Annotated in this window: 58 protein-coding genes and 1 tRNA gene (1 of these 59 running past the window's edge); 28 read left to right on the forward strand and 31 right to left on the reverse strand. The window is 30.4% G+C overall.

The window, feature by feature from the left end:
• Both clpA and lptG read right to left on the reverse strand, forming a co-directional pair.
• A protein-coding gene (gene clpA / locus HUW60_RS04140) for an ATP-dependent Clp protease ATP-binding subunit ClpA (RefSeq protein ID WP_190600879.1) crosses the window boundary here: on the reverse strand, positions 1–1293 show its 5' portion. Its footprint begins 930 nt before the window's first position; only the first 1293 of its 2223 coding nucleotides appear in the window; its start codon is at positions 1291–1293; its stop codon lies off the left edge, out of view.
• A gap of 217 nt (positions 1294–1510) precedes the next feature.
• Positions 1511–2593, reverse strand: a complete 1083-nt coding sequence (lptG, locus tag HUW60_RS04145; RefSeq protein ID WP_190600276.1) for an LPS export ABC transporter permease LptG — start codon at positions 2591–2593, stop codon at positions 1511–1513.
• A 46-nt stretch (positions 2594–2639) separates the two neighbouring features.
• Between lptG and guaA the strand changes: the two genes are divergently transcribed.
• Positions 2640–4202, forward strand: coding sequence for a glutamine-hydrolyzing GMP synthase (gene guaA, locus HUW60_RS04150; RefSeq protein WP_190600277.1), 1563 nt, complete (start codon positions 2640–2642; stop codon positions 4200–4202).
• Entirely contained in the window at positions 4193–4657 is a 465-nt protein-coding gene (gene tadA / locus HUW60_RS04155; protein WP_190600278.1) for a tRNA adenosine(34) deaminase TadA, read from the forward strand. Before guaA ends, tadA begins: the two co-directional genes overlap by 10 nt.
• Before the next feature lie 14 nt (positions 4658–4671).
• Here the strand turns inward: tadA and fabG are convergent, their stop codons facing one another.
• From fabG to rplU, 4 genes are all read right to left on the reverse strand, one after another.
• Positions 4672–5418 (reverse strand): 3-oxoacyl-ACP reductase FabG, encoded by a 747-nt coding sequence (fabG, locus tag HUW60_RS04160; protein ID WP_190600279.1) that lies wholly within the window; start codon positions 5416–5418, stop codon positions 4672–4674.
• The gene (gene fabD, locus HUW60_RS04165; RefSeq protein ID WP_190600280.1) at positions 5415–6347 is read right to left on the reverse strand and encodes an ACP S-malonyltransferase; all 933 of its coding nucleotides are present in this window, start codon (positions 6345–6347) and stop codon (positions 5415–5417) included. Before fabD ends, fabG begins: the two co-directional genes overlap by 4 nt.
• An 88-nt stretch (positions 6348–6435) precedes the next feature.
• The gene (gene rpmA / locus HUW60_RS04170; RefSeq protein WP_190600281.1) at positions 6436–6693 is read right to left on the reverse strand and encodes a 50S ribosomal protein L27; all 258 of its coding nucleotides are present in this window, start codon (positions 6691–6693) and stop codon (positions 6436–6438) included.
• A gap of 11 nt (positions 6694–6704) precedes the next feature.
• Complete coding sequence (rplU, locus tag HUW60_RS04175; protein ID WP_190600282.1) at positions 6705–7016, reverse strand: 50S ribosomal protein L21; 312 nt, start codon at positions 7014–7016, stop codon at positions 6705–6707.
• Positions 7017–7140: 124 nt separating this feature from the next.
• On the opposite strand from rplU, the gene HUW60_RS04180 reads away from it, so the two are divergent.
• Entirely contained in the window at positions 7141–7626 is a 486-nt protein-coding gene (locus HUW60_RS04180) for a peptidylprolyl isomerase (RefSeq protein ID WP_190600283.1), read from the forward strand.
• Positions 7627–7628: 2 nt separating this feature from the next.
• A complete protein-coding gene (locus HUW60_RS04185; RefSeq protein WP_190600284.1) occupies positions 7629–8351 on the forward strand; it encodes a UDP-2,3-diacylglucosamine diphosphatase in 723 nt (240 codons plus the stop codon).
• Here HUW60_RS04185 and HUW60_RS04190 read toward each other — a convergent pair.
• The 5 genes from HUW60_RS04190 to HUW60_RS04210 are packed head-to-tail and all read right to left on the reverse strand — an operon-like array spanning position 8316 to position 12492.
• Positions 8316–10127, reverse strand: coding sequence for a ribonuclease catalytic domain-containing protein (locus tag HUW60_RS04190; protein WP_190600285.1), 1812 nt, complete (start codon positions 10125–10127; stop codon positions 8316–8318). The two genes, HUW60_RS04185 and HUW60_RS04190, sit on opposite strands and share 36 nt — an antisense overlap.
• A gap of 8 nt (positions 10128–10135) precedes the next feature.
• The gene (gene gcvH / locus HUW60_RS04195; protein WP_190600286.1) at positions 10136–10510 is read right to left on the reverse strand and encodes a glycine cleavage system protein GcvH; all 375 of its coding nucleotides are present in this window, start codon (positions 10508–10510) and stop codon (positions 10136–10138) included.
• A 42-nt stretch (positions 10511–10552) separates the two neighbouring features.
• The gene (gene gcvT, locus HUW60_RS04200) at positions 10553–11632 is read right to left on the reverse strand and encodes a glycine cleavage system aminomethyltransferase GcvT (RefSeq protein ID WP_190600880.1); all 1080 of its coding nucleotides are present in this window, start codon (positions 11630–11632) and stop codon (positions 10553–10555) included.
• Positions 11629–12282 (reverse strand): septation protein IspZ, encoded by a 654-nt coding sequence (locus tag HUW60_RS04205; protein WP_190600287.1) that lies wholly within the window; start codon positions 12280–12282, stop codon positions 11629–11631. The genes gcvT and HUW60_RS04205 overlap by 4 nt, the downstream gene beginning before the upstream one ends.
• Complete coding sequence (locus HUW60_RS04210; protein WP_190600288.1) at positions 12283–12492, reverse strand: PP0621 family protein; 210 nt, start codon at positions 12490–12492, stop codon at positions 12283–12285.
• Positions 12493–12576: 84 nt separating this feature from the next.
• On the opposite strand from HUW60_RS04210, the gene HUW60_RS04215 reads away from it, so the two are divergent.
• From HUW60_RS04215 to HUW60_RS04255, 9 genes are all read left to right on the forward strand, one after another.
• Positions 12577–12663 (forward strand) — tRNA-Leu (locus HUW60_RS04215).
• Between the two features lie 210 nt (positions 12664–12873).
• The gene (locus HUW60_RS04220) at positions 12874–13281 is read left to right on the forward strand and encodes a Rid family detoxifying hydrolase (RefSeq protein WP_190600289.1); all 408 of its coding nucleotides are present in this window, start codon (positions 12874–12876) and stop codon (positions 13279–13281) included.
• A 50-nt stretch (positions 13282–13331) separates the two neighbouring features.
• On the forward strand, positions 13332–15383 hold the full coding sequence (gene recG / locus HUW60_RS04225) for an ATP-dependent DNA helicase RecG (RefSeq protein ID WP_190600290.1): 2052 nt from the start codon (positions 13332–13334) through the stop codon (positions 15381–15383).
• A 46-nt stretch (positions 15384–15429) separates the two neighbouring features.
• Positions 15430–15906 carry a chorismate--pyruvate lyase family protein gene (locus tag HUW60_RS04230; protein WP_190600291.1) on the forward strand — a complete coding sequence of 159 codons (477 nt, stop codon included), beginning with the start codon at positions 15430–15432 and terminating at the stop codon, positions 15904–15906.
• Positions 15907–16350: 444 nt separating this feature from the next.
• Positions 16351–16938, forward strand: coding sequence for an aminodeoxychorismate/anthranilate synthase component II (locus HUW60_RS04235; RefSeq protein ID WP_190600881.1), 588 nt, complete (start codon positions 16351–16353; stop codon positions 16936–16938).
• Positions 16939–16941: 3 nt separating this feature from the next.
• Positions 16942–17361, forward strand: coding sequence for a rhodanese-like domain-containing protein (locus HUW60_RS04240; protein ID WP_190600292.1), 420 nt, complete (start codon positions 16942–16944; stop codon positions 17359–17361).
• A 6-nt stretch (positions 17362–17367) separates the two neighbouring features.
• Positions 17368–17622, forward strand: a complete 255-nt coding sequence (locus tag HUW60_RS04245; protein ID WP_190600293.1) for a glutaredoxin domain-containing protein — start codon at positions 17368–17370, stop codon at positions 17620–17622.
• Positions 17619–18602 carry an NAD(P)H-dependent glycerol-3-phosphate dehydrogenase gene (locus tag HUW60_RS04250; RefSeq protein WP_190600294.1) on the forward strand — a complete coding sequence of 328 codons (984 nt, stop codon included), beginning with the start codon at positions 17619–17621 and terminating at the stop codon, positions 18600–18602. Before HUW60_RS04245 ends, HUW60_RS04250 begins: the two co-directional genes overlap by 4 nt.
• Complete coding sequence (locus tag HUW60_RS04255) at positions 18599–19126, forward strand: histidine phosphatase family protein (protein WP_190600295.1); 528 nt, start codon at positions 18599–18601, stop codon at positions 19124–19126. Before HUW60_RS04250 ends, HUW60_RS04255 begins: the two co-directional genes overlap by 4 nt.
• Before the next feature lie 293 nt (positions 19127–19419).
• On the opposite strand, the gene rpsI is transcribed toward HUW60_RS04255, so the two are convergent.
• Together rpsI and rplM are read right to left on the reverse strand one after the other, a co-directional pair.
• Positions 19420–19815: a 30S ribosomal protein S9 gene (gene rpsI, locus HUW60_RS04260; RefSeq protein ID WP_190600296.1), complete on the reverse strand. Its 396-nt coding sequence runs from the start codon at positions 19813–19815 to the stop codon at positions 19420–19422.
• 13 nt (positions 19816–19828) lie between these two features.
• Positions 19829–20257 (reverse strand): 50S ribosomal protein L13, encoded by a 429-nt coding sequence (rplM, locus tag HUW60_RS04265; protein WP_190600297.1) that lies wholly within the window; start codon positions 20255–20257, stop codon positions 19829–19831.
• A 611-nt stretch (positions 20258–20868) separates the two neighbouring features.
• On the opposite strand from rplM, the gene HUW60_RS04270 reads away from it, so the two are divergent.
• From HUW60_RS04270 to nth, 4 genes are all read left to right on the forward strand, one after another.
• Entirely contained in the window at positions 20869–22695 is a 1827-nt protein-coding gene (locus HUW60_RS04270; RefSeq protein ID WP_190600298.1) for a DEAD/DEAH box helicase, read from the forward strand.
• A gap of 814 nt (positions 22696–23509) precedes the next feature.
• A complete protein-coding gene (locus tag HUW60_RS04275; protein WP_011930219.1) occupies positions 23510–23713 on the forward strand; it encodes a cold-shock protein in 204 nt (67 codons plus the stop codon).
• 250 nt (positions 23714–23963) lie between these two features.
• Positions 23964–25385, forward strand: a complete 1422-nt coding sequence (sbcB, locus tag HUW60_RS04280; protein WP_190600299.1) for an exodeoxyribonuclease I — start codon at positions 23964–23966, stop codon at positions 25383–25385.
• A 69-nt stretch (positions 25386–25454) separates the two neighbouring features.
• Positions 25455–26087 carry an endonuclease III gene (gene nth / locus HUW60_RS04285; RefSeq protein ID WP_190600300.1) on the forward strand — a complete coding sequence of 211 codons (633 nt, stop codon included), beginning with the start codon at positions 25455–25457 and terminating at the stop codon, positions 26085–26087.
• Positions 26088–26603: 516 nt separating this feature from the next.
• On the opposite strand, the gene hisH is transcribed toward nth, so the two are convergent.
• The 9 genes from hisH to folB all read right to left on the reverse strand — a co-directional run bounded on the left by hisH (position 26604) and on the right by folB (position 33673).
• Entirely contained in the window at positions 26604–27218 is a 615-nt protein-coding gene (gene hisH, locus HUW60_RS04290; protein ID WP_190600301.1) for an imidazole glycerol phosphate synthase subunit HisH, read from the reverse strand.
• Between the two features lie 6 nt (positions 27219–27224).
• Positions 27225–27803 (reverse strand): imidazoleglycerol-phosphate dehydratase HisB, encoded by a 579-nt coding sequence (gene hisB, locus HUW60_RS04295; RefSeq protein ID WP_190600302.1) that lies wholly within the window; start codon positions 27801–27803, stop codon positions 27225–27227.
• Positions 27804–28031: 228 nt separating this feature from the next.
• Positions 28032–29054 carry an aspartate-semialdehyde dehydrogenase gene (locus HUW60_RS04300; protein ID WP_190600303.1) on the reverse strand — a complete coding sequence of 341 codons (1023 nt, stop codon included), beginning with the start codon at positions 29052–29054 and terminating at the stop codon, positions 28032–28034.
• A 614-nt stretch (positions 29055–29668) separates the two neighbouring features.
• On the reverse strand, positions 29669–30409 hold the full coding sequence (locus HUW60_RS04305) for a Nif3-like dinuclear metal center hexameric protein (RefSeq protein ID WP_190600304.1): 741 nt from the start codon (positions 30407–30409) through the stop codon (positions 29669–29671).
• Positions 30410–31483 (reverse strand): histidinol-phosphate transaminase, encoded by a 1074-nt coding sequence (hisC, locus tag HUW60_RS04310; RefSeq protein WP_190600305.1) that lies wholly within the window; start codon positions 31481–31483, stop codon positions 30410–30412.
• Positions 31480–32232, reverse strand: coding sequence for a bifunctional hydroxymethylpyrimidine kinase/phosphomethylpyrimidine kinase (thiD, locus tag HUW60_RS04315; protein ID WP_190600306.1), 753 nt, complete (start codon positions 32230–32232; stop codon positions 31480–31482). The genes hisC and thiD overlap by 4 nt, the downstream gene beginning before the upstream one ends.
• Positions 32225–32842 carry a thiol:disulfide interchange protein DsbA/DsbL gene (locus HUW60_RS04320; protein WP_190600307.1) on the reverse strand — a complete coding sequence of 206 codons (618 nt, stop codon included), beginning with the start codon at positions 32840–32842 and terminating at the stop codon, positions 32225–32227. The genes thiD and HUW60_RS04320 overlap by 8 nt, the downstream gene beginning before the upstream one ends.
• Positions 32843–32844: 2 nt before the next feature.
• Positions 32845–33339 carry a 2-amino-4-hydroxy-6-hydroxymethyldihydropteridine diphosphokinase gene (gene folK, locus HUW60_RS04325; protein WP_238924463.1) on the reverse strand — a complete coding sequence of 165 codons (495 nt, stop codon included), beginning with the start codon at positions 33337–33339 and terminating at the stop codon, positions 32845–32847.
• Positions 33320–33673 (reverse strand): dihydroneopterin aldolase, encoded by a 354-nt coding sequence (gene folB / locus HUW60_RS04330; protein ID WP_190600308.1) that lies wholly within the window; start codon positions 33671–33673, stop codon positions 33320–33322. The genes folK and folB overlap by 20 nt, the downstream gene beginning before the upstream one ends.
• Positions 33674–33727: 54 nt before the next feature.
• On the opposite strand from folB, the gene plsY reads away from it, so the two are divergent.
• The 3 genes from plsY to HUW60_RS04345 all read left to right on the forward strand — a co-directional run bounded on the left by plsY (position 33728) and on the right by HUW60_RS04345 (position 35588).
• The gene (plsY, locus tag HUW60_RS04335; RefSeq protein WP_190600309.1) at positions 33728–34318 is read left to right on the forward strand and encodes a glycerol-3-phosphate 1-O-acyltransferase PlsY; all 591 of its coding nucleotides are present in this window, start codon (positions 33728–33730) and stop codon (positions 34316–34318) included.
• Positions 34319–34425: 107 nt separating this feature from the next.
• Complete coding sequence (gene ppk2 / locus HUW60_RS04340; RefSeq protein ID WP_190600310.1) at positions 34426–35337, forward strand: polyphosphate kinase 2; 912 nt, start codon at positions 34426–34428, stop codon at positions 35335–35337.
• Positions 35334–35588: a hypothetical protein gene (locus HUW60_RS04345; protein ID WP_190600311.1), complete on the forward strand. Its 255-nt coding sequence runs from the start codon at positions 35334–35336 to the stop codon at positions 35586–35588. The genes ppk2 and HUW60_RS04345 overlap by 4 nt, the downstream gene beginning before the upstream one ends.
• Positions 35589–35665: 77 nt before the next feature.
• On the opposite strand, the gene HUW60_RS04350 is transcribed toward HUW60_RS04345, so the two are convergent.
• Positions 35666–36415, reverse strand: a complete 750-nt coding sequence (locus HUW60_RS04350; RefSeq protein WP_190600312.1) for an ABC transporter permease — start codon at positions 36413–36415, stop codon at positions 35666–35668.
• 2 nt (positions 36416–36417) lie between these two features.
• On the reverse strand, positions 36418–37332 hold the full coding sequence (locus tag HUW60_RS04355; protein WP_190600883.1) for an ABC transporter ATP-binding protein: 915 nt from the start codon (positions 37330–37332) through the stop codon (positions 36418–36420).
• A gap of 110 nt (positions 37333–37442) precedes the next feature.
• On the opposite strand from HUW60_RS04355, the gene HUW60_RS04360 reads away from it, so the two are divergent.
• From HUW60_RS04360 to purH, 7 genes are all read left to right on the forward strand, one after another.
• Positions 37443–38957 (forward strand): dihydrolipoyllysine-residue acetyltransferase, encoded by a 1515-nt coding sequence (locus HUW60_RS04360; protein WP_238924465.1) that lies wholly within the window; start codon positions 37443–37445, stop codon positions 38955–38957.
• Positions 38950–40353, forward strand: a complete 1404-nt coding sequence (lpdA, locus tag HUW60_RS04365; protein WP_190600314.1) for a dihydrolipoyl dehydrogenase — start codon at positions 38950–38952, stop codon at positions 40351–40353. Before HUW60_RS04360 ends, lpdA begins: the two co-directional genes overlap by 8 nt.
• Before the next feature lie 11 nt (positions 40354–40364).
• The gene (locus HUW60_RS04370; RefSeq protein WP_190600315.1) at positions 40365–41018 is read left to right on the forward strand and encodes a protein-L-isoaspartate O-methyltransferase family protein; all 654 of its coding nucleotides are present in this window, start codon (positions 40365–40367) and stop codon (positions 41016–41018) included.
• A 2-nt stretch (positions 41019–41020) separates the two neighbouring features.
• A complete protein-coding gene (locus tag HUW60_RS04375) occupies positions 41021–43402 on the forward strand; it encodes an efflux RND transporter permease subunit (RefSeq protein WP_190600316.1) in 2382 nt (793 codons plus the stop codon).
• A 59-nt stretch (positions 43403–43461) separates the two neighbouring features.
• Positions 43462–45027, forward strand: a complete 1566-nt coding sequence (nadB, locus tag HUW60_RS04380) for an L-aspartate oxidase (protein ID WP_190600317.1) — start codon at positions 43462–43464, stop codon at positions 45025–45027.
• Positions 45024–45566 carry a peptide deformylase gene (gene def, locus HUW60_RS04385; RefSeq protein ID WP_190600318.1) on the forward strand — a complete coding sequence of 181 codons (543 nt, stop codon included), beginning with the start codon at positions 45024–45026 and terminating at the stop codon, positions 45564–45566. The genes nadB and def overlap by 4 nt, the downstream gene beginning before the upstream one ends.
• A 642-nt stretch (positions 45567–46208) precedes the next feature.
• On the forward strand, positions 46209–47750 hold the full coding sequence (gene purH / locus HUW60_RS04390; RefSeq protein ID WP_190600319.1) for a bifunctional phosphoribosylaminoimidazolecarboxamide formyltransferase/IMP cyclohydrolase: 1542 nt from the start codon (positions 46209–46211) through the stop codon (positions 47748–47750).
• 191 nt (positions 47751–47941) lie between these two features.
• On the opposite strand, the gene dbpA is transcribed toward purH, so the two are convergent.
• A complete protein-coding gene (dbpA, locus tag HUW60_RS04395; RefSeq protein ID WP_190600320.1) occupies positions 47942–49330 on the reverse strand; it encodes an ATP-dependent RNA helicase DbpA in 1389 nt (462 codons plus the stop codon).
• Between the two features lie 330 nt (positions 49331–49660).
• On the opposite strand from dbpA, the gene HUW60_RS04400 reads away from it, so the two are divergent.
• Complete coding sequence (locus HUW60_RS04400) at positions 49661–50218, forward strand: 5-formyltetrahydrofolate cyclo-ligase (protein WP_190600321.1); 558 nt, start codon at positions 49661–49663, stop codon at positions 50216–50218.
• Positions 50219–50758: 540 nt separating this feature from the next.
• On the opposite strand, the gene HUW60_RS04405 is transcribed toward HUW60_RS04400, so the two are convergent.
• The 6 genes from HUW60_RS04405 to hisA are packed head-to-tail and all read right to left on the reverse strand — an operon-like array spanning position 50759 to position 55914.
• Complete coding sequence (locus HUW60_RS04405; RefSeq protein WP_190600322.1) at positions 50759–51940, reverse strand: FAD-dependent monooxygenase; 1182 nt, start codon at positions 51938–51940, stop codon at positions 50759–50761.
• Entirely contained in the window at positions 51940–53259 is a 1320-nt protein-coding gene (locus HUW60_RS04410; protein WP_190600323.1) for a metallopeptidase TldD-related protein, read from the reverse strand. Before HUW60_RS04410 ends, HUW60_RS04405 begins: the two co-directional genes overlap by 1 nt.
• Before the next feature lie 7 nt (positions 53260–53266).
• Positions 53267–54010, reverse strand: coding sequence for a sulfite exporter TauE/SafE family protein (locus tag HUW60_RS04415; RefSeq protein ID WP_190600324.1), 744 nt, complete (start codon positions 54008–54010; stop codon positions 53267–53269).
• A complete protein-coding gene (locus HUW60_RS04420) occupies positions 54010–54858 on the reverse strand; it encodes a CorC family transporter (RefSeq protein WP_190600325.1) in 849 nt (282 codons plus the stop codon). The genes HUW60_RS04415 and HUW60_RS04420 overlap by 1 nt, the downstream gene beginning before the upstream one ends.
• 38 nt (positions 54859–54896) lie before the next feature.
• Complete coding sequence (locus tag HUW60_RS04425; RefSeq protein ID WP_190600326.1) at positions 54897–55193, reverse strand: RnfH family protein; 297 nt, start codon at positions 55191–55193, stop codon at positions 54897–54899.
• The gene (gene hisA / locus HUW60_RS04430) at positions 55183–55914 is read right to left on the reverse strand and encodes a 1-(5-phosphoribosyl)-5-[(5-phosphoribosylamino)methylideneamino]imidazole-4-carboxamide isomerase (protein WP_190600327.1); all 732 of its coding nucleotides are present in this window, start codon (positions 55912–55914) and stop codon (positions 55183–55185) included. Before hisA ends, HUW60_RS04425 begins: the two co-directional genes overlap by 11 nt.
• Positions 55915–57671 lie beyond the last annotated feature (1757 nt).

Raw genomic sequence — 57671 nt, forward strand, 5'->3', positions numbered from 1 at the left:
TGGGATACGTGCTAATTTAGAAATAATATTTTCAATATCGCCCACACCAATATTAATCTTACGTTTTGATTTGGGCTGAATTTGTTGATAAGCACCAACTTCATCAATTACATCAATTGCCTTATCTGGCAAGCAACGATTATTTATATAACGATGAGACAATTCAACAGCAGATCTTAACGCTGCCTCTGAATATTTAACTTTATGATAATTTTGGTAGTATTTTTTAAGACCTTGTAGAATTTTAATAGTATCTGCTACAGAAGGCTCATCAATATCAATTTTTTGAAAACGACGTGATAATGCATGATCTTTCTCAAATACTTTTCGGTATTCTTCATAAGTAGTTGAACCCATACACCTAAGTGTACCATCAGCCAATGCAGGCTTTAACAAATTAGAAGCATCTAATGACCCACCAGAAACACTACCTGCGCCAATTAAAGTATGAATTTCATCAATAAACAAAACAGCTTTCGGTATTTTTTCTAAATCGGTTAATACTGCTTTAAGGCGTTTTTCAAAATCACCTCGATATTTTGTACCTGCAATAAGCACACCAATATCTAGTGAATAAATACTAACTTTCTTTAAAATATCTGGCACTTTCCCTTCAACAATCTTCAATGCAATACCTTGTGCAATAGCTGTTTTACCAACACCAGAAAGACCTACAAATAATAGGTTATTTTTACGACGTCTAGACAATACTTGTACTGTACGAATAATTTCCTCTTCTCTACCAAGAAGAGGATCTATTTGTCCAGACTTAGCTTTTTCACATAGATTTGTTGTATAAGTTTCCAATGAGGATTGTTTGATTTTTTCCTTATCTAATTCCACTCTTGGATCACTTGTAATAGATTCTGTAGTCCTATTTAAAATATCCTCCATGGCATCTAAACGTGAAATATTATTAAGTTTTAGCAAATAAACCGAATGAGAGTCCTTTTCAGAAAAAATACTCACAAGTATGTTCATTGCATATACCGTATTTTTTTGCGCAGATTGTGCTTGGTAAATACTACGTTGTAAAACACGCTGGAAACCTACTGTTAGTACAATATCAACATTAGAATCAAGCGCAATAAGTGGTGTATGTAAATCAATATAACCTTCTAATTCATCACGGAATTCATCAACATCAACCCGTTTATTATTTAATAAAGTAACCATCTCATCAATATTAAGTAGCGCTAAAAGTAAATGCTCAACCGTCACAAATTCCAAACGATTATTACGAGCTTGTGTCATAACATAATTAATTTCTTGTTGTAATCCTGTTTCAATCATGGTTTTATTATATCTCCAATTCATATAATACACACATTAATAACTGTTAATTTTTTGCGTATAAATTCTATCGCCTGTGATATTTTGATCCGTGCAATATCAAATAATAAATATCACAAATTACATGGTAATATACTCATCATTATGGCTACAATATTTGGAATTTATTGGGGTGTTTTTATTCTGATTGTAAAGGTTATAATAATGCCTTACTATACTAATTAGCTGATTTTCTCTTTAACAACACCAATACAATAACCAATATCATTAGTGTCGGGATTGAGGCGCTTAAAAAATGATTATAATTAAACGTAAGTGACAATACACCGATGATACGTGAAGTTAACTCAAAAAATAAACTCATCATTAGACCTAAAAAAATTTTTTTACCAAGTGACGCATCACGAAGTGAACCAAAAACAAATAGCATTGAAAATAATATCATCGCAACCAAAGTAACAGGTCTCATAAAACGTTTATATATTTCTATTTCAACAATATCAGCTACAAGATTATTATTTGTCAAAAAACTAATTTGCTTATAAAGATGCCAAGTAGAGAGTTTTCGAGAATCTTTCTTGAGATTTTTTATAAGTTTTTGATTAAATGATATTGGAACACTGTATTTCTTAAAATTATTTTGAGAAAACGTTGTCAATTCTCCATTCTTACTTAATTGGTAATGAACGGATTTGCTAAGTTCTAAATTATTCCCATTAAAAGTTGCATTATCAGAATATATAATAGAATCCAATACGCCTGGTGCACGTAATTTAATAAAAGTAATATCTTGAAATGATTTATCATCAAAGTCTTTCTTAAAATGAATAAAAAATCCATTGTCTTTCAGCCAAAACTCTTGTTGATTTCTGCATATTATCTTCTGTTCTAATGCTTTAGAACGCAAACACTCTGCATATTCAGTGGTTATTGGTGCAACCAATTCACCTATAAGGATAATAATTGCAATAAACATTAACGCAACCCAAACAACAATATTTGAAATTTGCATAATTGATACACCAGAACTTCTAATAATAACCAACTGAGAAGTAGATGCTAAATTAGTCAACGCCAAAAGTGATCCTAATAAAATAATAACTGATGAATGCGAATACACAACCGCAGGAATATTCAAAATCACATATTTTGTTGCTTCAAATACGGTGTAATTATATTGTCCTATAAATTTAACTTCCTCAAGAAAATTAAAAAATGCATAAATACTTATCCAAACTAACATTACAATTAATGTATAAAAAGCCATAGTTTTAACAATATAAATGGTTAAGATTTTCATTAAAATAGTCTTCTTAATAATAGAATTATTTAACTTTGATATCATGATGAACAATCTTCACCTTAATAAAATTCTTATTCTTGATTTTGGTTCTCAATATACTCAACTTATTGCCCGTCGTGTACGTGATATTGGCGTTTATTGTGAATTATCTCGCTATGATATAAATAGTGACTTTATTAAAAAGTTCAATCCTAAAGGTATAATTCTTTCAGGTGGTCCTGACATAGTAACATTTAACAATGCTGCTAGAGCACCAAGTATTATATTTGATCTCAACATACCAATACTAGGTATTTGTTATGGTATGCAAACTATGGCGATACAACTTGGCGGACATGCTACTTCAGCTAATAAACATGAATACGGTTTTGCCAAAGTTCGTTCTTGCAACTACTCGCCACTACTAAATGGTATTAATGATGGAAGTAACGATTTATTAGATGTGTGGATGAGTCACGGAATTGAGGTAAAACAATTACCAGATGGGTTTAAACTAATTGCTTCTACAGATAGCTGTAATATAGCAGGGTTTGCCGATATAAATAAACATTATTATGGCTTACAATTTCATCCAGAAGTTACTCATACTAAACAAGGAAAACACATATTAGAGCGTTTTGTCAGTGACATTTGTCAATGTAAAAAAAATTGGACAACAGATAATATCATCACTAAATTAGTGAATGATCTTAAAAAACAGATTGGTAATGCCAATGTTTTATTAGGTTTATCTGGTGGTGTAGATTCCTTAGTAGTTGCTGTACTTTTACAACAAGCAGTAGACAAACAACTTACTTGTGTATTTGTTGATAATGGTCTTTTACGTCTCAATGAAGGCAATAAGATAATGCAAAGTTTTGCACAAAATATGAGCGTAAAAGTTATACGTGTCAACGCTCAGAAAAAATTCTACAATGCACTATCAAATGAAGATAAACCTGAGGCAAAACGAAAAATTATTGGTCATGCGTTTATTGAAGTATTTGAAGAAGAAGCTAAAAAACTTAATAACATTCAATTTTTAGCCCAAGGCACAATTTACCCAGATGTTATTGAATCAGCAGGCACAAAATCAAACAAAACCAAAGTTATTAAATCACATCATAATGTAGGTGGATTGCCAGACAGTTTACAGTTAACATTAGTAGAACCTATTAAAGAATTATTCAAAGATGAAGTACGAAAAATTGGTGCTATACTTGGTATTCCAACGCATATGCTTTATTGTCATCCATTCCCAGGACCTGGATTAAGCATACGTATTTTAGGACAAGTAAAACAAGAATATGCAGATATTTTAAGACAAGCTGATACTATTTTCATAGACGAATTATATAAAAATAATTTATACAACACAGTTAACCAAGCCTTTGCTGTATTCCTACCTATTAAATCAGTTGGCGTTACTGGAGATACAAGACGATATGACTATGTTATTGCACTACGTGCTGTTGAAACAATTGACTTTATGACAGCTCGTTGGGCAAGACTACCTTATGATTTTCTAGATTTAGTATCCAATAGGATTATGAATGAAATTCCACGCATTTCACGTGTAGTCTATGATGTTTCTAGTAAACCACCAGCAACTATTGAATGGGAATAACCACAGTAGATTGGATGACACTTGCTATTGAACAAGCAAAACAAGCACAACAAATAGGTGAAGTACCTGTTGGTGCAATCTTAGTACAAAATAATCAATTAATTGGAGAGGCACATAACCAAACAATTTTAAACAATGATCCAACTGCACATGCAGAAATACAATTATTGCGTATTGCAGGTAAAAAATTAAATAATTATCGATTATCTGGCACAACATTATATGTTACTTTAGAGCCTTGCACTATGTGTCTAGGTGCGATAGTTCATGCACGTATATCATATATTGTATTCGGTGCTTATGACAAAAAATCAGGTGCTTGTGGATCGTGTATAGATTTACTGAATAATCGATGTTTTAACCATTTAATTAGCATTAAAAGCGGTATTTTAGCTGACCAATGCAAAAATCTATTACAAAACTTTTTTAAAAATAAACGAATAAATAATCAATAAAAATAACTTAAGTCTTAGACTGTATACATCCCACCATTAACATGTAATGTCTGTGCTGTAATGTATGAAGCACCGTCACCTGCTAAAAATAATACTACATTAGCAACTTCATAAACTGTACCTAAACGATTCATTGGAATTTGTTGAGATACAGCTACTATTTGCTCTTCAGATAATGTATTAATCATATCTGTTTGAATAAAACCAGGAGCAATCGAATTAATTGTAATATTACGAGAACCCACTTCACGGGCCAATGATTTGGTAAACCCTATTATACCTGCCTTAGCAGCAGCATAATTAGTTTGACCTGCATTACCCATAGCAGCCACAACAGAAGCAATAGAAATAATACGACCTGATTTCTTCTTCATCATTCCACGCAATACCGCTTTTGACATTTTATAAACTGAAGTTAAGTTAGTATTGATAATATCATCCCACTCATCCTCACACATCCGTATCAACAAATTATCACGAATAATACCTGCATTATTAACTAATATATCAATAATCCCATAAGTGTCAACAATAGACTTTATCATCTTAGCAATTTGCTCATTATTAGTCACGTTAAGTTTCATACCTATACCCGTAACACCGCTATTCTTTAATACTATACTAATTGCACTTGAACCTTTATTACTGGTTGCTGTACCAATAACAGTCGCACCTGCTGCCCCTAAAGTTAAAGCAATTGCCTGACCAATACCACGACTTGCACCTGTTACTAACACGATTTTTCCATCTAAATTATTCATGATAAAATTTCCTTTAAAGTTATTTCTATACTAGTTGAATCTAATATAGCATTAACAGTTAATGCTTTCTCAATTCTTCTTGTTAAACCTGTAAGTACTTTTCCTGGACCAGATTCAATTAATTTTTCAACACCCATATTATGCATCGCTTGAATAGTATTAGTCCATAACACTGGATGATGTAATTGCGCGACTAATTTAGATTTCATGTCGTCAACATCAGTTGCTTTAAGTGTATCAAAATTATGAAGCACATCAATACTACCTTTATTAAACTGAACCAAATCTACACAATTTTTAAACTCAACTGCCACATTGTTCATTAATGAACAATGTGATGCTACACTAACTGGCAATAGCACTACACGTTTAGCGCCTATAGCTTTCATTAATTGACAAGTAGACTCTACAGCCTCTTTATTACCCGCAATAACCACCTGCCTTAATGAATTAAAATTAACCGCTTCAACAATACCCCGACCTGAATAATCCATACACAATTTAACTACAATACTACTTTCTAACCCAATAATAGCTGCCATTGCACCTACTCCTGTAGGCATTGCCGATTGCATTAATTCTGCACGTTTTCTAACTAACTTAATTCCATCACTAAATCCTAAAGAACCAGATGCTACTAATGCTGTATACTCACCTAAACTATGACCTGCCATACAAACAGGCAATAAATTATACTTATATGTAAGTGCTAAATAAGTTGCATAACCTGCAGCCAACATAGCTGGTTGAGTATTTTCTGTTTGACTAAGGGAATTTAGGTCTTGTTGTGTTAGTGTCCAAAGATCAAAACCCAGTGCGTCACTTGCCTCAGTAAATGTTTCTTTTACAACAGGAAAATAACTGGCAAGTTCTGATAACATGCCTAAAGATTGTGACCCTTGACCTGGAAATATAATAGCGTATTTCATATAAACTTAAAACAAACTCAATTGTAGTATTTTAATTAATAAAAAAGCGCCTAAAAAGCGCTTTTCAAAATAATCTAAATGCATAAAATTATGCTATTTCAATAGAAATATATTGATACATAAATTTACCTTTTTTAGAAAATACAACTTTGCCATCCATTGTGGCAAATAATGTATCGTCTTTTCCCTTACTAACATTAATGCCTGGATGAAATTTAGTACCTCTTTGACGTACTAAAATATTACCAGCTAACACGACTTGTCCGCCAAATCTTTTAACACCTAGACGTTTTGATACTGAATCTCTACCGTTGTTAGTACTACCGCCTGCTTTTTTATGTGCCATAAAATACTCTCTTATGTATTAATTCTAACAATTTCAATTTCAGTTAACAATTGGCGATGACCTTGTTGTTTCATTGAATGTTTACGACGACGGAATTTGAGTATGTGTACTTTTTTCCCTTTTACTTGTGAAATAATTTTTGCTTCAACAGTTACTTTAGATACAAAAGGTGTACCCACCTGAATATCATCTCCATCAGAGACTATTAACACTTCTTTAAAAGTAACTTTATTACCAGGCTCAACTTCTAATTTTTCAATTTTTAGAATCATGCCTTGTTTAATCTTAAATTGTTGACCACCTGTTTTAATAACTGCGTACATAACTAATTCTAAACATGTTTTGCTAAAATAGCGTGATTATACTTGAACGTTTAGATTTGTAAAGTTTCTTTAATAAAATTATAACGTATAATTCATATTTCTTCTTTAAATGGACTTTTAATACATGACTATTTTTGAAACCAACATGGGTAATATTCATATTAATGTTGATACTAAAAACACACCAATTAGCACACAAAACTTTATTAATTATGTAAATAATGGATTTTATGATGGCACTATTTTTCATCGTGTTATTAAAAATTTTATGATTCAAGGTGGTGGTTTTACAAAAGATATGATCCAAAAAACCACTAAAACTAACATTAAAAATGAAGCAAAAAATAGCTCTAAAAATAACAAATATTCATTGGCTATGGCTAGGACTTCTACACCACATTCTGCCAACTCACAATTCTTTATCAACACATCAAAGAACTCATACTTAAATTTTCCCGGACAAGATGGATGGGGCTATTGTGTATTTGGTAAAGTTGTTAAAGGTTTTGAAGTGATTGATAAAATCAACCAAGTATCTACTAGCAATAAGAGTGGACATAGTGATGTACCAAATGACTATGTAGTTGTTAATAAGGCATATAACGCTTGATAATGAGTCAAACACTCATCATAGCAGATTTACACCTTACTGTTAATAAAATGGAAAAAACTCATCTTTTTATTAAGTTTTGTCAAGAACATGCTGTTATAGCCGATCAACTTTTTATTCTTGGAGATTTATTTAATACTTGGCTGGGTGATGACTTATCAATCAATTATTATCAAAAAGTTATCTTGACTTTAAAAAAACTAAGTCTTAAAACTAAAATTTTTATCATGACTGGCAATCGTGATTTTTTACTAGGTAATAACTTTGCTAAACAAACTAATTGTATCTTAATTCACACTCCTTATTTACTTAAAACTAGTAAACAAAAATATTTACTAACACATGGCGATGAATTATGCAGTGATGACAAGAAATATCAACGCTTAAAAAGCGTACTACAACATCCAATCACAAAATTTGTTTTTCTACATTTAAAAACAAAACTACGTATAAAAATTAGTGAACAATTACGACAAAATAGCATCAAAGCTCAACAAAGTAAATCACTTAAGGTTATGGATGTAAATATGACAAGCGTTAATCAATTAATGCAAAAATACCCTGGTGTAAATCTTATTCACGGACATACACACCGATTAGACACCCATATTAATAATAAATTTACTAGATACGTATTGGGGGACTGGTCAAACAACCAAGGGAATGCAATTAAAATTAATCATCAACAACTAAATCGACTTAAAATTAGCACTACAATCAACTAAATCAACAGTTGTTACTTTTAGTATTATTTTTTCATCTAGCTGAGGCAAAATTTTAAACCTAATCTGAGTTATCATACCTAACTCAGGAATCATAAGCAATGCTTTATCACCTCGTATATCCACTACAAAACTATCACCTTTCCATAATGGATTATCGAGTAAATAAACGCATTTATAATGATTATTACTAGAACGTATCGTCCTACCAACACTAGACATAGTAGTATTATGAATACCAATAATCTTTTTAACATCCTCCTTGTTTAATGTATCTTCACCCTTAATAAATCGACTAAGCTGTTGATGTGCGAATAAATCAAGATACCTTCTAAGTGGGCTAGTAATACGTAAATACGCCTTAACTCCTAACCCAAAATGGGGTAAATTCTTGATAGATGTAGCTGAGCGTTTAAAAAATTTTGTAGCTTTAAATGACTCAGATAAAGATAATCTGTCTTGATTATCTAATATTTCTTGTGAAAATTCTCCTTTATCTTGAATTGTATAAGGCATAACAATATTATTATCAACAGCAAATTGTGCAACAACACGACCCGCCATCACCATCATTTCGGCCACCAATTCACGACTTTTACTTAATCTTTGTTGTGTAATTAACACTTGGCCCTGCCTAAACCTAATATCAACATTGGGCAAATTTAAACTAATTGCGCCATTTCTATATCTATATTGCTTGTGTGCTTTTGTGATACTTTGTAATTTTGATAAATACTCATTAGAGTCCAACATCCCATCTGCATTATCATAACTAATATTAGTTACTTTAATTATACTACGAACCACTTCAATGTTATTAATTTCGCCTGATTCTAAAATAAAACCTATCGACAAAGCATATGATGTTTCAGTCAATCCTAATGCACACATCTTAGTCACAGAAATAGGTAGCATGTGGATAATTTGATCGGGTAAATATAAATTAGAAGCACGCTTTTGTGCATAAGCATCCAACTCAGAACCAACGGTAGCAATCAAAGATACATCAGCAATATGAATCCAAATCTTATCACCATCAATACTAATTGCATCATCAGCATCATTTGAATCAAAATTATCAATTGCATAACTAGATAAATGCGTTAAATCAACCCGCTCAACCTTCACTATATTGGCATCAATTTGATCATCTTTAAGAATATTATTACGAGTTGGGTAAGGATTAAAACTTGGCTTAAAATAATTCAGATCTAATAACAATCTATAAGCAGATTCAGGTATATTTTCTACACCAATACTAGATAAGACCTTAGCATGCTTAGATTGATTTAACGCCACTTTTTCAATATCCCTAATATAGGGTAAATCTTGTTCATCCAATATATTATTAGCAATATTATCCGCACAATGCTTAAGATTTTTAGTCTCAATAATTTTAGCATCACGTTTAGTTCGAATATTTTCAACTTGGCAAGTTGGGCGTATAAAAACTTTGTCTTTTTGCCAATAAAAATACAACCCATCTTCAATTAAAACAAAGCTACACCAAGCATTTTTAGCATTATACTCATCAAATAACCATTCCGTTATTTCTTCTAATGTTAATACTTCCTCTTGTAAATCTTCAAGTACAGACATATCTGCATATGTATATGTACATGAGTTATCTACCTGAATAAATTCAGAATGAATAAAACGGAAATCTTTTTCTCGTACTAAGCGTGAAGAACCATCAGCAAACTCTAATACAAATTTATGCATCGTTTGCTTGATAATACGTGCAGGCTTACCTTTATAGGATACTAAAGCGTTAATCAATTTAGAATCTAGTTTAATATTTGTGCATAAACAGTAGCATTCATTAAATCACCAACTGAATGAGACTTAAATTTAACTAACCAACCATCATCATAACAACTAGAATTAACCAATTCTGGCTCGTCATCAAGCGCTTCGTTAACTTCAATAATTTGTAAATCAGCAGGTGAATAAACACCACTAGCCGCTTTAACAGATTCAACCACACAAAACTCATCATCAATAGAGACTTTATCATCAACATTAGGTAATTCTACAAATACCATATCACCTAATAATGCTTGTGCATGATCAGTAATACCCATAGTATAAGTATCATCACCATTATCTAAAATCCACTCGTGAGTTTGTGTATATTGTCTATCGTCTTTTATTTCACTCATGCTGTTCTCCTAATGTTTTTCAAATAATTTTTTCTTACTTATTTAAACCAATACAGTACCATTACGCACAAATGGCGGTTCAACTATTTTAGCGTAAACCTGCCTTTTTCGTATCTCAATTTCACACACACTAAGGTTACCTTTCGGTACGCTTGCCAGTGCAATTACCTTACCTATAGTAGGTGAGAGTATAACTGAAGTAACTTTGCCTTCACCTAGGTTAGTCATTACTTTTTGGTGGTTATTAATCACACCTTTACCTTCTAAAACTAAACCAACAATGGTTTTTTTAACGCCTTTATCTTTTAACGCCTCTAGTGCATCACGACCTATAAACGCACGATTTTCATCGCTTAAATCAACCGTCCAAGCTAATGCTGCTTCAAGTGGTGAAACCATATCATTCATTTCTGAACCATATAAACTCACTCCTGCTTCTAAACGTAAAGTATCAAATGCACCTAAACCATAAGGTTTAACACCAGCTTCAAGCAGCATTTTCCAAGTAAATTTTGCCGCATTTGAAGGTAACATAATTTCAAATCCATCTTCGCCTGTATAGCCTATGCGTGCAATAAACAACTTACCTAAACTAGCTGCATTAAATGATTTTAACTCACCACAAACCTCTTCTACTCCTGGTATAGCAGAGAATACTTTTTCCCTTGCATTTGGACCTTGTACAGCAATCATAGCTAAATCAGATATAGGCTCAACCAATACATCAAAACTATTTGCTTTAGTGTTAATCCAAGACATATCCTTATCGGTAGTCCTTGCATTGATAACCATACGATAATATTCATTATTTAGATAATAAACAATCAAATCGTCCACTATCCCTCCTAGCTCATTTAATATACAACCATATAAAGCCTTTCCTTGTACTCTTAACTTATCAACATCATTAGCAATCAAAATTTGCAAAAATGCTTTTGCTTCAGCGCCTTTAAAATCCACCACACTCATATGTGAAATATCCAACATACCTGCATCATGGCGTACTTGATGATGCTCCTCAATTTGAGAACCATAATTGAGTGGTATTTTACAATCCCAAAAATCAACCATCTTTCCTTGTGACTCTACATGTATTTGATACAATGGTGTTTGTTTCATTATTTTTTATCTTCTTTAATATATTTTTTAATAAAAATTATCATTATGATTATTAATATAAGTGTTAGCCCTATAGTGCCAAATAATTTAAAATTAACCCAAGATTCTTCAGCCTCTTGGGCAGTAATACAAAGTTTACTCATTGCTATATTCGTGCAATTTAACATTGTCAATTCAATCTTAGGATCAAGTTCAGTAGCGGTAAATAATGCCTCTCTAGCGCTTAAAGCAATATTAACATAATAAGCATTAACAATCGCAATACCCATAAAACCAAATCCCCACAACCAACTAAGTTGACACCATACATTTATCGGCAAATCTAATTCCTTTCCTAACATTCTTTGTAATAAGGTTTTCTTACCAATCCACATGCTTAACACTAACATAAAAGCAAATACCACATACAGCACACTAACTTTCCACATTAAAAATGCAGGATCTCTCAAAACAAGCGTCACACCTCCTAAAATACCCAATAAACCAAATGTTATTAAATTCGTATTTTCAAACCTTCCAATTTGGTAACGTACAATCATCATATGCAAGAAAGTCGCGCCAATCATGGCATAAATTGCCATATACAAACCCATGAATTTATAAACAACAAAAAATAGAACAATAGGAAAAAATTCAAGTAAGAATTTATTCACTTATTCTAAATGCTCTTTAGAGCAATATGCTTTATTATTTTGAATAATCGCCTCATTTTTAGGGATATGAATCTTGCAAACACTACAAGCCAACATTATATTGCTAGAAGATTTCTGCTTAATACGATAAATTGGTTTCCTAAACTTTTTTAGTAACCAAAAACCCATCCAAACAAATAGAACAATAATAATTAACTTAACAATCCCCATACAATGCTACCCTGACAAAAAGTAAAATTTTACCCATGCTTAGTATATAATTCCTTTTTTTTACGTATCAATAATTTACAAACTGCCCGGGTGGTGAAATTGGTAGACACACAGGACTTAAAATCCTGCGGCTTAACGGCTATGCCGGTTCGATTCCGGCCCTGGGCACCACCATTCTTAAATTAATTTTTTGAACAACCAGCGTTTGATGACAAAAAACTAACTATATTTTCTATATTTTACTAATAAACAATTATGGAGTATTAGTTATCTTTACAACCACCATGTTCAAAATATTTGAGGAATATTTACCAAAAAATTTACCTTAACTTGGCTAAGATTTCGTATAATTAATACATTCTAACTCAGGTACTCTTTATTATGCAAAAACAGATTATTTCAACCGACAAAGCCCCTAAAGCAATCGGCACTTATTCTCAAGCAGTATGTATTACTGGAGGATCTATCATTTACTTATCTGGACAAATTCCTTTAATACCAGAAACAATGAAAATAATCAGTGGAGATATTGGTGAACAAATTAATCAAGTTTTTAAAAATATAATAGCTGTTTGTCGTCAATCTAATGGTGACTTAAAGGATATTGTAAAACTAAATATCTACCTAACTGATCTAAATAATTTTCCAAAAGTTAACGAAATAATGTTCACCTATTTTAATGAACCATATCCCGCACGTGCAATGATCGGTGTTAATGAACTACCTAAAAAATCCATGGTTGAAATAGATGGGATTATGGCAATAGAACCCTGTGATTACACCTACTAAAATAACTTAATAAAGCCCTCTAGTTTATTTAAACAAACTCCACCTATTTTATGTATCAACTATCTAATTCAATTATTATATTAGATGGGTTAGGTCCAAAAACACAACAAAAACTAAACGCCATTGGTATTTTTAATTTGGAACATTTATTATTTCAATTACCAACACGCTATCAAGATAAGACTAAACTAGTTAAATTAAACCAAGTCCAAGTAGGTGATGAAGTATTAATTCAACTAACTATAAAGTATACCGAACAGGTGTCAACTCATCAGAAACAATTGTTATGCTATTTATCTGACTCTAATCACCAAAACTTATTACTTAGATTTTTTTATTTTAATCAATATCAAAAACAAAACTTTATTCGTGGTGATATCATCCAATGCTTTGGTGAGATAAAAATGGGTCAAAATAGCTTAGAAATACACCATCCTGAATATAGATTAATCTCTAAAGGACAAGCTAATTTACTAGAAAAAACACTTAGCCCTATCTATCCATTAACCACCAATATTCGTCAAGCACAAATGAAGAAATGGATAGGTATTGCATTAGAAGTTTTTCAACAATCAGATTTGTCTGATCATTTTAAAAATCTAACAAACAATGCCATGCCTACTCTTAAGCAGGCTTTAAATACATTACATCACCCTAAATTTGATGATGATATCAAACAAATCGCTAATTTTAAGCACCTTTCACAGCAACGCTTGATTATTGAAGAGTTATGTGCACAACGCCTTAGCCTACTCAAGCTCAAAAGCAAACATAAATCCAAAACATCCAATATATTTAAAATAAAAAATAACCTAACTCAAAAAGCATTAAATACCTTAAAATTTCAACTTACCCAAGCACAACAACGTTGTATCAATGACATTAATTCAGATCTTAGTTCAAACCATCCAATGCTTAGACTATTGCAAGGTGATGTAGGATCAGGCAAAACTATTATAGCTGTATTTGCTTGTTTACAAGCAATCGAAAATGGCTTTCAAACAACTATCATTGCACCAACTGAAATACTAGTTGCACAACATTTACAAGGATTCTCAAAATACCTAACTCCTTTAGGTATTGAAATTGCGTTTTTAACTGACTCACAAAGTGCAATACAAAAATCCAAACAACTTGAAAAAATTAACACAAATACAGCAAGAATTATCATTGGCACCCACGTATTACTCCAAACCAAAGTTGTTTTTGATAAACTAGGTTTAGTAATTATTAATGAACAACACAAATTTGGTATACATCAATGCTTATCTCTTGTACAAAAATCGCATAATACACCTCATCAGCTAGTCATAACTACCACTCCTATTCCAAGATCATTAACTATTAGTGCTTATGCAGATTTAGACTACTCAATAATTGATGAATTACCACCTGGCAGAACGCCAACTAACACTATTGTAATTGGAAATAATAAAAAAAATAAAGTAATTGAAAAAATCAAACAAGTTTGTAATACTGGTAATCAAGTATATTGGATATGTACGCTGATTGAAGAATCAGAAATACTCCGTACTGAATCTGCTATCAATACCCATAATTATCTAAAAAAAAAATTAGAAGGATTAAATGTAGTACTAATTTATGGAGGAATGCACAAACACAAAAAATCTAAAATTATAGCACAATTCTTAAAAGGTAAAATTGACATTTTAGTTACTACTACAGAGATTGAAGCAGGTATTAATATTATTAATACATCACTCATGGTCATTGAAAATTCTGAAAGACTAGGGCTTACACAATTACACCAATTACGTAGTCGCGTAGGACGAAGTCTTGACGCTAGTATTTGTATTCTAATGTATCAAACGCCACTCAGTTATAATGCTCTTGAACGACTTGACATCTTAAGAAAAACAAATGATGGATTTAAAATTGCACTAAAAGACCTAGAACTTCGTGGCCCTAGTGAGATTCTAGGAACACAACAGATAGGCATAGCTAATATGAAAATTGCCAATATTGTGCGTGATAAGTATTTGCTAAAACAAGTACAGTCTTACTCAAAACAATTATTAAAATTAAACAAAAATAAACAACAAATACTTATTACTCGTTGGAGTACTGATGATAACAGCTAATATGGTAATATTTAAAAGTATTTGATTGACATAAAATACTATAATTATGTTTAACACAAAAAATTTAATATGGACAAGCTTAAATCAAATTAGAAATATACCTGATCACATTCTTGCTTGGCTTGATGATTATCAATCCTTAACCGCTAAACTAAAACAAAAATTTAATCGATTTTCAGTTAATATTTTATCACAAGAAGAATCCATTCCACATGCTGATGAAATAAAATTGCTTGATTGGTACAGCCAATTTGTTGTACGTGAAGTAGAGCTTTTAGGAAATGATCAAGTTATTGTATTTGCTAGGTCAATCATCCCCATTACTAACAACACACAAAGCTTATTAAAAATTGGTAATCACCCTTTAGGTGAAATATTGTTTAATGATGCAAATATTAAACGCGGTCAATTACAAGTTACCTATACACATGGAACTTGGGGTAGAAGATCTCTCCTTACCATTGGTTCAACTCAAATATTGGTGAGTGAATTTTTTATAAAAACTAATAAATTAATTAGTTGATTCAAGCTTTGATATATATATTAATATATTTGAATGATATTCTTTCCAACCTCTAGTTAGCAATCCATAATTAAAATAATTAACTTAATATTATTGAATAATTTATCAGATAAAATTGATAATATTAAGCTATTTTTAGCGGTATTTTTGATATATAAATTGAAAATTTATCCATTATTTACGCTTAATCTTATCTTGCAATCTATTACATTAAAAAATAGACAAGTTCTAATTTTGACAATTAACAAAAACAAAACCAGCCAATAGCTATTTTATAACAAGCTTAAAAGTGCAACAAAAAAGATCAATCGATTGAAAACATACTAATAACAAACAACAGACAAGCTCACTTTGAATGATTTAACACGGTAAACTGTAAAACAGTATTTGCTGTTTTAAGTGTTCTTAACTCGTCTCTATTTTAACGGTAAAATAGCACATATTATGTTGCTTATGATTGACAATTACGACTCATTTACCTATAATCTAGTGCAGTATTTTGGTGAGTTAGGACAAACTGTTGAAGTGTACCGTAACGATGAAATTACAATACATGACATTGAAAAACTTATGCCTGAATTTTTGGTAATTTCACCAGGCCCTTACGCACCAAACGAAGCAGGAATTTCAATTGAAGTTATTAAGTATTTTTCTAAGAAAATACCAATCTTAGGTGTATGTCTAGGGTTCCAAGCTATAGTTCAGGCTTTTGGTGGACATATTATTGGTGCAAAAAAAATTATGCATGGGAAGGTGTCTAAAATTTATCATACCAACAAAGGTGTATTTACAAGCCTCAAAAATCCACTCAATGCAACACGCTATCATTCATTAGTAGCACAACAATCAACTTTACCGAAATGCTTTGAAGTTACCTCATGGACCAAAAATAACAAAGGAGAAGTAGACGAAATTATGGGCGTTAGACATAAAAAATTTGCTACTGAGGGAGTCCAATTCCATCCGGAATCAATTTTAACCGAACAGGGTCATGAAATCTTAAATAATTTTTTAATAAGGAGGGCTTTATAAATCATGAAAATATTTGAATTCTTATTTGCTAACGAGCAAATATTTACAACCATTACACTTATACTATTAATTGCTTTACTTATTGGTAATATTGTTGTTGATAAATTAAAAAAATATAAAGATATTGACCCTAATGGAGCAGTTACACTTATGGATAATAACAATCTAATTCTATTAGATGTTAGAGAAGAAAAAGAGAGAAAGGTCGGATATATTGATGGTGATATTCACATTCCACTTGCTAATGTTAAAAGTAAATTGTTTTCACTAGATAAGCACAAAAAAGTACTAGTTTATTGTCGTAGCGGCTCTCGTTCAGCATATATTTCTGGACTATTGACACGCAATAAATTTGTGAATGTATACAACTTAAAAGGAGGGTTTAAAGCATGGAAAAAAGCCAAACTACCCATTAAAACATAACAAACAATGAAAAAAAATATTATTTATTGCTCAGATTCTTGTTTTTTTTGCCAAAAAGCTTACCAATTACTTGAAAAAAAAGGTATTCCTTTTAAGAAACACTACGTTAGGACACAAGTCGACTGGAATGAAGTGAAAGAAAAAACAAATAGAACAACCGTTCCACAAATATTTATTAATAACTTCTATATAGGAGGATTTGATGACTTATCAGCTGCAGAACAATCCGGAAAATTAGATGAAATTTTAAATAAACCATGAGTAATAACCTTAGCATCATTGGTGCTGGTGCTTGGGGAAGTGCCTTAGCCATTGCCCTTTATGATAACTTTGATACAATTTATCTACACACCCACACTCAAGCTAACATCAAAAAATTAAAATCAAAACATTCAGCATTATCCATACCCTATCCTAACAATGTAAAAATTGCTTATGATTTATATAAATTACAAAATTCTAAAAACATACTAATTACCACACCTAGCTACGCATTTTCTGAAATTTTAGAAAAAATAAAGCCATTCATTAATCATACTCATAAAATTGCTTGGGGTACAAAGGGTTTTGATACAACTAAAAGATGTTTTTTATATGAAAGTTTCAAACGTTTATTCCCAAATCATAATGGGTGTGTTATCTCTGGGCCAAGTTTTGCATTTGAAGTAGCATTAAATAAACCTACCGCATTAGTCGTGGCATCTGTTGATGAAAATACCAGAAATCACTTTGCAAAATTAATACAAACAAACACCTTGCGTACTTATACCAATGCTGACATTATCGGTGTAGAAGTTGGCGGATCAGTTAAAAATATCCTAGCCATCGCCGCAGGTATTACTTCTGGATTAAAATATGGTTTTAACACTCAAGCAGCCTTAATCGCTAGAGGCTTATCAGAGATGTCACGCTTAGGAAAAAGTCTTGGTGCAAAAAATTCTACTTTTATTGGCTTATCTGGTTTAGGAGATTTAGTACTTACTTGTTCAGATAATCTATCTAGAAACAGGAGATTTGGCCAAGAATTAGTTAACAACTATAATATCAAAAATGCATTAATCAAGGTAGGGGGTACAGTTGAAGGACTTAATACACTTGATCTTATTTTGTCTATTGCCAATAAAAAAAAAGTAGAAATGCCAATTTGTGAGCAGGTTTATCAGATTACTCAAGGAAATATAACCCCTACTGAAGCAGTTAATTATTTAATGTCTAGAGAGCAACAACAAAATAACGAATGAAATTAGATCTACTTAGACACGGAATACCTGTTGGTGGGCATATTTATCGTGGCAACCAAAATGATCCTATTAGCAAAAATGGTTGGCAACAGATGCTCAAATCTACTCAAGGAGGATCATGGGATTACATTGCCAGTTCACCCTTAATACGTTGTGCTAAATTTGCTAAGTATTTATCCAAAAAACAAAGTATTTATTACGAAATTATTAATAATTTTGAAGAATTGGGTTTTGGTGATTGGCAGGGTAAAAATGTTAATTCTATTGGTCTAAAATTAGTTAATAATTTTAGACAAGATCCTATTAATCATCAACCACCTAATGCAGAAAACCTTTATGATTTTCAATCACGGGTTTTATCTTCCTTTGAAGATATTAAACTTCATCATACCAATAAATCAGTATTAATTATAGCGCACGCTGGTGTTATTCGAATAATTAAATCTTACTTATTAAGCCTACCCGTTGAAAAAATATTTACAATGGAAGTTTCTTGTGCATCCAGTGAACGTTTTACTATTTAGTATCTTACTTCTTAGTAAAACTCTTTTAATTCAATCAAATTAATTTCAAAAATTAGGATCATAACTAAATTCTCTTAAAACACCATATTTTAGATAAATTAAAATAGACATAATAAGCTCAATAATTTCTATCCTATTACTAATATTTCTTTACCATGATGGTTTTTAAGAAGGATTACCCTAAAATTAGCTTGATTATACAAAACAAATATAAATGTATAATAAGCTTGTATTCAATCTAAAAAATACACTAATTGATAGACAATAATAACCTATATCTATTTTAAAAGAACTTAACGCTTAGAAAATTGCTCGCTCTTACGTGCTTTCTTACGACCAACTTTCTTACGTTCTACAATTCTAGCGTCTCGTGTTACAAAACCTGCTTTACGTAATACACCCCGTAAATCATTGTTGTATGCAATAAGTGCACGAGTCACTCCCAATCTAATCGCGCCAGCTTGGCCTGTATCACCACCACCTTTAACCATAATATTAAAATCAAATTTATCTTTCATATCAGACGTATCTAATGGTTGATTAATAATCATTGAAGAAGTTTCACGTCCAAAATATTCATTCATTGGACGTTTATTAACTATAAAAACACCTTTTCCTTTACTCATATAAACACGAGCTACTGATGTTTTTCTTCTACCTGTTGCATAATAAATTTCTGTTTTTACCATAATGTTTTTCACCTTAAATATCTAATACTTTAGGTTGTTGTGCACCGTGTGTGTGCTCACTGTTTACAAAAACTTTCATTTTTTTAAACATATCTCTTCCTAAAGGACCTTTTGGCAACATACCCCTCACCGCTTTATTGATAATTATCTCTGGATTTTTGGTCTGTAAGTCTTTGAACGCTATTGATTTTAAGTTACCAACATATCCTGTATGGTGATAATATATTTTGTCTTCAAATTTATTACCTGTTACCTTAATTTTTGAGGCATTAATGACAACAATATAATCACCAATATCCGTATGTGGTGTATATTCAGGTTTATGTTTGCCACGAAGACGAAAAGCAATTTTAGTTGCTAAACGACCTAAGGTTTGACCATCAGCATCAATGAGTAACCAATCTCTTTTGACTTCGTGTGCTTTAGCGCTAAATGTTTTCATAATCCTATCTATAATTCATGTAAAATAAATGAATTATTATAATCATTTTGAACTTTAAATGTTTATCTATATTTACTAATATAATTAATCACATCACTAGATGAACTGTTTAAAACAACTAAACCCAGTTAATTTATTCTATGCAATAAATCCAAAATCCACAAAAATAGTTAAAACAGCGTTTTCTATGTTTACCTTTCCTATACAATATACGATACTCAAACATAGAAAAAATTAACATGAATACGGGCACTTATTACATCAAATAATTCACTCAAATATAACTCATTAACTACTCTTCACTTATGTTATTACAATTGTAATAACATCCATATTTATGCCTTAATAAAGGTTCTTTGCTTTTAATATGACCAATATTTGCAGTTAATAATTAGTATTGTACTACATCAGTAAAGTGAATAAATGCAACTATAACGACATAGTTTAACACCACTGATACTAGCGTAACATATAGAATCATTCAAGTAACGCAGCTAATAAGTAATATTTTATTATTTAGTAATTATAAATATAATTAAAAATTAATATAGTTCGTTAAAATTATACCTAAATTAGGTATAATTCTGATCTTCATTTGTCTTATAAATCACATGTCTGAAAATAAATCTGACCAAAAATCACCGTCCAAATTTGAACGTTTAGGATTATCTAATACTATTTTAGATGTATTAGACTCTATTGGCTATGAAACTCCTTCCCCAATTCAAGAACAATGCATAACTCACTTATTAAATAACAAAGATATTATCGGGCAAGCCCAGACAGGAACAGGGAAAACAGCAGCATTCGTCCTCCCGTTACTTGACAAAATTAACTTAGACATTAATGCACCACAATTATTAATCTTAGCACCTACCCGTGAACTTGCCATTCAAGTATCAGAAGCAGTACAAACCTATGCACAAGGTATGAAAGGTTTTCACGTATTACCTATTTACGGAGGGCAATCTTATGATATTCAACTACGTCCTCTAAAACGTGGTGTACATGCTGTTGTTGGAACACCTGGTCGAGTAATGGATCATATTGAGAAAAAAACTTTAAAACTAGACAATCTCAAATCCTTCGTACTAGATGAAGCCGATGAAATGCTTAAAATGGGATTTATTGACGATATTAAATGGATAATGAAACGCATTCCAGAACAACGACAAATTGCCCTTTTTTCTGCTACTATGCCAAATGTTATCAAAAAGATAGCTAAACAATTTTTAAACCAACCAAAAATTATTAAAATAAAAACAAAGACAGAAACAGCAACCACTATAACCCAAAAATACTGTATGGTTGGCGGCTTATCAAAAAAGCTAGAAGCATTAACTCGTATTCTTGAAGTGACCGTATTTGATGCAATGATTATTTTTGTTCGAACCAAAACACTCACTGTAGAATTAACAGAAAAACTATCTGACCGGGGTTTTTCAGCAGATGCAATTAATGGAGATATTCAACAAAATCAAAGGGAACGTATTATTAATAACTACAAACAGGGAAAAATTGACATCCTAATTGCTACCGATATTGCTGCCCGTGGTTTAGATGTAGAACGCATTTCTCACGTGGTCAATTACGATATCCCTCAAGATGCTGAATCTTATGTACATCGTATTGGCAGAACAGGACGTGCAGGTCGAAAAGGTGAAGCGATTTTATTCGTATCAAACCGTGAAAGACGTATGCTTAGTACTATTGAACATGTTACTCGACAAAAAATAACCCCTATTGAACTACCTAGCGTAAAAATTATTAACGCCAAACGAATTGAAACATTCAAACAAAATATAATACAAACTATTAGCAATCAAAACTTAGAAATATTTAAAAAATTAGTCGGGGAATTCCAACAAGAAAATCCAAAGATTGAAATCTCACAAATTTCTTCTGCCTTGGCATATATTGCACAAGGCAATGAACCATTACTATTATCAGAGAAGGAGTCAAACTTTGTATCCAATCAAACACCCAAAGAAAAAATAATAATCCCCATAAAAGCTAAGCCACTAAAAAAATTTCCGAAAATACCAATGTGTCGCTATAAAATTGAAGTGGGTAATAATAATAATATTAAAATAAGTAATATTTTAAGTGCTATCGCAAATAAGATCAATATGGATAATGAATATATTGGATCAATTCAAATTTTTGATCATTTCTCAACTATTGACTTACCGGCTAAAATACCAAATGAAGTATTTGGAATTTTACAAAAAACTATAGTTTGTGGTAAACGCTTAAATATTGTAGAACTCACTGAAAAAAATAACAAAGATACAATTGTAGGACGAACAGAAAAACGTAACTTTAGTCCTGGGAAATTATCCAAGAGCAAAAACAATAACCAACGTAATAATAAAAACTATCACAGTAAAAACAAAAGATATGATAAACACAGTAGAAAACCAAGATTATCATATTAAGATTTAAAATGTAATGAAATTGACGCGTTTTTCCTAATTTTAATTTAGTTTGAATTTATTAATGAGAATCTTTCTTTAAGCGTGTTTCATCTTTAGAATTAACTAAAATACTGTAATTATTACTGACACTGACATTATACTTTATTTCAGAAGAAACAATCAAAGCTACTTATACATCATAATTATGACGCCATTAGTCATCACAATAAACCAAACGATGTTGAATTTTTACCACCCACGATCACTTTCATCACTAGAATTTATCTTATCGCTATTATTATATGAAATAATTAATTTTATTTCATATACGATCATTATTAGCTTTACAGCAACATGTCTTATCAAATAAGACATGTTAAAAGATATCTTTATTCTCTATAATATATATTAATAATCATTGTATTATTCATTATACATATATTAACACTATAGAAAGTCCTAGGCTTTTAGTCTACTAAAATTAGTTAGACTTAAAACTTATTATTTAATATATTTTCTGATAAATTATATTAAATAAGTTATCAGATTAAATTTTTTAACTAAAAATCACAAACTTATTATGCGTTTTCACAAGAAAATAAAATATAAAACTTTAATAACCTGACAAATACTTATTTTGAATAAATATTATTCTATAATAGCAAAAATATATGCTAAAATAAAAAGTGCTGTAAAGAATATGCTCATTATAAAAAATTAGTTTTGGGTTGCAGCTACTATTTATATCTATGTTGTTGATTGATTCATTGTCGGTTTTCGTACTCTATAAAGGTGGTCTATTTTTTCGGTAATTTTTAACTTATAGGAGAACACAATGTCTACAACAGGAAAAGTCAAATGGTTTGACGCAAAAAAAGGGTTTGGTTTTATTGAACAAGAAAGTGGCGGAGACGTATTCGTTCACTTTCGCGCTATTCAAGGCGATGGCTATAAATCATTAGAAGAAGGTCAAGAAGTGGAATTCGACTTAGAAGATGGTGAAAAAGGCCCACAAGCTGTTAATGTCTTTCCAAAGTAAATTACTGCATATTTAAGTAGTAATCCCAGTTTAATCACTGGGATTACTACTATTTACTGTTACAAACAACATATAATTATATGTTGACTATTTTAAATATTAAAATAGTCAAAGATATTAATAATAAAAAATCAATATTGATACCTTATCTTAAAGATATTCGGAAATTAGATATAATAGACGATTTTTACTAAGATTAAAACATAAGAAATCTATTCGTAAACAACTAATACACTAAACTAGTGTACTTATGAAAACATTTTATTGGTATGACTACGAAACTTTTGGAATTTCTCCCAAAATAGATAGAATCTCTCAATTTGCTGGTATCAGGACTGATGAGAATTTTAACATTATAAATGAACAGATGTTTTACTGCAAACCCACCAATGATTGCTTACTATCACCTGAAACCTGTCTTATAACTGGTATTAGCCCACAATTATGTGAGCAAAAAGGAATGATTGAGCATAAATTTATTAGAAAAATTCATGCTCAACTTTCAACTCCAAATACCTGTATTGTAGGTTACAATTCAATTCGTTTTGATGATGAATTCACTCGTCACACATTGTATCGTAATTTTATAGACCCTTATACTTGGCATTGGAAAAATGGTAATACTCGCTGGGATATATTAGACGTTGTACGCTTATGTTATGCACTTAAAAAAGACACAAGCCTTAAATGGGTTTATGATGAACAAAATAAGGTAATATTTAAATTAGATAAATTATCACTGGCTAATGACATTGAGCATACAAATGCACATAACGCTTTAGCTGATGTATATGCTACTATTGCAATAGCAAAAATCATCAAAAAAACACAACCACAATTATTTGATTATGCATTTAGTTTAAGAAAGAAGAAAACAATTAAGGAAAAAATCAAACTATTTGAACCGATGTTATACACCTCAGGAATATATCCTACTACTCTTTCTTGTACACGTTTATCAGTTGCTCTTGCTTATCATTCATATCATGATCGAGTCTTTGTATTTAACCTTGATCAGGATCCCTGTATTTTACTAGAACTTAACATTAAAAGACTTAAAACTCTAATGTTTACTAAAAATAATCAATCTGCATTATCAAAAGAAATGAAAGGACTACAAATTAAAGAACTAATTTTTAATAAAAGTCCAATGTTTATTCCTAATGTTTATAAACTTGAGTCAAGAATTATTAAACAATTGAAAATTGATATGAGTACTTGTCTTCAACGACTTGAATTTATTAAAGAAAATCAGATTGTAATTAGCAAAGTTGTACAAGATTTATACAGAAATGATCAACAACGTCCACAAAGTTCTGATGTTGATCAAGCATTATATGATGATTTTATTAACGACAATAAAGATAAACATCTTTGCAATCAAATCCAAACTTTATCTACTAATAAATTAAAAAACTTTCATCCAAAATTTAAAGACGAGAGACTCTCAAAATTACTAATGCACTTCAAAGCTAGGAACTATCCAGACGTTCTAACTGAAAACGAAAAAGAAGAATGGTTCAAAACTGTACAAGAAAGAGTCCAAACAGGTATAAATGGATATATAACCATTGATGATTATCTAACACGAATTAACATAATCAGGAAACAACACCCAAATCAAGAAAAATTATGGAAACAACTTGAAACTTATAGCAAGTCGTTCTTTTAGGGTATTTTCATTAGATTTAAATATAAGGTATAATGTTTAGCATTAAGAAAAAAAATAGGCAAAGAAAAAATGAACGCCGAGACACGCACAAAGATATTTGGAAGGTTGCTTAAAAAGATACCAAATCCAACCACAGAATTAAACTATTCAACACCATTTGAACTATTAGTGGCCGTAACATTGTCTGCCCAAGCAACCGATAAAAGTGTCAACAAGGTAACTGACAAATTATTTCCAATTGCCAATACACCTAAAACTATTTCTAAACTAGGGGAAAATACACTTCGAGATACAATAAGAACTATTGGCTTATTTAACTCAAAAGCCAAACATATTATACAAGCTTGTAAAATTCTGATTGAAAAATACAACTCGAGCGTCCCAAAAACTCGTAAAGAACTAGAAGCACTACCTGGTGTTGGTCGTAAGACTGCTAATGTTGTTCTTAATACTGCCTTTGGCCATCCTACTATTGCAGTGGATACACATATTTATCGTGTAGCCAACCGCACTGCTATTGCAAGTGGTAAAACTGTATTAGAAGTAGAAAAAAAATTGGTTAAATTCATCCCTAATGAATACCGAGTACCTGCACACCATTTAATGATTCTACATGGACGTTATACCTGTAAAGCTCGATCTCCATTATGCACAGAGTGTATCTTGCTTGATCTTTGTGAATACGAAGAAAAAAACTTATAATTTTTTAAATATTCCATGTTCAAGATAGAACACAATAGCAAAAATCTCTTAATCCTTAAACAAGCAGCGGTTCAACCAATTAGAAACTCAAATAACATAAATAATATTTACATGTGTAATCTACTTTTATCTTTTAAAAGATAGTTCTAAATTCACTAATTATAAATAAGCACTTAGTTTACTAAACTTCATCAAATTACCAATAACTATTTTTTTGTTTTAGACTAACAATCATTATAAAAATTTATAATCTAGTAATAAATAATCCTGATTATATTGACTTTACTTGAATCTTTTTATTTAGATAAAAAGCATCTACAGAAAACAAGATTTACAAAAAATAAGCTAAATTTTATCTATGTAAAAATTGATTAATCTAATTTATGCTTTTTCACTAACAAATGCCATTCAAAATAAAAGTTGGTTTTAGATTTTTACAAATGAGAAAAATCAGCTTATTGTTGATCTAGATAATTCATAAAATTAAATAAAATAAATCCTTTAACAAAAAAATTACTAAATTCGCCAATTGACAAAATTACTAAGTAACTGCAACCCATCATATTGTGATTTCTCAGGATGAAACTGTACTGCAAACAGTTTATCTTGAGCAATAGCACAAGTGAAATCAACTCCATAACTAGTCAACCCAGCAACTACATTGTTGCTATTTTGTTCTACATAGTAACTATGTACACTATAAAAACGTGTATTATCATCAATATTATGCCAAAGTGGATGTTCTATTGTTTGTTTAACTGTATTCCAACCCATATGTGGTACTTTAAGATTATTAGAAAACTTTACAACATTACCTTCTACAATAGATAAGCCATCGGTACCCCCATTTTCCGCACTAAAATCAAATAAGAGTTGTAAACCTAAACAGATACCCAAAAATGGCTTCTCACTAACGCAATGCTTAATCACGTTAATTAATTTATATTTTACCAATGCTTTTATACAAGCACCTATTGCTCCTTGACCTGGAAAAACAATGCGATCAGCCTCCATAATTAAATCAGTATTATTAGTTATAAATACATTATCATTAGGAGCAACATATGTAAGTGCTTTTTTCACACTGCGTATGTTGCCCATACCATAATCAATAATTGCAATACTTTGCACGAATACTTAAAGTAATCCTTTGGTTGAAGGAATACCTTCTTGACGTTCATCTTCTGTTATTGCCACACGTAATGCCCTGCCAAATGCTTTAAAGATGGTTTCAGCCTGATGATGGGAATTAATTCCTTTAATATTATCAATATGCAATGTAACTAAAGAATGATTAACAAATCCTTGAAAAAATTCTGAAATCAAGTCAACATCAAAGGTGCCAATCATAGCACGTGTAAAACTTACATTCAAATTTAGACTAGGACGACCAGAAAGGTCCAATACAACTCGCGACAAAGATTCATCCAACGGCACGTAAGAATGGCCATAACGTATAAGGCCTTTTTTATCACCTACTGCTTGAGCAAAGGCTTGTCCTAATGTAATACCAATATCTTCAACACTATGATGATCATCAATTTGTATATCACCATCGCATTTAATAGTTAAATCCATTAATCCATGCCGTGCAACTTGATCCAGCATGTGATCTAAAAATGGAACACCAGTATCTATACTTGCATTACCCATCCCATATAAATTTAACTCAACAATAATGTCAGTTTCATTGGTTTTTCTAGATACTTTAATCATATTTATTCTGCAAATTAAAATAATTCTTTATTATAACTATTGACAAAAATAATTACCATAACAATATAAAGGGATAAAGCTAAAACAATTATAAAACTAATAATTTTGGTAATAACCAACATAATCAAAATACCAATAACACTTGCATAAAACAATCAAATTACTCCTAAGGTATAAACAAAATAATTGGCAAAAACTTTTAATAAATAGTTTTTATGATATCAAGATTTATAAATACTCCTCAACTAAAATTTCAGCAATCTGCACGGTATTAAGCGCCGCACCCTTACGAATATTATCAGAAACTACCCACAAATTTAGAGCTTTTTCATGAGAAATATCCTCACGAATACGGCCTACAAACGTATCATCATGATTAGTTGCCTCAACAAATGGCGTAGCATACCCACCATCTTCACGCTTATCCATAACTGTCACACCCTTTGCTTCTGATAGAATCTTAGTAGCTTCAGCTGCAGTAATTTTTCTTCTAGTTTCAATATTAATTGCCTCGGAATGGCCATAAATAACTGGCACACGAACTGCTGTTGGATTGACTAAGATAGTTTCATCTTCAAAAATCTTTTGAGTCTCCCATACCATTTTCATTTCTTCCCTGGTATAACCATTGTCTTGAAAAACATCAATATGTGGAATAACATTAAACGCAATTTGCTTTGGATAAACCTTAATATCAATCTCTTGGCCATTTAATAATTTAACTGTTTGATCTGTTAGTTCAGTAATTGCCTCCTTGCCAGAACCAGATACCGCCTGATAAGTAGCAACATTAATACGCTTAATCCCTACTGCATCATAGATCGGCTTAAGTGCTACTAACATTTGAATGGTTGAACAATTAGGATTCGAAATAATATTACGTTTTGTATAATCTATAATCGCATGAGGATTTACTTCTGGTATAACCAATGGAATATCCTTATCACGGCGAAAATACGCCGTATTATCAATCACAATACACCCTGAATCAGCTGCAATTGGTGCATATTTTTTAGAAATACTACCTCCAGCTGAAAACAAACTAATTTGCACTTGTGAAAAATCAAAGTTATTTAAATCTTGCACCATCCAACTTTTACCCTGACAAAATACTTTTTTACCAGTAGAATTAGCACTCGCTAAAGGATATAAACTATTAATTTGAAAATTTCGCTGTTCTAAAATAGAAAGAATCATCTCTCCCACTACACCTGTTGCACCAACAACAGCAACATCATACTTTTTATTCATAAAATTATAATTTATAAGTTATATAAATAGTATTATACTTGAGTTTTAATCAATATTTTATTCGTCAAAAGCAGGTTATTTTTATTTTATCTCACTATTCAAGATAGTGAACTTTATATTTTGTCAATTTAAAAGACTTACTTTCATAAAAGGAAACTATGGTTACGCATCTAACATTAAAAATATTTTTGTTAAAGTTGAATTTGACACTAAGCAACTACATTGCTTTACAACTTTCCTGTATAAATATTATTTGACTAATGTTAATATAAATATAAATTTTCCGCCAAAATCCAAAAAGAGATAACATTAAATATAATTAAAAATTAATACTTAGAACAGGGATATAACCATAAAAACATTAATAATACATAAGCATAATGCTTATAAAAATCAACACTATGGAAATATAACAATTTCAATACTCCTTCATAATAAAACAAATACCAACATCAAAAAATCATTATGTATAGCATACATAAAATATGTTTTAGCCCCTATGCTAAAAACTAAAATAAACGAGTAGTATGACGATACACTAATAATAAATACCATTTAAATTTTTGATAAATTTAAATAAATTTGATTTTAGTTCTTACTTTAAAACTTATTTTTCATACGATATTATAAATATCAATAAATTGATATTTAACGTTAAATTTTTCACTCAAGTGTTGACATAAGGCTTGCACTCCATAACGTTCAGTAGCATAATGACCCGCAGATATAAAAGCAATATTGTTCTCTTTGGCGATAGCTGGGGTTTGTTCTGATATTTCTCCAGTAATAAAACAATCAGCGCCAATATTAATTGCATGTTTAATATAGCTTTGAGCACCACCAGTACACCATGCAATTTTTTTAATTTGTTGGTTAAGATTACCAAATACTAAAGGTATACGTTGTGTAATATCTTGTACTACTTGAGACATCTCAATAAGTGATAATTTAACTTCACCTTGCCAAACCAAAGTATCTCTAATAGGAGTTGGATTAACAATATTAAGATGCATTGCTAGTTGAATATTATTACCAACTATAAGGTGAGCATCCAAAGGAAGATGATAAGCAAATAGATTAATATTTTTCTCTAGTAAAATCTTGATGCGATTTTTTTTAATGCCGGTAATTACTAAGCTTTCATTTTGCCAAAACAATCCATGATGAACAAATAGAGCGTCAGCTTTTTCATCAATTACTCTTTCAATTAAATCCTGATTAACACTAACACCAGCAATGATTTTTCTAATTTGTTGACGCCCTTCAATTTGCAAACCATTTGGACAATAATCATCAAATATATCTACATCAAGATAATCATGACAATATTCAGATAGGATTTTATTATCAATCATTTACACCCTTTGTAAGATATAGAATTTTTTTACAATATTAATGAATTTTTGATTTTGTTCTTCAGTGCCAATCGTTACACGTAAACAATTAATTAATTTCTTTTTTAGACTTAAATTTTTAATTAGAACGCCATTTTCTTTCAAAAAATCGAACAAAATATTTGTATTAGGAGCTTTAAATAAAATAAAGTTTGTTTGTGACGGATAAACTTTTAAAACATTTATTTTAACAAGTGCATCAAACAATAACTGACGTTGAGCAAGAATAACACTAACATTAGCATTAATAGTATTTTTTTCTTGTAAAAGAAAATTAGCACTAACTTGAGTTAAAATATTTATATTATAAGGTAAACGTAATTTATTTAATTGATTTACTGTATCTTGCGTAGCAATTAACAAGCCTAAACGTAAACCAGCAAAACCTATTTTAGAAACTGTTCTAAGTAAAACTAAATTTGGATACTTGGCAATATCGGTTAAAAAACTATCTGTTGTATATGCATAATAAGCTTCATCAAGCACAACCATTGCCTTAGTTGAGCTAATAATATGCTCAATAATTTCTCGATTAAACGTATTGCCTGTTGGATTATTTGGATAAGCAATAAAAATTAATTTAGGATTATAAGTTTTTATTGCTTTTTGCATAGTATCATCGTCAATCTCAAAATCATCTGTTAATAAAACACTCTGATAATTAAGACGTGTAAATTTTGTAATCATTTCATACATCACAAAACTAGGCTCAACACTTAAAACAGTATCTCCAGTATCACATGCCAAAGCTAATAATTGAATTAGTTCATCCGAACCATTACCTAGTAATACACCAAATTCTTTAGGAATATTCATCAACAATCTAAGTGTTTGATTCAATTTATCTGAACTAGGGCTTGGATAGCGATTAAGCTGTGCATCAACTAAATAGGTTAAATATTGATCTGTTAGTTCGTCAGATAAAGAAAATGGAGATTCCATAGCATCCATTTTTACCATATTAGAAGAAATTGGCACATAATAAGCATGGATCATCTTAATATCAGATCTCAACCAATTATTGATAAAGCTCATAATGGTTTTTGTCTATTTGGATGCATTTGCATTTTACCAATACTTTTAGCATTTAACAAAGTTTGATATGTATAGTCTAATGCTTGCTTGCTTGCAATCTCAATATCCAAACCCAATGCAATTAATGCACTCATTGCGCTTGAAAGTGTACAACCAGAACCATGATAACTACCTGGTAGCTTTTGATAAGAGAAACTTTGAATGAGTGTTCCGTAGTGATACAAACAATGTTCAATCACATCATCAGATGAGTCAGTTTTTGTGAGTAAAATCCAATTATAAGAAAGTTTCTTAATAGCTTTTTGCTCATCCTGTTCGCCCGCCAAAATTTGTAATTCTGTTAAATTAGGCGTAATAACTGTTACCATTGGCAATAATTGATGTTTTAAAGAATCAATTAAAACACTATCTAAAAAATCAAAATCACTACTAGATTTCACAATTGGATCAAGCACTATAATTTTATTTTTAACCAACTTAGCAATAGTTCTAATTTGCTGAATTGAAGATAATAAACCTATCTTTACCACTTTAAAATCAACATCAACTTGTAAACACTCAAATTGTTGGATAATAAAATTGCAATCCACCTCAATTAAATTCTCAACTGACGCTGTATTTTGTACAGTAAGGTTGGTAATAATAACCAGGGGTGTTACGCCAAATTGATTGATACTTTCAATATCAGCAACTAATCCTGCACCTCCACAAGGGTCAAGTCCTGATAAAACTAAAACTGCATTATTCAAACTTACTTTCTTTTTTGATTAAAAAATCTACCACTTTAAGCATATTAATATGCGAACCTGCATATGTTGCATCGGTCAAGTATTTACCATTAATAATAATAGCTGGTACGCCTGTAATCTTATATTTAAGTGTACTCAACTTAGATCTATTTACTTTAATTTTCACATTAAAAGAGTTCAATGCTGCTACTATCTTATTTTTATTAACACCAAAACTTGCCACCCAATCAACAAAACTCTCTTTAGAATTAAAACGTTTATTATTTACATGAATTACATCAAATAACTCCTCATGCAATTTTTCAACTAAGTCTAACTCTTCTAACACAAAATAAAAAATTGCACCATTTAACCAGCGCTTAGAAAAAATAGCTGTTTGGCGTACAAATTCAACATTACTAGGTTTGGTTTTAAGCCAACTATTTATAAGTGGTTCAAGATTATAACAATGTATGCAGTAGTACCAAAATAACTCACGCACTTCAATTTTATCACCCGTGATAGTTTTAACAGGTTTATTAAGCACTATATAATCTATACCAGCTTCATAATCTTTCGAAAATACAAAACTAGAAAATGCAATAAGTAAAATAAATAATATCTTTTTCATAATTATTCCATATTTAAGATGCTAATATTATACGATTTTAATCCACCCATAGTTGCCTGTAACTGAGTATAAGTTTGATGTTGTTGTGGATGAACTAAATTTGGGTTTAACTCTGCCAATGGCATAAGAACAAAATTATATTTTAAAATATCATCTCTTGGTAAGTTGTAATTTTGATCAATAACTGCATCATATAAAGTTAAATCAAGATCAATTGAACGGGATGAAAATTTTGACGCCTCCCTATCCCTACCAAGAGTTTCTTCAATGTCATGTAATATATTGACCACCTCAACAATTATTAAATTAGTGGTCGCATTAATACCAACATTATAAAAATTATCACCTTTAAAACCAAATGCTCTAGACTCATAAACCTTAGAAAAAATAGTATTCTTAAACATTACTTTAATAGCATAAATCGCCTTGGATAGATTTTCCCTACGATTTTGGTTTGAACCAATATTAATATGAATATTAGCCATTACTACGTTCAATAACAATACCTACTCCTTGAGCACCTGTCAATACCTCGCCTTTATTCAAGGTAAGTTTTATCCAAGTAACTTTAAATTCTTTCAATACAATTTGAGTAATTCTTTCAGCCAAAGTTTCAACCAATCGAAATTCACTGCACTGAACAAAATCAATTAATCGTTTTGATACTGCCTTGTAATCTAAGGCTTGATTAATATGATCGGTTTTACTAGCAGCTTTAATATTAGCCGACATTTCAATATCTAACACAATATCTTGACGAATTTTTCGCTCCCAATCATAAATACCAATAACTGTATCAATTTTTAATCCTTGTATAAATATAATATCCATTATAAAATTTTAAGCAGATAAAATTATTAATCCAATTAAACCAAAAGAAACATTATGTTACCTGAGTTATTCTTTACTATTATTATCCTTAGTTATCTAATTGGTTCAATTTCAACAGCCATTATTATCTGTAAAATACTTAATCTACCTGATCCTAGAACTCAAGGATCAAACAATCCAGGCGCTACAAATATACTTAGAATAGGCGGGAAAAAAGCAGCTGTCATCACACTCATTGGAGATGGGCTTAAAGGTATGATTCCAGTATTAATTGCCCACTACTTAACCTTAGATACACTTAATATTACTTGGATTATCTTCGCAGCATTTTTAGGTCATATACACCCCATCTTCTTTAGTTTTAAAGGCGGAAAAGGAGTTGCAACCTTCCTAGGTGCTTTACTTGCCCTTAGTTATCCTACTGGACTGAGCTTTATAATCACTTGGATTTTTGTGGCAAAAGTACTAAAAATATCATCATTATCAACACTAGTAGCTACCACACTCACGCCAGTTTATTTCTATCTAATTACTAATAATTTGATTGCTACTTATGTCATTATCTCAATATGTATATGGATTTTTTACACTCATAAAAGCAATATTAAAAGACTATTCAATAATCAAGAAAATAAAATCAAATAACACTTAAAATCTTAACATTTACTCATTAAAACAAAAAACCATATCTTCATTATTAGATATATAATATTATAATAATAAATTTATTTAAATTTAAACGTTACAATACTATGTTAATAAGGAAAAAATTTAGTAAAAAAGATGCTAAAAACAAGATAAAAAAATTACAAAATAACAAATATGTTATGCATAAAAATAATGTCATGTCTGGCAATGCGTTGTTAAGCTTATCAGAAATAGCAGGAGATTACCCTTATGCTAAAAAGATGCACGTTGAAGAATACGAAAATGAAAAATATTTATTACAAACAGAGTTACTAAAAGCACAAGACTGGATTAAAAATTACAATAAAAAAATTATCTTATTATTTGAAGGCCGTGATGCAGCTGGAAAGGGCGGTACAATTAAGCGTTTTATGGAGCACCTTAATCCTCGTGCTGCACGTGTTATTGCTTTAGAAAAACCATCAAGAGTAGAACTAGGGCAATGGTATTTTCAACGCTACATTAAACATTTTCCTACAAATGGAGAAATGGTGCTATTTGACCGATCTTGGTATAATAGAGCTGGTGTAGAACGTGTTATGGGCTTTTGTAAAAACTCAGAATATCTGGAATTTATGCGGCAAGCACCTTTACTGGAACGTATGCTAGTTAATGACGGCTTTATGCTTTCTAAGTACTGGTTTTCTGTTAGTCATCAAGAGCAGTTAAGGCGATTTCATCTACGTAAAAATGACCCATTAAAAAGATGGAAGTTAAGTGAAATTGATTTACAATCATTAACAAAATGGGAACAATATACCAAAGCTAGAAAAGATATGTTTTTTTACACCAATACCGCTGATTCATCTTGGATTGTTGTAAAATCAGATGATAAAAAACGTGCAAGAATTAATTGTATTAGGCATTTTCTTTACTATCTAGATTATCCTAATAAAGATAGTAAAATAGTTTTTAAGCCTGATTCAAAAATTATTGGAAGTGTGAGTAATTTATATAAAAATAAGGAGAATATTTGATATCAAATAAAAAACAACAATTAAAAGATGCTATACAAATTGCAAGAAAGGCAGAAATTGAAGCCTTAATTGCGACTGAAAAAGCTCAAAAATCTGTTAATAAAATAGTAAAATTAAGAAAAGAGTTAGATGTACAGTATAGAAAATTAGCTAAAAAAATCAAAAAAAGTAAAAAAAACAACGACAAGAAAATAGAGTATTTTTCTAAAAAGAAAGTAAAAAAAGCAAAGAAAAAAAAATCTTTAAAATAATTCCAGTTCTTAACTAGTTTATCATAATATTTTTAGTAATTTTTCTTTTAAATAATAGCTATGTAATACATTAAGTTTTAATATTCACATTTTTTTAATAGACAAAATGCAATTATTGACAATACAATAATTATACTCAATAAGACTAAAATTGAAACCCAAAACTCAGAAGTACTAACGCCTAAAAACCCAAATCTAAAACTATCAACCATATAATAAATAGGATTAAATTTAGATATATTTTGCCAAAATTGTGGTAGTATTTCTACATTATAAAATATACCGCCAAGATAAGTCATAGGCATAAGAATAAAAGTAGGAACAATAGATATATCATCAAACGATTGGGCAAAAATAGCGTTAATAAATCCTGCTAATGAGAATAAGATTGAGGTAAATAAAAAAATAATAAACACAATTAGCATATTATTTATTTCAAAGTCAATAAAAAAACTCATAGCAATAGAAACCCCCAATCCAACTGCAAAGCCTCGCGATACACCACCAGATACATAACCTAATAAAATAACCCAATAAGACACAGGTGCTACTAATAATTCTTCAATGCTATGATTAAATTTTGCTAAAAAAAACGATGTTACTGTATTAGTATAAGAGTTAGTAATCACCGTCATTAAAATCACCCCAGGAATTATATAATGTAAATAATCCACACCTTGCATATCACCAATACGCTTGCCCATTAAACCGCCAAAAATTAATAAATATAGTGACGTAGTGATAATAGGTGGAAAAATAGTTTGTACCCAAATACGAGAAAATCTTAAAATTTCCTTAATAACAATAGTTTTATAAGAAATCCACATCATTACTCCTTGTTAGTTAAGTATAAAAATAAAGTTTCTAAACGATTTTGAGCGCTATGAATATAGTCCACACTAACACCTTGTATATCTAAATTATATAACACACTGGTAATGCTAACATCTGAATTCAATACAACTTGTAATGAATGATCATCTAAACGTTCGCATTTAAACCTATCACTTGTTATAGTCTGAGGTAATTGAGCTAAGCTTTCTAAAATCAGCACTTGTTGGTCAACTTGTGACAATAATGCCTTCATACTAGTTTGCTTAATCACTTTGCCTTTATTTAGAATAGCAACATTACGACAAAGTAACTCAGCCTCTCCAAGATAATGTGTAGTTAGAATAATGGTCATACCTTGGCGATTAAGTTTACTCAAAAAACGCCATATTGAATGGCGTATTTTAACATCAACACCTGCGGTAGGTTCATCAAGAATTAATATCTTGGGTTGATGAATGAGAGCCCTTGCTAACATTAAACGTCTCTTCATACCACCTGATAATGATTTAGCCATATCAAAACGTTTTTCCCAAAGATCTACCTCTTTGAGTAGAAACTCAGCTTGAATTTTAGCTTTTGACTTAGCAATGCCATAATAACCTGCTTGATTAATCAAAATTTCCTCAATAGGTTCAAAAGGATTAAAATTAAATTCTTGCGGCATTAATCCAATTAATTTTTTCACCTGATTAACATGACTACTTTGATTAAAACCTAATACCTTAATACTACCTGAAGTTTTATTAAGTAACCCGCAAATAATACCAATAACTGTTGTCTTTCCTGCACCATTACTGCCTAACAATGCATAAAAATCACCATGATCAACACAAAGATCAATACCTTTTAATGCTTCTAATTGATTAGCATAAGTCTTTTTTAAACCTTTAATGAGTAATGCAGTAGACATAATGAGTTTAGAATAAAAATCAAAACATTTTAACATTTATCCCCTTTTATTAGCTATTTTTGCGATAATTACCCACTTTAAATTATTTCCCAAAACATACAGAACTTATGATGAACATAAAAAATATAGTACTACCTGATATTGGTGATTTTTATGAAGTTGAAGTAATTGAGATTTTAGTAAATATTGGAGACAAAATAAACACGAATGATAGTATAGTAACCTTGGAAAAAGACAAATCTTCTATGGAAATTCCAAGCCCTTTTACAGGTATTATTACGAAAATTGAAGTCAATATTGGTGACAAAATTAAACAAGATGATATCATCTTGAGTATTGCAAGTGAATATAGTGAGATTCAAAATATCAACAAAAACATCAAAAATGAATATCCTAAAACAAAAATAATACCCATTATTGTACCTAATATTGGTGATTTTGACGAAATTGAGGTCATTGAAATTCTAGTCAGTGTAGGAGATAAACTATCTGTAGAAGACAGTATAATCACTTTAGAAAGTGATAAAGCTTCAATGGAAATCCCAACACCAGTTGCAGGCAAGGTTATTAATATTAATGTTGCACTAGGTGATAAAGTTTCTCTAGGTACACTAATTCTTAATATTAAAAGTATAGCTGAAGAAACACTTACGGAAATTAAAATGAAAAGTTTAACACCAATACTACCAAACCTAAGTACACTAACGCCAGTAACAACTAACATTAATAAAGTTGGTTCAAAACCAATCAGGGGTAACTCACACGCTTCACCTTCTATTCGTAAACTAGCTAGGGAGTTAGGTGTTGATTTATCATATATAACTGGTACAGGAAGAAAAGGTAGAGTTTTAGATACTGACCTTAAAAATCACGTTAAACAAATCATAACTTCTGACAATTTTAACAGCGCCCTTCCTAAACCACCAATAATTGATTTTTCTAAATTTGGGGACACTGAAACAATAAAACTATCTAGAATAAATAAATTATCAGGTAAACATTTAACTACATGCTGGTTAAGCATTCCCCACGTTACCCAGTTTGACGAAGTTAACATTAATCAAATGGAAGCATACCGACAAAAACAAAGAGCTAACGGCATTAAACTCACTCCTCTAGTTTTTATTATGAAAGCATTGGTTCAAACGTTGAAAAATCATCTACGTTTTAATGCTTCACTTGATGAATCAGGTGAAAACTTGATTATTAAAAAATATTTTAACTTAGGAATTGCAATGGACACACCAAAAGGCTTAATTGTGCCAGTTATTCGTGATGTTGAAAAAAAATCTTTAACTGATCTAGCTAAAGAACTTTTTGAAACTTCAAAGAACGCACGAGAAAATAAGTTAAAACCCGCAGATATGCAAGGTTCAGGTTTCACTATTTCCAGCTTAGGTGGTATTGGTGGTACACAATTTACCCCTATTGTTAATGCACCAGAGGTAGCTATTTTAGGCATATCACGTTCATATTTAAAACCTACTTGGAATGGTGAAAATTTTATCCCAACTTTAACATTACCACTAGCATTGTCCTATGACCATCGCGTGATTGATGGTGCACAAGGTGGACGGTTCATGGCAGAGTTAAATACAATATTAAAAGAGGCAAATTATGATTAAGACTCAAGTTGTTATTATAGGCTCTGGTCCTGGAGGTTATACAGCTGCCTTTCGTCTGGCAGATTTAGGTAAACAAGTTACTCTAATTGAACGTTATAACGCTTTAGGTGGTGTATGCTTAAATGTCGGCTGTATTCCTTCTAAAGCACTTCTTCATACAGCCCAAATCATCAATGAAGCAAAAAATTCCTCACATATAGGGGTTACCTTTAATGAGCCACTAATTAGTGTCAATGGTATACGCACAAATAAAGACAACATCGTAACCAAACTAACAAATGGTATCAAAACTTTAGCAAAAGCAAGAAAAGTTAATGTTGTAACAGGTTATGGAAGATTTATCTCAGCTAATCAAATTACAATAGAAAATAGCAATGATATTATTGAATTTGAACAATGTATTATTGCTACAGGTTCACAAGTTGCCAAAATCCCCACCCTTACATTTGATGATGTTCGTGTAATGGATTCAACAGACGCACTAAACTTATCCAATATACCAAAACGTTTGTTAGTAGTAGGTGGGGGTATTATTGGCTTAGAAATGGCAACAGTTTATAACGCACTTGGTAGCGAAATTACTGTGGTTGAACTTTCTGACCAACTAATTACTAGTGCCGACAAAGACATTGTCAATCCACTACTTAGGTACATTAAAAAACAATATGCTAACATTTTTTTAAACACCAAAATAACCAAAATTGAGGCATTAAAAGAAGGTATTAAAGTCGGATTTGAAGGAAAAAACACCCCAAAATTCGACACCTTTGACAAAATACTAGTCGCTATTGGTCGCACCCCTAATGGAAAATTGATCGATTGTGAAAAAGCTGGTGTTGAAATAAATGATTGGGGTTTTATTCCTGTCAATAAACAAATGAAAACCAATGTTAATAACATCTACGCCATTGGAGATATTACTGGTCAACCTATGCTTGCCCATAAAGCCATACACGAAGCTAAAATTGCAGCAGAAGTTATTTGTGGATACAAATCAGGTTTTAATGCCCTTACTATCCCATCTATTGCCTATACAGACCCAGAAATTGCTTGGACAGGAAAAACTGAAAAAGAACTAAAAGCTAAAGGAATCTCTTATGAAAAAGGTTTATTTCCTTGGACAAATTCAGGTCGTAGTTTAAGTATTGGTAGATCTGAAGGCATTACCAAAGGATTATTCGATGTAAAAGGCAAAATTTTAGGCATGGGCATTTGCGGCACCAATGCAAGTGAATTGATTGCTGAAGCAACACTAGCTATTGAAATGGGTTGTGATATGGATGATATTGCACTAACTATCCACGCCCACCCAACCTTAAGTGAAACTACCGCCTTTGCAACTGAGATGGCACAAGGTACAATTACAGATTTATTATCATCAAAAAAGAAAAAATAGGGATAGATTATATGAATATAAAACAAGCAAGAAAAAATGTCATTGAACAACAAATACGTCCTTGGGGCGGCTTGAATTATATTGCTAATAATGCACTTAAAAACACACCAAGAGAATATTTTGTACCAGAGAAATATAAAAATCTTACATTTGCAGATATTGAAATTCCACTTACTAGTAAAGCAAAAATGCTTTTTCCGAAGATTGAAGGTCAATTATTGAATGCACTTAATATTAAAAAACATGAAACTGTACTAGAGATAGGAACAGGTAGTGGTTATTTAACAGCTGTTTTGTCAAAATTATGCAAATCTGTAACCAGTATTGAAATTGATGAAAATCTTACTCATAGTGCCAAAAAAAGAATTGATACATTGGGTATTGATAATGTTACTTTAGAAGTGGTAGATGCTTCTAAAGACTGGAAGTATAATGATTTCTTTAATGTAGTGATTATTAGTAGTTCAGTGCCTAAAATTACAAGACGTTACTTTCATTTATTAAATGTAGGTGGTAGAATTTTTGTAATTGAAGGTACTAAAAACGTTATGAGTGCAAAACTTATTACTCGAATTAATAAGAATAAATGGGATACAAAATCATTATTTGAAACACAATTAGACACAATGCAAGGGTTAGAATCATCAAATAATTTTGAATTTTAATCATGAACTTATTTTTTGATTTTATCCTAAAAAAAGCCTCATTAGGGCTTACACTTTTATTACTAATTGCTATATTTTTTATAGCTCAAATCTCTAATTCTCAATTAGATGCATCTTCAGACTCTTTAGTACTAGAAGGTGACAAAAACCTACGTTATTATCAAAACATTAAGAAAAATTATGGGTCTGATGATTATTTAATCATCTCTTATCAGGTTAAAGACAATTTAATTACACCTAAACAACTTGATCATCTTAGAAAATTTAAACAAGATTTAACTAAAATTAACCAAATCAGGTCAATAACAACTATTCTAGATGTACCACTTTTTAGATCTCCTCCATTGTCTTTAGCAGAACTAGCTAGTGAAAACATCAGCATTGATAATGATAATGCTAACTTGGCATTAGCTAATAATGAATTCAAAAATTCACCTTTATATGCTAACAATTTAGTAAGTAAAGATGGAAAAACAACCGCTATTCTAGTGACACTAAAAAATAATCAAAAATTCAAAGAATTACGTGAAAATCTTGACAAAATGCACACCCAAAGAACTAATAATACATTATCAAATGACCAACAATTGAAACTTAAAATTATCGAAAAGCAAGTTTTAAAGAATATCACTATCCAGAATAAAATACAAGCACAAACAATTGCCCAAATTAGAACTACTATTAACCAATATTCAAATAAAGCTCATTTATTCTTAGGTGGGTTACCTATGATAACTACTGATATTATGACCTATATTAGCAATGATTTGCTCATATTTAGTTTAGCAGTTATTGGGTTAATGAGTTTAATTCTAACGATTATTTTCAAAAGTATTCGATGGGTCGTTATTCCAATTGGCATTAGCATTTTCAGTTCGTTTATCATGACAGGAATTTTAGCTTATTTAGGTTGGAAGATTACCGTTATTTCATCTAATTTTTTCTCATTATTACTAGTTATAACACTTTCAATAGTTATTCATCTTATAGTTAGATATAGAGAAATTTCCCAGCTTAATCCAAATATAAACTCACATCAACTAATTAAAGACACCTTATCACAAATGTTTAAGCCTTGTTTTTTCACAACTATAACCACATTTGTAGCTTTTAGCTCTTTACTTATTAGTGGTATCAGGCCTGTGATTAATTTTGGCTGGATGATGTCAATTGGCGTGATTATTACTTTTGTATTATCGTTTTTAGCTTTTCCGATGATCATGAGTTTGTTACCAAAAGCAAAAATTACAAAACACAAAACCGAACTAAGAGCTACCACTTTATTAGCCAAATTTGTAGAAAAATTTGGCAATCATTTATTAGTAATATTAGTAATATTAGTAATAGGTTCTGGATTTGGGATTAGCAAACTTAGTGTAGAAAATAGTTTTATTAATTATTTTAAACAAAACACAGAAATTAATCAAGGGCTAACTTTGATTGATAAAGAACTGGGTGGCACCATTCCACTAGAAATTATTTTTGACAATTTAGCAGAGGACTACTGGTTTGACGAAGATTTACGTAATGAAATACATGACGTCCATCAATATCTTAATTCTTTAGATGAAACTGGTAAAGTATTATCAATTGACACTTTAATGCAGATTCTAACACAAGCTAATGATGGCAAAACACCTAATGGATTTCTCTTAAACATTATTCACTCACAATTACCTGAACGTGCTAAAGTACAAGTGTTATACCCTTATTTATCTGAGAACAGTGGACAACTAAGAATGGTTATCCGTATTAGAGAAACTGAAAAAGAATTAAAACGTGGAGAGTTAATTGATCAAATACAACATCATATTTCTACTGAACTTGGATTTAAACAAAATAGTTTTCATTTAAGTGGCATGCTAGTTTTATACAACAACATGCTACAAAGTTTATTTGACTCGCAAATAAAAACAATTATTGTGGTATTTATAATGATTTTTATCATGTTTTTATTTATTTTCAAATCAATTAGTTTATCCATCCTTGCATTAATTCCAAATACCTTACCATCACTTTTTATCCTTGGTATTATGGGATTATTAAATATCCCACTAGACTTAATGACTATCACTATTTCAACAATTGCCATTGGTATTGGCGTTGATAACGCCATTCACTATATACATCGTTTTAAGCATGAATTTAAAAAAGACAACGATTATATGGCAACTATGTATCGCTCACATGCTAGCATTGGATTAGCTATGTTTTATACCTCAATTACAGTTACAATAGGCTTCTTGATTTTAGCTTTATCTAATTTTATACCTAGTATTTATTTTGGTGTATTTACTGCTATTGCAATGCTTAGTGCACTACTTGCCAATTTAACCCTACTACCTAAATTAATACTAATGATAAAACCAAAAATTAATATATAAATACACGTCAATGGATTAAAAAAGATTATGCTAATAATATTTATTTATCGTTAATACCCATGACAAAACAACATAATTTTGACGTTCTAATTATTGGTACAGGTAGTGCAGGATTAATGAGTGCATTACAATTATCAAATAATTTAAATGTTGCACTAATTTCCAAAGACAAAATATTAGAAGGCTGTTCATACTATGCGCAAGGCGGTATATCTGCTGTACTAGACATAAATGACAACTTTACTACTCATGTACAAGATACCTTATTAACTGCAGCAGGCTTAGGTGATGAAACTGCCATTCGCTTTATGGTTGAAAACGCGCCCAAAGCCATTGCCTCATTAGAACATTCTGGAGTTAAATTTACCAAAAATAAAAATAAAAAGAATTATCATCTAACCACTGAAGGTGGTCATAGCCGTAGAAGAGTAGCACATGTTGCTGATAAAACAGGACAATCAATCCAAACTAATTTGCTCAAAAACGTTAAAGAAAAAAGTAATATAACACTTTTTGAAAGCTATATTGCCATTGATCTATTAATCAAATCCTACGACTGCTATGGCGCTTATGTTTTAAACAAAAATACCAATCAAGTTGAAAGTTTTATCTCTCATAAAACTATTATTGCCACAGGCGGAGCATCAAAAACTTATCTTTATACCTCCAACCCAGATACATCAACAGGTGATGGTATTGCAATGGCTTATCGAGCAAAATGCATTATTACTAATATGGAATTTACCCAATTCCATCCTACTTGCCTTTACCATCCACATGCAAAATCTTTTTTAATTACAGAGGCGCTTCGTGGCGAGGGTGGTAAATTAATTTTACAAAATGGTAAAGCTTTTATGCATGAATTTGACAATCGAGAGGAACTTGCACCACGTGATATTGTTGCCCGTGCAATTGATGTACAAATAAAAACCCATGGATTTGAATGTGTTTATTTAGACATTTCATTTAAAAACAAAATCTGGATTAAACAACACTTTCCAACTATTTACAAAAAATGCAAGTCACTTGGTATTGATATCTCTAAAAATGCTATCCCTGTTGTACCTGCAGCACATTATACATGTGGGGGCGTACAAACTAATCTTGACGGTCAAACTAATATAAACAATCTATACGCCATTGGCGAAGTTGCACACACTGGTGTACATGGTGCTAATCGTATGGCAAGTAATTCTTTATTAGAATGTGTAGTATTTGCTAAATCTTGTGCCAATTATATAAATCAACAATCAAAAACATTAACATATAAAAAATTTAGTCAGTGGGATGCTTCCAAAGTAGCACCTTCAAAAGAAAAAGTAGTCGTATCACATTTATGGGATGAAATTCGCCGTATTATGTGGAATTTTGTTGGTATTGTACGTTCTAACAAACGCTTAAAATATGCACAGTATCGTCTGAATCAAATTCAGACAGAAGTGAACGATTACTACAAACTTTATTTAATATCTAGTAATTTAATTGAACTAAGAAATCTTATTCAAACCGCACAGCTAATTGTGAAATCTGCAATTTTTAGAACAGAGAGTAGAGGATTGCATTACAATGAAGATCATCCACAACAATCAAATCATCCAATTAATACTATAATTAAAAAATCATGATTCTACCCATCTTAAGCCACCCTGATAAACGCTTAAGAATCAAAGCCAAAAATGTAAATATAGTTAATAAAACCATACAAACTTTAATCAAAAATATGTTTGAGACTATGTATGCTAAAAATGGTATTGGATTAGCTGCCACCCAAGTTAACCAACATCTACAAATAGCAGTTATTGATGTACCAAACTCTCAATTTTTATTTAAAAATCGAAAAAATGACTCGCATAAGTTACTACAAAAACAACACCCTTTATGTTTTATCAACCCAGAAATTAAAGAAAAAGATGGACAAGAAAAACACACTGAAAGTTGTCTATCTGTATCAGATTTTCAAGCAGAGGTTCAACGTGCTAATCATATTAAAGTTAAAGCACTCAACGAAAAAGGTGAAATATTTACCCTGCAAGCAACAGGACTACTTGCTATTTGCATCCAACATGAAATAGATCATTTAAAAGGTATTTTATTTGTTGATTACTTATCCAGACTTAAGCAAAAACGACTTCTAGAAAGAATAAAAAAGATGACTAAGATCTAGAAACTGATACTAATCAAAATTAACAACTGCAAACTCAATCTCCAAATATTACTAACTGTCATACAATCCCAAAGATATGGCATAAACAACCACATAAAAAACATTCACTCAACATAATAACAGTTAGGATTAAAATAGTCTAATATGAAACTTTAAAGTTATAAATATCTTCTAAAAACTGTTAAATTTAATGTACAAATTATGGGTTAAGTCTGTAAGAATAGAAGGTTATAGAAAACACATACTTTTAGTATATTACACACCTTAACAAAAAATATATTCAGTAATCTTGGAAATACATTAACCAAATTAGTACTTAAAAATAATTCCACCTACTTGAAAAGTACCTGAAATAATTATGATCTAAACTAATTTATTAGCATGTATTAATACAAAACTTAAACATTACTTATTAAACAATTATAGGATAAACAAACAAGCACCATACATAAATATAGGTACCAATAATATAAAGTCTGTTGTAATTAATTTATAATACTTACTCGACTTAATTAACCATAATCAAAGAAAAGTTTTAAGAATTTTAGATATTAATCTTGTCACGTTAAAAAAAATTAAACGATACAAACTCTAACACTTTATAATCATTGCTTAATTAACATAAAATTTTAAAAAAATAAAATGTCTATACAACGCGCTTTAATCAGTGTTTCTAATAAAAATGGAGTTATTAATTTTGCCCAATTCTTAGTAGATAAAAATATCGATATTATTTCCACAGGTGGTACAGCAAAACTTTTGATAGAAAATAATATTCCAGTAATTGAAGTCTCAGATTATACAATGTTCCCTGAAATAATGGCAGGTCGGGTTAAAACTCTTAACCCTAAAATTCATGGCGGGATTTTAGGACGTCGTGGAATTGATGAGGATATAATGGCACAAAACAACATTAAGCCAATTGACTTAGTTGTAGTTAACCTATATCCATTTCAAGCAACGATTGCCAAAATTGATTGTACATTGGAAGATGCAATTGAAAATATTGATATTGGTGGCTCAGCAATGCTTAGATCAAGTGCCAAAAATTATACATCTGTTACAGTTATAGTAAATAACACAGACTATCAAAAAGTTATGGATGAAATCAGCGAATTAGGCAATACTACACTTAAAACTAGAGCTGCACTAGCCCTTAAAACATTTGAACATACTGCCATGTATGATGGTGCAATTGCTAATTATTTAGGAAAAAATAAAGATGGTTTCTCTAACATCATAAATCTACAATTTAACAAGGCACAATCAATGCGTTATGGTGAAAACCCACACCAAAAAGCCGCGTTCTATGTTGAAAGTAACTTATTAGAATCTTGTTTGGCATCTTCTATTCAATGTCAAGGTAAAGAAATGTCATATAATAATATGGCTGATGCTGATGCTGCCATTGAATGTGTACGTAGTTTTAACAAACCTTGTTGTGTGATTGTTAAACATGCCAACCCCTGTGGCATAGCTGTTCGTAACAATATTCAAAATGCCTATTTAGATGCTTTTAAAACTGATCCAACCTCTGCATTTGGGGGAATTATTGCCTTTAACAGACCACTAGATAAAAGCACAGCTCAAAATATTATTGATAAACAATTTGTAGAAGTTATTATTGCACCAAGTGTACAAACACAAGCTAAACAAGTACTATCCACTAAACAAAATATACGCGTACTAGAATGTGGTAATTTAAACACAGCAAAACCTTCTTTAGATTATAAACGTGTAACTGGTGGTTTATTGGTACAAGATAAAGACCTAGGCATTATCACAAAAAATGATATAAAATGCGTCAGTGATTTAACACCTAGCAAAGACCAAATAGAAGATTTATTATTTGCTTGGAAAGTTGCTAAAGTCGTTAAATCAAATGCTATTGTTTATGCTAAAAATAAAATGACTATTGGGATTGGTGCGGGTCAAATGTCCAGGGTCTACTCTGCTAAAATAGCTAGCATTAAAGCTACTGACGAGGCTTTCATTATTGATGGATGCGTAATGGCGTCTGATGCTTTTTTACCATTTCGTGATGGTATTGATTCAGTAGCACAAGATGGCATTAAAGCCATCATCCAACCAGGTGGTTCAATACGTGATAAACAAGTTATTAAGGCAGCTAATGAGCACGGCATCACAATGGTATTTACAGGTATGCGTCATTTTAAACATTAATTTCAAATAGATATTACTAAAATTTATCCACACAAATTAATAAGGATTTATTAGGTCTTTTCTTATAATTACAAAAATAAATATTTAAGATAATATAACTTAAAAAAAATGAAACTAATAAAATAAATAATTGTTCCAAAAAAAATAATCAATTAAATCTATTGGTGTTTATTAAACAACAAATATTTTTTCTATGAAAGAACTCTCACTTTAAACGATCTTCCTTTTAATTTATCATATCTTATCTTTCTTAATGCCGTTTTAACCAATTTTGAATTAACTGCAACATAAGACCATTGGCTAAGCACATTAATTTTTCCAATCTGATTAAAAGCAATCTCCTTTTTTTTCCCAGTTAATCCACCTACAATATCACCTGGACGTAATTTTTGTTTCTTACCACCGTCTATCTTTAGGGTTATCATGGATGGTTTTTGAATGGGGTTATCTAGATAATGCTTACCTGGTAATGAATCTTGACTAATATTATCCCCATAAACTAATTTTAATGTATCAAGTTTATAGGTCTCTCTATTACTATACAAAGTACAAGCAATCCCAAAATGACCTGCTCTACCAGTACGTCCAATACGATGTGTATGAACTTGATCATCATGAGCAATGTTAAAATTAATCACCATATCAAGTGAGTCAATGTCTAGACCCCGGGCTGCCACATCAGTTGCCACGAGAATAGACACACTTTTATTAGAAAATCTAATCAACGCCTGATCTCGTTCTCTTTGGTCAAGGTCACCATGAATAGCTAATGCATAGAATCCATAATAAGCCAACTCATTAGAAACTCTTTGTGCATCTAGCTTAGTATTACAAAATACTAAGCTAGATTCAAGTTTATATTTTGCCAACAAAAGTCTCAAAGCCATCATACGTTCACTATCTGTATTGATTTCATAGAAATATTGCTTAATAGTTGATCTTTCATGTATTAATGGCACCTTAACCATAACAGGGGACCTCATCACGCGCTGCGTGATATTTATAATAGTATCTATATAGGTCGCACTAAATAATAAGGTTTGTCGATTAGTAGGTATTGTTTTAATAATATTGTCAACAGATTCTTGAAAACCCATATCTAGCATACGATCTGCCTCATCAAGAACTAATGTATTAACATAACCCAATTTAAGCGTACCTTTTCGTAAATGTTCTTCAATACGCCCAGGCGTACCAACCACAACATGCACACCATGTCTTAATGAACCAATTTGAATTTCAAAAGACATACCGCCACACAACACCACAACCTTAATATTATTAATAACTCTAGCTAATTTTTGAATTTCAACAGCTACTTGATTAGCCAACTCACGAGTTGGACACAAAACAATGGATTGCACTTTAAACAATTTAACATCAAGTTTTTGTAACAAACCTAAGCTAAATGCTACTGTCTTACCTGAACCTGTCTTACCTTGACCAATCACATCTTTACCAGATAGAATAATTGGTAAACTCAACTCCTGAATAGGTGTCATTAAATCATAACCTAAAATCGTTAAATTTTTTAACAAATTTGGATGTAACTTCAATGAAGAAAAATCAGTAGTATTCAAAATAATAAAAGTTAATTAATACAGAATAAATTTTACGCCAATCTTTTATGTTAAAGCTCTTATACCAATAATTTATAAAAGCTTATTTATTTTAAATACTCTATAAAAATATATTTTTTTAAAAAAATTAAAATAATTCTTATATATTATATTTATAATTTATTATATTCTCTAAACTAATAAATAAATACACCAAAAACAATATAGCTTACTATTTAACTAGACCATTTTAAAATAAAAATACCAAAATAACCTTCAAATTTTATTCTTGCATCTTATGATTCAATTTTAGCATAACACAATACCTATGAAAAAGTTATAATTATTATTATGAAAGCATTAAGACTCACACTTAGACAAAAAAGACACACTATTAATCACAACGATCGAAAAAAATTTGCCCAATTCTTATTATTTCAAACACAAAAATTAACCACTTTTAAACGTGGAGAAAAAATTGCTATTTACCTGCCAAATGATGGTGAAATTGACACTAAATATATTGCTAACTTCTTAAAAAGACAAAATTTTAGTATATATTTACCAAAACTAATTGGTAAAAAACTTAAATTTGCAAAAGTTAATAAGTTTTTTAAAAAAAATATATTTGGCATTAAAGAGCCTATTTACACTCAAATTTTAACCACTAAACAAATGAATATTATCTTCGTACCACTAGTTGGTTTTGATAAAAATAAAAACCGAATTGGAATGGGTAGTGGTTTTTATGACCACACCTTTGCCTTCAAAAAATACCAACAAAATTATAAAAATCCAAAACTTTATGGTTTAGCATTTGATTGCCAAAAAGTAGATAAGCTCAACACCAACCCTTGGGATGTAACACTTGATGCAATCATAACACCAACAAAAATTTACAATAAATAAAAATATGAAAATAGTTTGATTTATACTATTAATATTAGCTTCTTCCAGCTAACTTATAACTACATTAATATTCTTACATATTCAACTCTGATTATTTTATCAAATCTAAATATTTAGTTTAAATTAATACAACTCTTTTATACCAATATAAAACAATAAGTTCTGATTTTACGGTCTAGCATGTAGAATCTTTTAATTTTTCTTATCAGTATTATATTCTGCGGCTAAATTTATTTCAGTTTATTTTTAAAAAATAAAAATACTAAATCAGTAGCACTGTTCTTTTATAAAAATTAACCTAATGAAACATTAACACTAATTCTTCCATAATCTTCTAAGATTATTTTAAAGTTGCTATAAAAATCAAAATATTAATTATTTATTAAACCTGTAAGACTTATCAAGTGTTTAAGTGGGTCTTACATTTTGTAAGAAATAATTGATAATATTAATAATATTCTTTATACTTCTATATCTTCTAAAAAATAAGCATTAGTAAGAGAGAGTGTTGTAGTAACTAATTTTTTAAAAGGAACTATACTAAATATTAAATAGTTTATTTCCTGAAGCTTGTTTTTGAAAGTAAGACTTTAAAGTCTTACTTTCATTAATTAAATTCATGCCAAAACCCCGCAACCATCTAAGTGGTTCGTTATTCTCTTTATAAATCCAATTAAGTCCAGTCATAGTCTTTGCCATAAGTTCATTGTTTAATCTTCTGGATCTAGCATATTTTCTTAATACTAAATAATCACCTAAAGGTTTATGATTAGCTTGTATTTGTTGTGATAATTCAATAACATCAGAAAAACCTAAATTAACCCCCTGACCTCCAAGAGGGTGAATATTATGCGCAGCATCACCAATTAATACTAAATTACGTTTTATATAATCTTGTGAGCTACGCTCAATGAGCTTAAAAGATTTAATATCACTAACAACTTTAAATCGACTAAATTTATATTCAACACCTTTAGAAAGTCTATCGGCAAACCGCTTAACTGAAAGTTGTATAAGCTCATCAGCTAAATTATTTTCTGCTGACCAAACAATGGATGCTTGTTTATCACTTAAAGGAAGTAAAGCAATAATACTATCTGATAAAAAACGTTGCCAAATTGTATTCTGAAAACTTTTTAAGGATTCAATATTACAAATAATAGCTTTTTGTTGGTAATTATTTTCACTAAATTCAATACCTGCTAATTCTCTAACATTTGATTTAGCACCATCTGCACCAACTAATAAACTACACGTTATTCTATGATTACTATTCAAATCAACCTGATAACCATTATCAATTTTATTGATAGCGGTAAGTTCTGTACAAATAAACTCAACACTAGTTTTCTCTAATATTGTATACATTGCAGATTGTATAGCATCATTTTCAATAATATAACCTAATTGATTAATATCTACATCTTGACTATGAAAATCTAAACTACCATGAGAATTCTGATCCCAAATATGAATATCGGTAAACTTATATTTACGCTTAATTAACCTCCAAACACCAATATTTCTTAATAACGTTTCTGATTTAGGTGTAATTGAACTAACACGTGTATGATACTTATCCTGTAATTTTGGATTAAAATAGTTAGGATCAATAATAACAATCTTTAACCCTTTATTAATCATAGATAAGGCAAATGCCTGTCCCACCATGCCACCACCAATAATAACAATATCATATCGTAAATTATTTACAGAACTCATTACACTGCTCCTGCAATAGTCATTTGCTGTATCAGAACAGAACCAACTTTAATATTATTACGATAATCAATATCCGAACCAATGTGCTCAATACCTAATAGCATTTCTTTAAGATTACCAGCAATTGTAACACCTGATACTGGATATTGAATTTTACCATTATCTACCCAAAAACCCAAAGCACCACGAGAATAATCACCAGTTGTGTCATTCACACCTTGACCCATCAGTTCAGTTACAACTAAACCTTGGTGCATATTTTTAATTACCTCATTAAGACCACCTTCAAATTTATGTTCAATCATAACATTATTCACACCGCCTGCATTTGCTGTAGTTTTAAGACCTAACTGATTAGCTGAATATTGTCCCATAATATAACTTTGAACCTGACCGCTCTTAACAAAATATTGTTGTTTTTTTAGCACGCCATCTTGGTCAAATGCTTTAGAGCCAATAGTTTTCTTAACCAGTGGTTTTTCTAATAAACTAATACTACTAGGCATTACTAACTGATCAATACTATCCAATAAAAACGTTGATTTTTTATATTGTCGAGTGCCATTTAATGCACCCATTAATTGTGAAAACAATTCACCAGATAAACGTGGTGTAAAGATAACTGGACATTTTCTTGATTCTAAAGACCTTGAAGCAAGCTTATTAACAGCTAAATTTGCTGCCTTTTTACCTACTACTTCTGGCGACTCTAGATCAAAATTATCCAATGCTACTGTATATTCATAAGCCTTTTGCATATCTCTACCTTGTTTAGCAATAATAGAACAATGTAATGAATGCTTAGTACCTTGTTGCGCCACCATCATACCATGTGAATTAATATATAAATCCTTGCCTTGAAAGCTTGATAATTCAGCACCATCTGAACTATCAATATATTTTTGCTCTAACGCAGCTGTTTCACAACGTTTAGCTAAATCAACACTATGGGTCGGATCTAAATCCCACGGATAATACATATTTAAATCAGGAGGATTAAACGCCATTAACTCTTTTGGTGCCAAGCCATTAAATAGATCTTCTTGTGTATATTTAGCAATTAGACAAGCAGATTCTATAGTTCTACCAATACCATTCTTATTTAAATCAACACTAGATGCATGTCCTTTTTTATTACCCATATGAACATTAATATCAAACATTTTATCTAAATGATGTTCTAAAGTTTCAATTTTACCCAATCGAATAGCAGTGGAAACGCCAGAGCTTGAACTTAAAAAAATTTCATAATCAGTAATATCATACTTTTTTAATAAATCAATAGCAAATTGTGCAGTATTTTCTAGTGAAAATGACATAATGAAATTATACCAAATAATAAAAATATATTAGCTTAGAAAAATGAATAATATCATATATACCCATAAATACCATAGATTGAATCGGCATCCATAGCGCTATGATTCCCAATATAATAATCAACAAACCAGATAAGCGCCGAATCCAAGGTTTTTGGATTAAAAAACCCAGCTGAGTAGATAAACCTGACATTAACAACAAGCTTGGCAACGTCCCTAGTCCAAATGACAACATAATTAAACCGCCTTCAAACATAGAACCAGATAGAATAGAAAAGCTAAGTGCTCCATAAACTAACCCACAAGGAACCCCTCCCCATAACAAACCAATAAAAAATGCACTTCTAAGATTTTTAATTGGTAAGAACTGTTGAGTTAATGGCTGTAATTTTACCCAAAATTTAGCGCCAAATTTTTCCAATATTTGAATGTTGAATGACCAGTTACCAATATATAGCCCAACCATCACCATCAACATGCCTGAGAATATTCGCAAAACCTTATCAAACACACTCATTTGTAAGACTTGAGTTAATATCATTCCAACTAAGCCAAAAATAGCACCTATTAGTACATAACTTAAAATTCTACCAAGGTTATAATTTAGATGAAAAAGTACTATTTTTTTTGGATTATTCCTAACTTTTGGGTCAAGCCCAGCACTAAGCATACCCACTATACCACCACACATTCCTAGGCAATGCACTCCACCTAATAGTCCCATTAGAAACACACTAATAAGAATACTCATTAAACATTGTTACCATTCATAGAACGTTCTACTTCAAGTAAATGAATACGTCTAGAATCAGTTTTTAAAATTTTAAAATTAAAACCTTGTAACGATATTTCATCCATTTGCTCAGGCAAACGAGTAAATCCTTTAATTACCAAACCAGCTACTGTATCAAGATTCTCAACTTGTAATTTTACCTTAAAAAACTCATCAAATTCCTCAATAGGAGTATTAGCCTTAAGCACAAATCTACCTTCGCCAAAATCAATAATATTATCTTCTTCCAAATCATGTTCATCCTCAATCTCTCCTACGATTTGTTCTAATACATCTTCTAGCGTTACTAAACCTGCAATTTCTCCATATTCATCCATCACAATTGCCATATGTGATTTTTTTTGTTGAAAATCTCTTAATAATGCACCAAGGGTTTTACTTTCTGGTACAAAAAGAGAGTCTCTTAAATATTGCTTATAATTAAACTCAAAGTTCTGCTCTTCTGCTAAAAACCCAAGCAAATCCTTAGCCAAAATTACACCTTGAATTTTATTTTTATCACTATTAATGATAGGGAATCTAGAGTGTGAGGATTTAATCATAATATCAAGTAATTCTTTAGTGGTTGATTGATGCTCAATCATCACCATTTTGGATTTTGGCACCATTACATCACGAACTTCTAACTTTTCAAGTTGCATTGTACCTTCAATAATTGAGCGAGAATGAGAGTCAATGATATAATTTTCCTCCGCTTCTTTAAGCATTTTCAAGAGTTCGTCACTTGAACGTAGCGGTATATGCAGGCAACGTTTTTTAAGTCTTTGTAAAAAGAAGGATTTTAGTGAAAATTGTTCTTTATTCATTAACACCTATATAAATTATAGAATTATTTTAACAAAGTTCAAGTTTTTTTACCACTACGCATCATTTTTCCTTGTGCAGCCCTCTCCTTACGTACGACTTTAGGGTCAGCAATTAATGGACGATAAATTTCAATCCTATCTTTTTCCCTAAGCACCTTGTCAAGGTTAACAATTTTACCAAAAATACCAGTTTTTTGTTTAATAAGATCAATCTCTGGGTATATACTCAATATATTAGACAACTTAATTGCTTGCTGTAAAGTTGTTCCTTCACTTATTTCTAATTCAAGCAAAGTTTGCCTATCTCTTAAAGCATACACGACCTCAATTTTCATCGCAAAGTTGTTGTGCCTGTTTAAAATCAAGCGTACCTTCATAAATTGCACGACCAGTAATCACACCCATAATACCAAAATGTACCTCGGTTAATAATCCAATAATATCTTCTATATTAGTAATTCCTCCTGACGCGATAATAGGGATTGAAATTTGCTTAGCAAGATTAACTATTGCCTCAACATTCATTCCCTGCATCATTCCATCACGTGCAATATCTGTATAAATAATAGAACTAATCCCATCTTGTTCAAATTTTTTAGATAAATCTACCACATTTAAATTCGTTTTTTGTACCCAACCTTTTGTCGCTACAAAACCATTATTTGCATCCAAACCTACAATCACCTTATTAGGGAATTCACGACACAATTCAGATACAAATTCAGGGTTTGTTACCGCCATTGTACCAATAATTAAATAACTAATTCCTGCTTCAATATAAGTATTAGCAATTTTAATATTGCGAATACCACCACCAATCTGAACTGGCAAATCAGGAAATGCCGATACAATCTCAGTTACACTAGCTGCATTAACAGGCCTTCCTTCAAATGCACCGTTAAGGTCCACTAAGTGCAACCTACGCGCACCTTGCTCCACCCACTGCATTGCCATTTCAATAGGATTACTAGAAAATACCGTCGTATCCTCTATCAAACCCTGCCTTAAACGAACACACTGTCCATCTTTTAAATCTATTGCTGGAATAACAATCATATTTCTCTTAATTATTGTATTAACAATATCCAATCACTTTAACCCAACATACTGATTGATATACTAACCACTTTTAAAGTTTGATAATAAACCCTAATAGATAAGCGCAGATTATTAATCTATACATTTTAATAGACATTTATTTTCCTTATTCTTCTATTCTCATATTATAACTTTTAGTTAATTATCTTTCTATATAAGTTTTACTATTCTAAATATATTTTAGATTTTATATTTTATATTACCTACTATTAACAATAGGAAGTTTATATTTAACACTATGTTAATATACTCAAGTAACAACCTATATTAATTTAATTAAGATATTTGTGATATAAGATTTTATTTACACTAAAACTACATTAACTGTATTTACATACTCTATTTAAATCAAAAATTAACATAATATTTACAACAATAATGAAACTTTTCTAAGTTAAAAAAGTAAATTTGCTATTATAAAAATCAGCAACAATTAGTAATATACTATGTAAATTACATAGTATATAAACTACCTCTTACTCCAGAATATAGCAGCAAATAAGTATCCAATTTATCTCATTTAAGAGATTGTTATAGTTTAATAATAAAGAATAAATTAAATGTGTACCATTCACAAAAGAAATAGTTAATTTAACCACTCTTTTATTAAAATAAAAACTAATCTTCTAATGCTAGGTTTTATCCCTATAATTAATAGCAATTTAGCTTGCTTCTTTGAAAATATTGTTAAACCTTTTAAATTGTTATTAATCTAGTACTTTATCATTTTGCTATATATATAATAATATATATATATATAATTTATAAAAATAGCAGCTATGCTAGCTCCTCTATAAAAAAATTTCCAGATATAGTTACCATTCAAAATAAATAATATCATCAAACTTAACATAAAATGTTATCATCAAACTTAATATAGTTTATATTATTTTCAGCAATCCATCTTCTTAAGAAATGGCATATTTTTTCTTGCTTAGCTACTATATTCTTCTTCATTTATAAGACCTGTCATGAAACCTACAACAAGTAATGATTTTCTATTTTATAATAGTATCTACTGATAAAAACAAACTAAACCATAACAAACTACAGTAATGACTTTTTGCTTTCGAGTAAGAGTGTTAAAGAATATTATTAATATTAGGAATTAATAGATAAATCAAACATCATTATAAACTTCAAGATAGAATATCGTACTATCATCATAGTTATATTGAATCAATAACTTTCAGCTGATTATTCTAACCATTTCTCTAATTTATATTATTTTAAGGATCATTATCCGAAATAATAGTAATTAATTACACTAATAGGCTAAAAATTTACAGGGAAAATATTTATTAAATAACGCAAGATAAATGAATCTTTAGTTGAAAGAACTATGGATTTGTTAGTAATTAAGTAAGTTTTAAATACTTTAGCAGTACTATGCTTGCATGATTAAAAATAAATGTTCTATAAAAATAGTTCTACATGAAGAAGATAGGTTGACTAACAATAAATTATACCCACTACTTATGGTAATAATTTCAAGTACATATTTAGCTTAGCATGATATTAATTCTTAACTCAAAAGGATTATTATTGTCAATCAACTAACTATTAAATAAATTTACATGTATAAATAATAGCTTACCAACCAATAAACGTTATAATACAAGAATTGATTTTGTAAGATACTTGACTGGCTTAACTAAATTACAATATTAACTAGTGATATAAGTTGTATAAAAATGATCCATCTAATCCCAATC

It is taken from the genome of Candidatus Vesicomyosocius sp. SY067_SCS001, from assembly GCF_014706615.1.
Lineage (GTDB): Bacteria > Pseudomonadota > Gammaproteobacteria > PS1 > Pseudothioglobaceae > Ruthia.

What these genes read in the sequence shown, in the direction of transcription:
- folB (WP_190600308.1), bottom strand. Translation starts at nt 33,673, where the DNA reads ATGGATATTATATTTATACAAGGATTAAAAATTGATACAGTTATTGGT.
- HUW60_RS04270 (WP_190600298.1), top strand. Translation starts at nt 20,869, where the DNA reads ATGTCTGAAAATAAATCTGACCAAAAATCACCGTCCAAATTTGAACGT.
- tadA (WP_190600278.1), top strand. Translation starts at nt 4,193, where the DNA reads ATGGGAATAACCACAGTAGATTGGATGACACTTGCTATTGAACAAGCA.
- ppk2 (WP_190600310.1), top strand. Translation starts at nt 34,426, where the DNA reads ATGTTAATAAGGAAAAAATTTAGTAAAAAAGATGCTAAAAACAAGATA.
- def (WP_190600318.1), top strand. Translation starts at nt 45,024, where the DNA reads ATGATTCTACCCATCTTAAGCCACCCTGATAAACGCTTAAGAATCAAA.
- sbcB (WP_190600299.1), top strand. Translation starts at nt 23,964, where the DNA reads ATGAAAACATTTTATTGGTATGACTACGAAACTTTTGGAATTTCTCCC.
- HUW60_RS04415 (WP_190600324.1), bottom strand. Translation starts at nt 54,010, where the DNA reads ATGAGTATTCTTATTAGTGTGTTTCTAATGGGACTATTAGGTGGAGTG.
- HUW60_RS04375 (WP_190600316.1), top strand. Translation starts at nt 41,021, where the DNA reads ATGAACTTATTTTTTGATTTTATCCTAAAAAAAGCCTCATTAGGGCTT.
- rpsI (WP_190600296.1), bottom strand. Translation starts at nt 19,815, where the DNA reads ATGGTAAAAACAGAAATTTATTATGCAACAGGTAGAAGAAAAACATCA.
- fabG (WP_190600279.1), bottom strand. Translation starts at nt 5,418, where the DNA reads ATGAATAATTTAGATGGAAAAATCGTGTTAGTAACAGGTGCAAGTCGT.
- HUW60_RS04370 (WP_190600315.1), top strand. Translation starts at nt 40,365, where the DNA reads ATGAATATAAAACAAGCAAGAAAAAATGTCATTGAACAACAAATACGT.
- HUW60_RS04400 (WP_190600321.1), top strand. Translation starts at nt 49,661, where the DNA reads ATGAAAGCATTAAGACTCACACTTAGACAAAAAAGACACACTATTAAT.
- HUW60_RS04425 (WP_190600326.1), bottom strand. Translation starts at nt 55,193, where the DNA reads ATGAAAATTGAGGTCGTGTATGCTTTAAGAGATAGGCAAACTTTGCTT.
- HUW60_RS04355 (WP_190600883.1), bottom strand. Translation starts at nt 37,332, where the DNA reads ATGTCTACTGCATTACTCATTAAAGGTTTAAAAAAGACTTATGCTAAT.
- HUW60_RS04255 (WP_190600295.1), top strand. Translation starts at nt 18,599, where the DNA reads ATGAAATTAGATCTACTTAGACACGGAATACCTGTTGGTGGGCATATT.
- HUW60_RS04185 (WP_190600284.1), top strand. Translation starts at nt 7,629, where the DNA reads ATGAGTCAAACACTCATCATAGCAGATTTACACCTTACTGTTAATAAA.
- guaA (WP_190600277.1), top strand. Translation starts at nt 2,640, where the DNA reads ATGAACAATCTTCACCTTAATAAAATTCTTATTCTTGATTTTGGTTCT.
- HUW60_RS04305 (WP_190600304.1), bottom strand. Translation starts at nt 30,409, where the DNA reads ATGATTGATAATAAAATCCTATCTGAATATTGTCATGATTATCTTGAT.
- HUW60_RS04245 (WP_190600293.1), top strand. Translation starts at nt 17,368, where the DNA reads ATGAAAAAAAATATTATTTATTGCTCAGATTCTTGTTTTTTTTGCCAA.
- hisB (WP_190600302.1), bottom strand. Translation starts at nt 27,803, where the DNA reads ATGATTAAAGTATCTAGAAAAACCAATGAAACTGACATTATTGTTGAG.
- purH (WP_190600319.1), top strand. Translation starts at nt 46,209, where the DNA reads ATGTCTATACAACGCGCTTTAATCAGTGTTTCTAATAAAAATGGAGTT.
- HUW60_RS04300 (WP_190600303.1), bottom strand. Translation starts at nt 29,054, where the DNA reads ATGAATAAAAAGTATGATGTTGCTGTTGTTGGTGCAACAGGTGTAGTG.
- hisC (WP_190600305.1), bottom strand. Translation starts at nt 31,483, where the DNA reads ATGAGCTTTATCAATAATTGGTTGAGATCTGATATTAAGATGATCCAT.
- lpdA (WP_190600314.1), top strand. Translation starts at nt 38,950, where the DNA reads ATGATTAAGACTCAAGTTGTTATTATAGGCTCTGGTCCTGGAGGTTAT.
- HUW60_RS04250 (WP_190600294.1), top strand. Translation starts at nt 17,619, where the DNA reads ATGAGTAATAACCTTAGCATCATTGGTGCTGGTGCTTGGGGAAGTGCC.
- lptG (WP_190600276.1), bottom strand. Translation starts at nt 2,593, where the DNA reads ATGAAAATCTTAACCATTTATATTGTTAAAACTATGGCTTTTTATACA.
- plsY (WP_190600309.1), top strand. Translation starts at nt 33,728, where the DNA reads ATGTTACCTGAGTTATTCTTTACTATTATTATCCTTAGTTATCTAATT.
- HUW60_RS04180 (WP_190600283.1), top strand. Translation starts at nt 7,141, where the DNA reads ATGACTATTTTTGAAACCAACATGGGTAATATTCATATTAATGTTGAT.
- hisA (WP_190600327.1), bottom strand. Translation starts at nt 55,914, where the DNA reads ATGATTGTTATTCCAGCAATAGATTTAAAAGATGGACAGTGTGTTCGT.
- HUW60_RS04235 (WP_190600881.1), top strand. Translation starts at nt 16,351, where the DNA reads ATGTTGCTTATGATTGACAATTACGACTCATTTACCTATAATCTAGTG.
- HUW60_RS04405 (WP_190600322.1), bottom strand. Translation starts at nt 51,940, where the DNA reads ATGAGTTCTGTAAATAATTTACGATATGATATTGTTATTATTGGTGGT.
- HUW60_RS04410 (WP_190600323.1), bottom strand. Translation starts at nt 53,259, where the DNA reads ATGTCATTTTCACTAGAAAATACTGCACAATTTGCTATTGATTTATTA.
- HUW60_RS04210 (WP_190600288.1), bottom strand. Translation starts at nt 12,492, where the DNA reads ATGGGGATTGTTAAGTTAATTATTATTGTTCTATTTGTTTGGATGGGT.
- HUW60_RS04360 (WP_238924465.1), top strand. Translation starts at nt 37,443, where the DNA reads ATGAACATAAAAAATATAGTACTACCTGATATTGGTGATTTTTATGAA.
- nth (WP_190600300.1), top strand. Translation starts at nt 25,455, where the DNA reads ATGAACGCCGAGACACGCACAAAGATATTTGGAAGGTTGCTTAAAAAG.
- rplM (WP_190600297.1), bottom strand. Translation starts at nt 20,257, where the DNA reads ATGAAAACATTTAGCGCTAAAGCACACGAAGTCAAAAGAGATTGGTTA.
- HUW60_RS04220 (WP_190600289.1), top strand. Translation starts at nt 12,874, where the DNA reads ATGCAAAAACAGATTATTTCAACCGACAAAGCCCCTAAAGCAATCGGC.
- HUW60_RS04230 (WP_190600291.1), top strand. Translation starts at nt 15,430, where the DNA reads ATGTTTAACACAAAAAATTTAATATGGACAAGCTTAAATCAAATTAGA.
- gcvH (WP_190600286.1), bottom strand. Translation starts at nt 10,510, where the DNA reads ATGAGTGAAATAAAAGACGATAGACAATATACACAAACTCACGAGTGG.
- HUW60_RS04320 (WP_190600307.1), bottom strand. Translation starts at nt 32,842, where the DNA reads ATGAAAAAGATATTATTTATTTTACTTATTGCATTTTCTAGTTTTGTA.
- nadB (WP_190600317.1), top strand. Translation starts at nt 43,462, where the DNA reads ATGACAAAACAACATAATTTTGACGTTCTAATTATTGGTACAGGTAGT.
- HUW60_RS04275 (WP_011930219.1), top strand. Translation starts at nt 23,510, where the DNA reads ATGTCTACAACAGGAAAAGTCAAATGGTTTGACGCAAAAAAAGGGTTT.
- HUW60_RS04240 (WP_190600292.1), top strand. Translation starts at nt 16,942, where the DNA reads ATGAAAATATTTGAATTCTTATTTGCTAACGAGCAAATATTTACAACC.
- HUW60_RS04420 (WP_190600325.1), bottom strand. Translation starts at nt 54,858, where the DNA reads ATGAATAAAGAACAATTTTCACTAAAATCCTTCTTTTTACAAAGACTT.
- fabD (WP_190600280.1), bottom strand. Translation starts at nt 6,347, where the DNA reads ATGAAATACGCTATTATATTTCCAGGTCAAGGGTCACAATCTTTAGGC.
- recG (WP_190600290.1), top strand. Translation starts at nt 13,332, where the DNA reads ATGTATCAACTATCTAATTCAATTATTATATTAGATGGGTTAGGTCCA.
- rplU (WP_190600282.1), bottom strand. Translation starts at nt 7,016, where the DNA reads ATGTACGCAGTTATTAAAACAGGTGGTCAACAATTTAAGATTAAACAA.
- rpmA (WP_190600281.1), bottom strand. Translation starts at nt 6,693, where the DNA reads ATGGCACATAAAAAAGCAGGCGGTAGTACTAACAACGGTAGAGATTCA.
- HUW60_RS04350 (WP_190600312.1), bottom strand. Translation starts at nt 36,415, where the DNA reads ATGTGGATTTCTTATAAAACTATTGTTATTAAGGAAATTTTAAGATTT.